At 45.2% G+C, this 48,499-nt stretch carries 49 protein-coding genes and 2 rRNA genes (2 of these 51 running past the window's edge); 15 read left to right on the top strand and 36 right to left on the bottom strand.

Annotated elements, in window-relative coordinates; genetic code table 11:
* The 3 genes from NST79_RS04775 to NST79_RS04765 all read right to left on the bottom strand — a co-directional run.
* Positions 1-297, bottom strand: a 23S ribosomal RNA gene (locus tag NST79_RS04775); it reaches 2,631 nt to the left of the window's first position.
* Positions 298-467: 170 nt separating this feature from the next.
* Positions 468-2,017, bottom strand: a 16S ribosomal RNA gene (locus tag NST79_RS04770).
* Together the 16S and 23S rRNA genes form the textbook arrangement of a ribosomal RNA operon.
* 293 nt (positions 2,018-2,310) lie before the next feature.
* Entirely contained in the window at positions 2,311-3,195 is an 885-nt protein-coding gene (locus NST79_RS04765; RefSeq protein WP_003243727.1) for a nucleotidyltransferase-like protein, read from the bottom strand.
* Positions 3,196-3,402: 207 nt separating this feature from the next.
* On the opposite strand from NST79_RS04765, the gene NST79_RS04760 reads away from it, so the two are divergent.
* Positions 3,403-3,756 carry a YgzB family protein gene (locus tag NST79_RS04760; protein ID WP_014479226.1) on the top strand — a complete coding sequence of 118 codons (354 nt, stop codon included), beginning with the start codon at positions 3,403-3,405 and terminating at the stop codon, positions 3,754-3,756.
* Positions 3,757-3,790: 34 nt separating this feature from the next.
* On the opposite strand, the gene perR is transcribed toward NST79_RS04760, so the two are convergent.
* Positions 3,791-4,228 (bottom strand): peroxide-responsive transcriptional repressor PerR, encoded by a 438-nt coding sequence (gene perR, locus NST79_RS04755; protein WP_003223285.1) that lies wholly within the window; start codon positions 4,226-4,228, stop codon positions 3,791-3,793.
* 122 nt (positions 4,229-4,350) lie between these two features.
* Positions 4,351-4,824, bottom strand: a complete 474-nt coding sequence (bcp, locus tag NST79_RS04750; protein ID WP_003233532.1) for a thioredoxin-dependent thiol peroxidase — start codon at positions 4,822-4,824, stop codon at positions 4,351-4,353.
* A 152-nt stretch (positions 4,825-4,976) separates the two neighbouring features.
* Here bcp and NST79_RS04745 point away from each other — a divergent pair, with 152 nt between their 5' ends.
* Positions 4,977-6,266, top strand: coding sequence for a glutamate-1-semialdehyde 2,1-aminomutase (locus NST79_RS04745; RefSeq protein ID WP_015715541.1), 1,290 nt, complete (start codon positions 4,977-4,979; stop codon positions 6,264-6,266).
* Between the two features lie 220 nt (positions 6,267-6,486).
* Entirely contained in the window at positions 6,487-7,548 is a 1,062-nt protein-coding gene (locus tag NST79_RS04740) for an aromatic acid exporter family protein (protein ID WP_003233537.1), read from the top strand.
* Positions 7,549-7,624: 76 nt separating this feature from the next.
* On the opposite strand, the gene NST79_RS04735 is transcribed toward NST79_RS04740, so the two are convergent.
* From NST79_RS04735 to fabL, 5 genes are all read right to left on the bottom strand, one after another.
* Positions 7,625-9,367, bottom strand: coding sequence for an ABC transporter ATP-binding protein (locus tag NST79_RS04735; protein ID WP_032723011.1), 1,743 nt, complete (start codon positions 9,365-9,367; stop codon positions 7,625-7,627).
* A gap of 86 nt (positions 9,368-9,453) precedes the next feature.
* Positions 9,454-9,984: a DUF402 domain-containing protein gene (locus NST79_RS04730; RefSeq protein WP_003223272.1), complete on the bottom strand. Its 531-nt coding sequence runs from the start codon at positions 9,982-9,984 to the stop codon at positions 9,454-9,456.
* A 143-nt stretch (positions 9,985-10,127) separates the two neighbouring features.
* Entirely contained in the window at positions 10,128-10,388 is a 261-nt protein-coding gene (locus NST79_RS04725; RefSeq protein WP_003242708.1) for a YgaB family protein, read from the bottom strand.
* 172 nt (positions 10,389-10,560) lie between these two features.
* On the bottom strand, positions 10,561-10,815 hold the full coding sequence (sspE, locus tag NST79_RS04720) for a gamma type acid-soluble spore protein SspE (protein WP_003233541.1): 255 nt from the start codon (positions 10,813-10,815) through the stop codon (positions 10,561-10,563).
* Between the two features lie 68 nt (positions 10,816-10,883).
* A complete protein-coding gene (fabL, locus tag NST79_RS04715) occupies positions 10,884-11,636 on the bottom strand; it encodes an enoyl-[acyl-carrier-protein] reductase FabL (protein ID WP_003223262.1) in 753 nt (250 codons plus the stop codon).
* Positions 11,637-11,717: 81 nt separating this feature from the next.
* Between fabL and NST79_RS04710 the strand changes: the two genes are divergently transcribed.
* Positions 11,718-11,942, top strand: coding sequence for a hypothetical protein (locus tag NST79_RS04710; RefSeq protein ID WP_003233542.1), 225 nt, complete (start codon positions 11,718-11,720; stop codon positions 11,940-11,942).
* 7 nt (positions 11,943-11,949) lie between these two features.
* On the opposite strand, the gene mutY is transcribed toward NST79_RS04710, so the two are convergent.
* A complete protein-coding gene (gene mutY / locus NST79_RS04705) occupies positions 11,950-13,059 on the bottom strand; it encodes an A/G-specific adenine glycosylase (protein ID WP_015252513.1) in 1,110 nt (369 codons plus the stop codon).
* A gap of 215 nt (positions 13,060-13,274) precedes the next feature.
* Here mutY and NST79_RS04700 point away from each other — a divergent pair, with 215 nt between their 5' ends.
* Positions 13,275-14,258 (top strand): metal-dependent hydrolase, encoded by a 984-nt coding sequence (locus NST79_RS04700; RefSeq protein ID WP_014476212.1) that lies wholly within the window; start codon positions 13,275-13,277, stop codon positions 14,256-14,258.
* Here NST79_RS04700 and NST79_RS04695 read toward each other — a convergent pair.
* The 6 genes from NST79_RS04695 to NST79_RS04670 form a co-directional block, all read right to left on the bottom strand.
* Positions 14,251-16,836, bottom strand: a complete 2,586-nt coding sequence (locus NST79_RS04695) for a YfhO family protein (protein ID WP_212059883.1) — start codon at positions 16,834-16,836, stop codon at positions 14,251-14,253. The genes NST79_RS04700 and NST79_RS04695 overlap by 8 nt on opposite strands.
* Before the next feature lie 71 nt (positions 16,837-16,907).
* Complete coding sequence (locus tag NST79_RS04690; RefSeq protein WP_003244113.1) at positions 16,908-17,897, bottom strand: glycosyltransferase family 2 protein; 990 nt, start codon at positions 17,895-17,897, stop codon at positions 16,908-16,910.
* Between the two features lie 231 nt (positions 17,898-18,128).
* Positions 18,129-18,989, bottom strand: a complete 861-nt coding sequence (gene ephM, locus NST79_RS04685) for an epoxide hydrolase EphM (RefSeq protein ID WP_014479220.1) — start codon at positions 18,987-18,989, stop codon at positions 18,129-18,131.
* Complete coding sequence (spdL, locus tag NST79_RS04680; protein ID WP_024573182.1) at positions 18,976-19,308, bottom strand: SdpC immunity protein SpdL; 333 nt, start codon at positions 19,306-19,308, stop codon at positions 18,976-18,978. The genes ephM and spdL overlap by 14 nt, the downstream gene beginning before the upstream one ends.
* A gap of 84 nt (positions 19,309-19,392) precedes the next feature.
* On the bottom strand, positions 19,393-19,911 hold the full coding sequence (locus tag NST79_RS04675) for an SH3 domain-containing protein (protein ID WP_003243363.1): 519 nt from the start codon (positions 19,909-19,911) through the stop codon (positions 19,393-19,395).
* A gap of 144 nt (positions 19,912-20,055) precedes the next feature.
* On the bottom strand, positions 20,056-20,325 hold the full coding sequence (locus NST79_RS04670) for a YfhJ family protein (RefSeq protein WP_003243789.1): 270 nt from the start codon (positions 20,323-20,325) through the stop codon (positions 20,056-20,058).
* Between the two features lie 124 nt (positions 20,326-20,449).
* Between NST79_RS04670 and NST79_RS04665 the strand changes: the two genes are divergently transcribed.
* A complete protein-coding gene (locus tag NST79_RS04665; protein ID WP_003223241.1) occupies positions 20,450-20,602 on the top strand; it encodes a small, acid-soluble spore protein K in 153 nt (50 codons plus the stop codon).
* A gap of 31 nt (positions 20,603-20,633) precedes the next feature.
* Here the strand turns inward: NST79_RS04665 and NST79_RS04660 are convergent, their stop codons facing one another.
* The 3 genes from NST79_RS04660 to recX form a co-directional block, all read right to left on the bottom strand.
* Positions 20,634-21,827 (bottom strand): MFS transporter, encoded by a 1,194-nt coding sequence (locus NST79_RS04660; protein ID WP_003243500.1) that lies wholly within the window; start codon positions 21,825-21,827, stop codon positions 20,634-20,636.
* Between the two features lie 142 nt (positions 21,828-21,969).
* Positions 21,970-22,284, bottom strand: coding sequence for a YfhH family protein (locus NST79_RS04655; RefSeq protein ID WP_212059889.1), 315 nt, complete (start codon positions 22,282-22,284; stop codon positions 21,970-21,972).
* A gap of 1 nt (position 22,285) precedes the next feature.
* Positions 22,286-23,080: a recombination regulator RecX gene (gene recX, locus NST79_RS04650; protein ID WP_212059891.1), complete on the bottom strand. Its 795-nt coding sequence runs from the start codon at positions 23,078-23,080 to the stop codon at positions 22,286-22,288.
* A gap of 88 nt (positions 23,081-23,168) precedes the next feature.
* On the opposite strand from recX, the gene NST79_RS04645 reads away from it, so the two are divergent.
* The 3 genes from NST79_RS04645 (at position 23,169) to NST79_RS04635 (ending at position 24,503) form a co-directional block, all read left to right on the top strand.
* Positions 23,169-24,080 carry a TIGR01777 family oxidoreductase gene (locus tag NST79_RS04645; protein WP_212059893.1) on the top strand — a complete coding sequence of 304 codons (912 nt, stop codon included), beginning with the start codon at positions 23,169-23,171 and terminating at the stop codon, positions 24,078-24,080.
* A 54-nt stretch (positions 24,081-24,134) separates the two neighbouring features.
* A complete protein-coding gene (locus tag NST79_RS04640) occupies positions 24,135-24,245 on the top strand; it encodes a YfhE family protein (RefSeq protein WP_003223230.1) in 111 nt (36 codons plus the stop codon).
* Between the two features lie 66 nt (positions 24,246-24,311).
* Positions 24,312-24,503 carry a YfhD family protein gene (locus NST79_RS04635; protein WP_003233561.1) on the top strand — a complete coding sequence of 64 codons (192 nt, stop codon included), beginning with the start codon at positions 24,312-24,314 and terminating at the stop codon, positions 24,501-24,503.
* A 38-nt stretch (positions 24,504-24,541) separates the two neighbouring features.
* Here NST79_RS04635 and NST79_RS04630 read toward each other — a convergent pair whose 3' ends face one another.
* From NST79_RS04630 to NST79_RS04615, 4 genes are all read right to left on the bottom strand, one after another.
* Positions 24,542-25,126, bottom strand: a complete 585-nt coding sequence (locus tag NST79_RS04630; RefSeq protein ID WP_046160214.1) for a nitroreductase — start codon at positions 25,124-25,126, stop codon at positions 24,542-24,544.
* A gap of 87 nt (positions 25,127-25,213) precedes the next feature.
* Positions 25,214-26,095, bottom strand: a complete 882-nt coding sequence (locus tag NST79_RS04625) for a PhzF family phenazine biosynthesis protein (RefSeq protein ID WP_003242763.1) — start codon at positions 26,093-26,095, stop codon at positions 25,214-25,216.
* Positions 26,096-26,209: 114 nt separating this feature from the next.
* Positions 26,210-27,241, bottom strand: coding sequence for an iron ABC transporter permease (locus NST79_RS04620; RefSeq protein WP_003233568.1), 1,032 nt, complete (start codon positions 27,239-27,241; stop codon positions 26,210-26,212).
* A complete protein-coding gene (locus NST79_RS04615) occupies positions 27,238-28,239 on the bottom strand; it encodes an iron ABC transporter permease (RefSeq protein WP_212059895.1) in 1,002 nt (333 codons plus the stop codon). Before NST79_RS04615 ends, NST79_RS04620 begins: the two co-directional genes overlap by 4 nt.
* A gap of 130 nt (positions 28,240-28,369) precedes the next feature.
* On the opposite strand from NST79_RS04615, the gene NST79_RS04610 reads away from it, so the two are divergent.
* Positions 28,370-29,347, top strand: a complete 978-nt coding sequence (locus NST79_RS04610) for an iron-siderophore ABC transporter substrate-binding protein (RefSeq protein ID WP_212059897.1) — start codon at positions 28,370-28,372, stop codon at positions 29,345-29,347.
* 18 nt (positions 29,348-29,365) lie between these two features.
* Here the strand turns inward: NST79_RS04610 and mprF are convergent, their stop codons facing one another.
* Positions 29,366-31,936 (bottom strand): bifunctional lysylphosphatidylglycerol flippase/synthetase MprF, encoded by a 2,571-nt coding sequence (gene mprF, locus NST79_RS04605; RefSeq protein WP_212059899.1) that lies wholly within the window; start codon positions 31,934-31,936, stop codon positions 29,366-29,368.
* A 171-nt stretch (positions 31,937-32,107) separates the two neighbouring features.
* On the opposite strand from mprF, the gene NST79_RS04600 reads away from it, so the two are divergent.
* Positions 32,108-32,590: a MarR family transcriptional regulator gene (locus NST79_RS04600; protein ID WP_015252522.1), complete on the top strand. Its 483-nt coding sequence runs from the start codon at positions 32,108-32,110 to the stop codon at positions 32,588-32,590.
* A gap of 111 nt (positions 32,591-32,701) precedes the next feature.
* Entirely contained in the window at positions 32,702-34,258 is a 1,557-nt protein-coding gene (locus NST79_RS04595) for an MFS transporter (RefSeq protein ID WP_212059901.1), read from the top strand.
* Here the strand turns inward: NST79_RS04595 and bstA are convergent.
* Positions 34,255-34,791, bottom strand: coding sequence for a bacillithiol transferase BstA (gene bstA / locus NST79_RS04590; protein WP_021481174.1), 537 nt, complete (start codon positions 34,789-34,791; stop codon positions 34,255-34,257). The two genes, NST79_RS04595 and bstA, sit on opposite strands and share 4 nt — an antisense overlap.
* Before the next feature lie 123 nt (positions 34,792-34,914).
* Between bstA and NST79_RS04585 the strand changes: the two genes are divergently transcribed.
* Together NST79_RS04585 and NST79_RS04580 are read left to right on the top strand one after the other, a co-directional pair.
* Entirely contained in the window at positions 34,915-36,168 is a 1,254-nt protein-coding gene (locus NST79_RS04585; protein WP_212059903.1) for an MFS transporter, read from the top strand.
* On the top strand, positions 36,134-36,751 hold the full coding sequence (locus tag NST79_RS04580) for a TetR/AcrR family transcriptional regulator (protein ID WP_042978133.1): 618 nt from the start codon (positions 36,134-36,136) through the stop codon (positions 36,749-36,751). Before NST79_RS04585 ends, NST79_RS04580 begins: the two co-directional genes overlap by 35 nt.
* Positions 36,752-36,786: 35 nt before the next feature.
* On the opposite strand, the gene NST79_RS04575 is transcribed toward NST79_RS04580, so the two are convergent.
* On the bottom strand, positions 36,787-37,875 hold the full coding sequence (locus NST79_RS04575) for an acyltransferase family protein (RefSeq protein ID WP_015252525.1): 1,089 nt from the start codon (positions 37,873-37,875) through the stop codon (positions 36,787-36,789).
* A 217-nt stretch (positions 37,876-38,092) separates the two neighbouring features.
* Positions 38,093-38,725, bottom strand: coding sequence for an esterase EstB (gene estB, locus NST79_RS04570; protein WP_167407984.1), 633 nt, complete (start codon positions 38,723-38,725; stop codon positions 38,093-38,095).
* 272 nt (positions 38,726-38,997) lie between these two features.
* Between estB and padR the strand changes: the two genes are divergently transcribed.
* Positions 38,998-39,546, top strand: a complete 549-nt coding sequence (padR, locus tag NST79_RS04565) for a transcriptional regulator PadR (protein ID WP_003233588.1) — start codon at positions 38,998-39,000, stop codon at positions 39,544-39,546.
* Between the two features lie 72 nt (positions 39,547-39,618).
* On the opposite strand, the gene lnrN is transcribed toward padR, so the two are convergent.
* The 8 genes from lnrN to NST79_RS04525 all read right to left on the bottom strand — a co-directional run.
* Positions 39,619-40,776, bottom strand: coding sequence for a linearmycin resistance permease LnrN (gene lnrN / locus NST79_RS04560; RefSeq protein WP_101172084.1), 1,158 nt, complete (start codon positions 40,774-40,776; stop codon positions 39,619-39,621).
* 13 nt (positions 40,777-40,789) lie between these two features.
* Complete coding sequence (gene lnrM / locus NST79_RS04555) at positions 40,790-41,980, bottom strand: linearmycin resistance permease LnrM (RefSeq protein ID WP_167407983.1); 1,191 nt, start codon at positions 41,978-41,980, stop codon at positions 40,790-40,792.
* A 12-nt stretch (positions 41,981-41,992) separates the two neighbouring features.
* Positions 41,993-42,928: a linearmycin resistance ATP-binding protein LnrL gene (lnrL, locus tag NST79_RS04550; protein ID WP_048655258.1), complete on the bottom strand. Its 936-nt coding sequence runs from the start codon at positions 42,926-42,928 to the stop codon at positions 41,993-41,995.
* A gap of 143 nt (positions 42,929-43,071) precedes the next feature.
* Positions 43,072-43,734, bottom strand: coding sequence for a two-component system response regulator LnrK (gene lnrK, locus NST79_RS04545; RefSeq protein WP_015715522.1), 663 nt, complete (start codon positions 43,732-43,734; stop codon positions 43,072-43,074).
* Positions 43,731-44,933 carry a two-component system sensor histidine kinase LnrJ gene (gene lnrJ, locus NST79_RS04540; RefSeq protein ID WP_212059905.1) on the bottom strand — a complete coding sequence of 401 codons (1,203 nt, stop codon included), beginning with the start codon at positions 44,931-44,933 and terminating at the stop codon, positions 43,731-43,733. Before lnrJ ends, lnrK begins: the two co-directional genes overlap by 4 nt.
* A gap of 123 nt (positions 44,934-45,056) precedes the next feature.
* On the bottom strand, positions 45,057-46,238 hold the full coding sequence (locus NST79_RS04535; RefSeq protein ID WP_010886447.1) for a Gfo/Idh/MocA family oxidoreductase: 1,182 nt from the start codon (positions 46,236-46,238) through the stop codon (positions 45,057-45,059).
* Between the two features lie 9 nt (positions 46,239-46,247).
* Positions 46,248-47,189: a sugar phosphate isomerase/epimerase gene (locus tag NST79_RS04530; RefSeq protein WP_003244504.1), complete on the bottom strand. Its 942-nt coding sequence runs from the start codon at positions 47,187-47,189 to the stop codon at positions 46,248-46,250.
* Between the two features lie 26 nt (positions 47,190-47,215).
* Positions 47,216-48,499: the 3' portion of a sugar porter family MFS transporter gene (locus tag NST79_RS04525; RefSeq protein WP_212059907.1), read on the bottom strand. It continues 165 nt past the right edge of the window; 1,284 of the gene's 1,449 nt are visible here — the last part of the coding sequence; the start codon falls outside the window, past its right edge — the gene reads right to left on this strand; the stop codon is at positions 47,216-47,218.

Raw genomic sequence — 48,499 nt, 5'->3', positions numbered from 1 at the left:
CCCCAAGAGGCAAGCCTCTTGGTTTGGGCTAATCCCGTTTCGCTCGCCGCTACTCAGGGAATCGCATTTGCTTTCTCTTCCTCCGGGTACTTAGATGTTTCAGTTCCCCGGGTCTGCCTTCTCATATCCTATGAATTCAGATATGGATACCACTCCATTACGAGTGGTGGGTTTCCCCATTCGGAAATCTCCGGATCAAAGCTTGCTTACAGCTCCCCGAAGCATATCGGTGTTCGTCCCGTCCTTCATCGGCTCCTAGTGCCAAGGCATCCACCGTGCGCCCTTTCTAACTTAACCGTTAAAAAGAATCACTATGTGATATCTTGTATTACTAATTGAATGTGATGTCTACTGTTATCTAGTTTTCAAAGAACACGTTTCGAAGGAATGATCCTTCAAAACTAAACAAGACAGGGAACGTTCTGTTTATAAGACCCAAGGTCTTATATTCCGTATAATATCCTTAGAAAGGAGGTGATCCAGCCGCACCTTCCGATACGGCTACCTTGTTACGACTTCACCCCAATCATCTGTCCCACCTTCGGCGGCTGGCTCCTAAAAGGTTACCTCACCGACTTCGGGTGTTACAAACTCTCGTGGTGTGACGGGCGGTGTGTACAAGGCCCGGGAACGTATTCACCGCGGCATGCTGATCCGCGATTACTAGCGATTCCAGCTTCACGCAGTCGAGTTGCAGACTGCGATCCGAACTGAGAACAGATTTGTGGGATTGGCTTAACCTCGCGGTTTCGCTGCCCTTTGTTCTGTCCATTGTAGCACGTGTGTAGCCCAGGTCATAAGGGGCATGATGATTTGACGTCATCCCCACCTTCCTCCGGTTTGTCACCGGCAGTCACCTTAGAGTGCCCAACTGAATGCTGGCAACTAAGATCAAGGGTTGCGCTCGTTGCGGGACTTAACCCAACATCTCACGACACGAGCTGACGACAACCATGCACCACCTGTCACTCTGCCCCCGAAGGGGACGTCCTATCTCTAGGATTGTCAGAGGATGTCAAGACCTGGTAAGGTTCTTCGCGTTGCTTCGAATTAAACCACATGCTCCACCGCTTGTGCGGGCCCCCGTCAATTCCTTTGAGTTTCAGTCTTGCGACCGTACTCCCCAGGCGGAGTGCTTAATGCGTTAGCTGCAGCACTAAGGGGCGGAAACCCCCTAACACTTAGCACTCATCGTTTACGGCGTGGACTACCAGGGTATCTAATCCTGTTCGCTCCCCACGCTTTCGCTCCTCAGCGTCAGTTACAGACCAGAGAGTCGCCTTCGCCACTGGTGTTCCTCCACATCTCTACGCATTTCACCGCTACACGTGGAATTCCACTCTCCTCTTCTGCACTCAAGTTCCCCAGTTTCCAATGACCCTCCCCGGTTGAGCCGGGGGCTTTCACATCAGACTTAAGAAACCGCCTGCGAGCCCTTTACGCCCAATAATTCCGGACAACGCTTGCCACCTACGTATTACCGCGGCTGCTGGCACGTAGTTAGCCGTGGCTTTCTGGTTAGGTACCGTCAAGGTACCGCCCTATTCGAACGGTACTTGTTCTTCCCTAACAACAGAGCTTTACGATCCGAAAACCTTCATCACTCACGCGGCGTTGCTCCGTCAGACTTTCGTCCATTGCGGAAGATTCCCTACTGCTGCCTCCCGTAGGAGTCTGGGCCGTGTCTCAGTCCCAGTGTGGCCGATCACCCTCTCAGGTCGGCTACGCATCGTTGCCTTGGTGAGCCGTTACCTCACCAACTAGCTAATGCGCCGCGGGTCCATCTGTAAGTGGTAGCCGAAGCCACCTTTTATGTTTGAACCATGCGGTTCAAACAACCATCCGGTATTAGCCCCGGTTTCCCGGAGTTATCCCAGTCTTACAGGCAGGTTACCCACGTGTTACTCACCCGTCCGCCGCTAACATCAGGGAGCAAGCTCCCATCTGTCCGCTCGACTTGCATGTATTAGGCACGCCGCCAGCGTTCGTCCTGAGCCAGGATCAAACTCTCCGATAAACGGATCACAGGTTAAGTTCACCGCATCCTGCGGCGACACCTGTGTGACCTGCGTCGTGCAGGCCCTAGTTTGACTGACTACGCACATCGCTGTGCGATTTTTTAAAAACTGAATTAACAGGTACGTTTTGTCTTGTTTAGTTTTCAAAGATCATTTTCACTTCTTGTTGAAGCGACTTTATTAATATAACATTTTGACTTTCTTTTGTCAAATGTTTTTTTGATTTATTTCCCCGCCGCTGTGAGCTTGTTTTCTCAGAAGCGCATCAGCGACGTTTAATAATATAACACGGTCAAGAATCAGAGTCAACACCTTTTTTAAAAGAATATCCTCGGTGATAGACAGCCTGTCCTTTCGTTTCTATCTGGCAGACGTTGATAAGTCCCTTTTCCGTCAAGTAATCAAGCATAACGCCAAGATCTTGGGTAAAGTGCTTTAGGTCATGATGTTGAAGAAGCTCACCGAATTGCCAAATGTCTTTTTCTTTCATTACTTCGAAAAGATGCGCCGAACCGATCTCGGCTTTGGAATGGATGAGAAAATCATTTGCTAAGAATAATAATTCAAGTCTTTTTTCCAGGCTCTCATGACTTTCAATCAGCTCGGAATATAATTTGTACACCTGGGGCTCCATCTGGCGCACTTGGCTCCACACCGTGGTTTCGGGATGGAATCCTCTGTCGATTACTTCAATACGTGCTAAATGATGCAGCGCATGAACAACGGCATTGTAGGCATCTAAAAATTGATTGGCTTCAAAAAAAGCTTTCCCTTCAACATACCTTCTGATTAATTTGCCGTATTCGAGTCCGATCTTCAGTTTACGTTCGGCAAACGGAAATGTATTCAGCCTGTCAATCAGTTCAACTACGTATTCATTACGGTCAAACAAGACTCTGCCATTTACAATCCAATCTATGATTCTTCTATTTGTTCCAAGCAAAATCCATTCTTGAATCTGAGAATCTGTTACCACATGCAAAGAAGCTGTTTGATGATCAAATTCATAATGCTTTATAAAAACTGGCTCATCAGCATCCTTTACAATCACCAGCAAAGCTGCATCAAAGTTATCTGTTAAGGAAGATGTTTTGTTTCTTCTCTCAATCATAATGACAGCCAATGTATTGGGGTGACTTGCTCTTTCTTGGTAAATTGGACGGAGAAGATTTTCCATCACTATTCCTCCAATGCAATTGTTCAAATTTTTTTATTCTCTATTTGATTCAATTCTATGGTTAAAACGAAATTCCTTTTTTCTAAACACATTGAACTATTATAAACAATTTCACAGTAACTCTCCATATGTAAATTCCAGTTCAACCGAAAACATGAAGAAAATCCCATCGGGTTTGTGCTATAGTTAAAACAGAGGGGGATGGACATGGCGAAATACTCCAGCAAAATTAATAAAATCAGAACATTTGCGTTAAGTTTGGTTTTCGTTGGGTTTATCATTATGTACATCGGGATCTTTTTCAAAGAGTCAGTTTTGCTTTCTAGTTTGTTTATGATACTTGGGCTTTTATCCATCGGTCTCAGCACGGTAGTTTACTTTTGGATCGGAATGCTTTCGACTAAAGCGGTTCGCGTCATTTGTCCAGGCTGTGATAAAGAGACAAAGGTTTTAGGAAGAGTCGATATGTGCATGCATTGCCGAGAGCCGCTGACTTTAGATAAGGGATTAGAAGGAAAAGAATTTGATGAGTCTTATAATAAAAAGAAAATGTCGAAATAAAATAAGCTGACCGTTTCGTGCGGTCAGCTTATTTTTAATGATTTTCTTTTTTCGAACACTCTTGGCAGACGCCGTAAATTTCTAAACGGTGGTGGCTTACCTTGAAGCCCGTGACGTGGGCAGCGAGCTGCTCCACTTCATCAAGGCCCGGGTAGTGGAAGTCCACAATTTTACCGCAGTTTTCGCAAATCGCGTGATAGTGATCGGATGTGACAAAATCGAATCTGCTGGAAGCATCACCGTATGTGAGCTCTTTTACCAAACCTGATTCCCGGAACACACGCAAATTGTTATATACCGTCGCTACGCTCATGTTAGGAAATTTCCCTTCCAGAGCTTTATATATATCGTCCGCTGTTGGATGAGCCATAGAGTTAACGAGATATTCCAGAATCGCATGACGTTGAGGAGTAATGCGAACTCCGGTTTCCTTCAACGTTTCTAAGGCTTCTTTTAGTTCATGTGCAGCCATCCGTCATGCACCTCTCTTCTAAAAAAAATTCTTACATTGTAATGTTTATAATTAGTGTAACTCTTTCTACGATAATTTGTCAATTGATATCAGGGTAAAAGTAAGCATAGGCTCATAGAGATTTACTTTTCCGACATATCTTTGAGGGTTTGAAGCGCTTCGGCTACATGGTCCTTTACTTTTACTTTTCTCCATTCTTTAATGAGCCGGCCTTCTTTATCAATTAAAAAAGTGGAACGCTCGATTCCCATATACTCTTTTCCGAAGTTTTTCTTCAGCTTCCACACATCAAATGCTTCCGCCAGCTTATGCTCGTCATCAACAAGAAGCAGAAATGGAAGGTTATGCTTCTCTTTAAATTTTCCGTGTTTTTCCTGGCTGTCCGGGCTGACGCCGATAATGACGGCATCCAGTTCGGCGAAGCTTTCGTGACTGTCCCGAAAATCGCATGCTTCAGTTGTACATCCCGGTGTCATGTCCTTTGGATAAAAATAAAGCACGATGTACTTTCCTTTATAATCCGATAATTTTACTGTTTCCCCATGATCACCTTTTAACTCAAGATCAGGCGCTTTTTGTCCGATTTCTATAGTCATTACGTTACCTCCGGATGTTTTTTTATTAAGCGTATCCAATTCTTGTCCAGATTACAACCATCTCAGCTGAATCTGAAGCCCGAAGCCATTGTTCTTGTTCGGAAGCATGCTACAATAGAAAGGACGCATGGAGATATAGGAGGTTTTTATTCTTGCATACAAAATCAATTGAACTTCACAATGAGGCATTACAGCACATTGTCGGCGGTGTAAACAGCCCGTCTAGATCATATAAAGCAGTCGGCGGCGGTTCTCCTGTTGCAATGGAGAAAGCAAGCGGCGCTTATTTTTGGGATGTGGACGGCAACAAATACATCGATTATTTAGCGGCGTACGGTCCGATTATTACAGGACATGCCCATCCGCATATTACAGAAGCGATTAAAAAAGCAGCAGAGAACGGTGTATTGTATGGAACACCAACGAAACACGAGGTTACATTTGCAAAAATGCTCAAAGAAGCCATTCCCGCTATGGACAAAGTAAGATTCGTCAATTCGGGTACAGAAGCCGTTATGACGACCATCCGCGTGGCTCGCGCATATACAGGCCGGACAAAAATCATTAAATTTGCGGGCTGCTATCACGGGCATTCGGACCTTGTGCTTGTCGCCGCAGGCTCCGGCCCGTCTACTCTCGGCACACCAGACTCAGCCGGTGTACCGAAAAGCATTGCAAACGAAGTGATCACAGTACCATTTAATGATATCGATAGCTATAAAGCGGCTCTTGATAAATGGGGCAGTGAAATCGCGGCGGTTCTCGTTGAACCGATTGTCGGCAACTTCGGTATCGTGGAGCCGAAAGAGGGCTTCTTAGAAAAAGTAAATGAATTGACACATAATGCAGGCGCTCTCGTTATTTACGATGAAGTCATTACGGCTTTCCGCTTTATGTATGGCGGCGCGCAGGATCTCTTACAGGTGAAACCAGATTTAACAGCACTCGGGAAAATTATCGGCGGCGGACTTCCGATTGGCGCCTATGGCGGCAAACAAGAAATCATGGAGCAGGTAGCTCCGCTAGGACCTGCTTATCAGGCAGGAACAATGGCAGGGAACCCCGCTTCCATCCTATCAGGCATCGCTTGTCTGGAAGTGCTCAAAGAAAAAGGCGTGTATGAAAAGCTTGATCACCTTGGCGCTATGCTTGAGGAAGGTATTTTGAAGCACGCAGAAACACACGGCATCACCATTACGGTCAACCGGTTAAAAGGTGCGCTCACGGTATACTTCTCTGATGAGAAAGTCGAAAATTACGAGCAGGCTGAACGGAGTGACGGAGAAACATTCGCTACGTTTTTCAAGCTGATGCTGGAACGCGGAATTAATTTAGCACCTTCTAAGTATGAAGCTTGGTTTATTACCACAGCACATACAGAGCAGGATATTAAAGACACGCTTGCAGCGGTCGAGGATGCTTTTAAACATCTTAAAAACTAGAATCAGATACCTTGAACAGGAGCTTTGAGCTCCTGTTTTTTTTATGGAATCAAACAACGTGTAAGATTTTGGTCTTTTTCTAGAAAAATAGCTTGAATATTTGTATCGATCCCTGTATATTACTTAATTGTTTAGCAAATAAACTAACCGGGAATTTTAAGGATTAGCCCATTTGCTATGTCACACAATTTACTATAGAAAGGAATGCACGCACAAACCAATGAAACTTGGTGCCCGCATTTTCAAAACCGGGATTGCGATTACACTTGCCCTTTATTTGGCTTCGTGGATCGGGCTTCCCGCGCCGATTTTCGCTGGAATTGCAGCGATATTTGCGATCCAGCCGTCGATTTACCGCTCTTTTCTCATTATTATTGACCAGGTTCAAGCAAATATCATCGGAGCTGTGATTGCCACAGTGTTCGGCCTTATTTTCGGACCCAGCCCGATTATGATCGGGTTAACAGCAGTTATTGTCATTACAATCATGCTGAAACTTAAAATTGAACATACAATTTCAATTGCTCTTGTAACAGTCATTGCGATATTAGAATCTGCCGGTGACGACTTTTTAATGTTCGCGCTGATCAGAACAAGCACAGTCATCTTAGGGGTGCTTTCTTCCTTTATCGTCAACCTTGTGTTTTTGCCTCCTAAGTACGAAACAAAGCTGATTCATAATACCGTCGAAAACACCGAAGAAATTATGAAGTGGATCAGATTGTCCATGCGGCAGTCGACAGAGCATTCGATTTTGAAAGAGGATATTGAAAAACTGAAAGAAAAAATGATCAAGCTTGATCAGACATATCTTCTATATAAAGAAGAAAGAAGTTACTTTAAGAAAACCACTTATGTGAAATCAAGAAAGCTTGTCCTGTTCAGACAGGCCATTATTACTGCAAATCGGGCGCTTGATACATTGAAGAAGCTGCATCGTCTGGAAAACGAGATCTATCATATGCCGGAAGAGTTTCAGGAAACATTGACTGAAGAACTTGATTACCTGCTTTACTGGCACGAACGGATTTTGATGAGGTTTGTCGGAAAAATCAAGCCGCATGATGACGCGGTTGAAGAAGGCATCCGGTATAAGCAGCTTTTAACAAAGTCATTTTTAAAAAATCAGCAGAATACGGATGAGGAGCTTATTGATTACAACATGCTCAATATTATGGCAAGCGCCGTGGAATATCGCGAGCAGCTTGAACATTTAGAAACACTTATCACAAGTTTTCAAACGTATCATCCGAAAGACTGCGAAATAGAAACAGAAGAGTAACCCGGTTAAACAGCCGGGTTTTTTTATATACAAAAAAATCTTATATCCTTCGTTAAAAGGATATAAGATTGATGTTTTAGTTCAAATTTTGAATGGTAAATAAGTGCTTGTATTGGCTCTCATAGTTCATGAGTTCATCATGGGTTCCGATTTCAATGATTGTCCCGTTTTCCATGACAACAATCTTATCCGCATGGGTGATTGTCGATAAACGGTGGGCGACAACAAAAGTTGTTCTATCCTTCGCCAGTTTGTCCATCGCTTCTTGAATGTAATGCTCACTTTCCAAATCCAGAGCTGATGTAGCTTCATCTAAAATGAGGAGCGGCGGATTTTTCAGGAATACCCGCGCAATTGAGATCCGCTGCTTTTGTCCGCCTGAAAGCTTAACGCCTCGTTCCCCCACCCGGGTCTCATATCCTTCTGGAAAACTCATGATAAATTCATGGGCATTTGCAGCTTTGGCGGCTTCGATTATCTCTTCAAGTGTGGCATCAGGCTTGCCGATCGCGATATTTTCCCGAATCGTTTCACTAAATAAAAAGGTATCCTGAAGCACCATACCAACCTGGTTGCGAAGGCTTCTTGCTTCATAATCGCGAATATCCGTCCCATCAATCAGCAGTCTGCCGCTTGTTACATCATAAAATCTTGGGATCAGGCTGACGAGCGTTGATTTTCCTCCTCCGCTCATGCCGACGAGAGCTACAGTTTCTCCTCTATTTACTTTTAAGGATACATCATGAAGAATATTTTCTTTGTCCTTCTCATATTGAAACGAAACGTTTTGAAACTCCACTCCTCCGCGAATCTGATCGGCCTTTATCGCATTTGGTTTGTCAGTGAGTTCATAGGGCTCGTCAATAAATTCAAACACCCTGTCCATTGATGCGATTGACTGTGTCAAAGTTGTAGAGGAATTGATCAGCCTTCTAACAGGGTTGTACATTCTGTCAATATATCCGACAAACGCGACCATTGTTCCGACTGTCAGCGGTCCATTAATGACAAAATACCCGGCGCACGCTATGACGATGAGCGGCGCCAAATCTGTAATGGTATTAACGACCGCAAAAGTTTTGGCGTTCCAATTCGTGTGTCGGATGGCTTTATCTAAGAAATGACCGTTTTTCTCATTAAATTGAGCCTGTTCATGATCTTCTATCGCAAAGCTTCTGATGACAGGCATGCCTTGAATGCGTTCGTGCAAATGCCCCTGCACTTGAGCAAGAGCCTGTGAGCGCTCCCTTGTCAGCTTTCGTAAACGGCCGTAAAAATACTTCACTGATATTCCGTATAATGGGAATAATACGATAGAAATCAGCGTTAATTTAACGTCCAGTGTGAGCATGATAGAGATTACAATCAAAATCGTCAGCATATCGAGCCATATATTCATCAGCCCTGTGATGACGAAATCCTTTGTTTGTTCTACATCATTAATCACTCGGGAAATGACTTCCCCTGTTCTTGTATTCGCGTAAAAACGAAGGCTCAGTTTTTGTATATGGTCAAACAGCTTAGCTCTTATATCATAAAGCACCTTGCTGGCAGTCCACTGGGCAAAATATTGCCGGTAATATTCAACAGGCGGGCGCAAAATTAAAAATAAGGCGAACATGATCGCCATAATCGTGAACAATGACGTGGTTTTGTCACTGGCCGTGCCGCCTCCTTGAATAATGTCGTCAACTACGTACTTCAGAAGCAATGGGAGAGCAAGCGGAATGGAAAATTTGACGATCCCGATTAACACTGTAACGAAAATTTGCTTCTTATAAGGTTTGACGAATTGCATGTAGCGTTTCATAACCCCCACGTTGATTCCCCCTCTCTCTTTCTCATGATGTGTGTGAGCCCATGTGAAAAACCTGTTGTACCCCGCAACAGGTTTTTACGTAACCATTATTTTGTATAGCGCAAATACCGTTCATACCACATATCGACAAACTCGGGCGCAAACGGTCCCTGACGCTGGTGAATCCAATGGAGCAGCGTATTTAAGTAGTCTCTTAAAATACTGTCGATTTCTTTTGGATAATTCATGGCTTTCCGATGATCATCATATTCGTCTTCATCGAGAATATTGTAGGTCATGTCAGGAAAAACCTTAACATCTAAGTCATAATCAATATATTTAATTGCTTCGCCATCATAGGCAAACGGAGAACTGATGTTGCAATAATAATGAACCCCGTCTTCCCTCAGCATCCCGATGACATTAAACCATTGTCTTGCGTGAAAATAACAGATTGCGGGCTCTCTGGTTATCCATGTCCGGCCGTCTGATTCGGTTACCATCGTCCGGTCATTGGCTCCGATGACACACATTTCTGTACTTTTTAAGATTGTTGTCTCATTCCAAATTCTATGAATCAGCCCGTTGTGCTTATAGCTGTGAATTTGAATGGTTTCTCCTTCCTTGGGATAGCCCATATTTCTCCCCTACTTTCTATAAAGCCCTACAGTTAGTATGTCCAAATTTGCTTACCGACAACGTCTTTTACCTATTATAACGTTACAAATTGAAAAATGAAAATAAAAGAGCCATTCCGGCCGGGGAATGGCACATTCCTGCACTACACAAAGGAAGACGGCTTTTCTGAGCTGCGATATGAACGAATGACCTGCTCTGTCTGCTTTTGAAACATATCCTGTATATCGGCAAGGTGTTTCCGTTTTACCGCAATTTCAGCCTGAATCCCACGCAGCCTTGCATCCCTTTCCAAATGCCGAAGTTCCGCCTCAATTTGTTTGCAGCGGTCGAGCTCTGATTGGAGATCGAGAAGCTTATCCATCGTTTTCATCTGTTCACTTACCAGCTTTTCAAATTCGGTCATCGGTTCCTCCTTCAGCCTGATGAAAGTATAAACATTTCCTCCTTTAATCATTTCGATCTCCGTAAAGCAAACCCTTTGACTCATTCTGTAGACCTTCCACAAGTTTTGTCGTTTTTCAAACAGAAAAAAGCACTTCCACCCGAAGATGAAGTGCTTTTTTCTGTTTCAGTGATTAGCTGTTTTGTTGTTTGTTTTGTTCAGCAGATTGGTTTTGCTGTCTTACCTGCTGTGCGTCAGTTTCACTAGCGAATTCAGTGCCGAATTGACCTTGTTGTCCAGCTGATTGCTGGTTTTGTTTTCTGACTTGCTGAGCGTTTGTTTCGCTAGCAAATTCAGTGCCAAATTGACCTTGACCAGCAGCTGATTGTTGGTTTTGTTTTCTAACTTGTTGAGCGTTTGTTTTGCTGAAGTTATTTGAGTTAGCCATTGTTATCACCTCCACGGTCATTAGAATGTGCAGGTGATCGTATAGCTATTCCTCTTTTTTAAAAATTTTTAAACGAGCAGTGAGCGTCCGCCGTCAACGATAATTGTCTGTCCGCGGATCATGTCAGCCTTGGAAGACACTAGAAACTCAACAGTATCAACCATGTCTTTAATTTCGACCATGCGTCCCGCCGGCGTGTTTTGGCGCGCATCCTCAAGCAGATCTTCTCTATTCGGGAAGTGTTTCAGCGCATCTGTGTCGATCGCTCCGCCTGAAACAGCATTGACGATAATTTGTTTTGGTGAAAGCTCAACGGCAAGATAACGGGTTAAAGCCTCTAACGCTGCTTTTGATACACCGACCGTGGTGTAGTTTTCAAGATAGCGGATAGAGCCTAATGAACTGATGCTGACAATATGCCCGCCTCCGTTCTTCTCCATTAGCTTGGCAGCTTCCTGAGCGCAGAAAAGCAATGCTTTCGCATTAATGTTCATCGTCCAGTCCCAGTGTGTTTCTTCTAATTCCATGACAGGTCTTAGTACTCCTGAAGCGGCATTATTGACAAAAACATCAAGTCTGCCGAACGTTTCATCAATTTGCTGAAACATTTCTTTGATTTTTGCAGGCTGTCCTACGTTTGCTTTTACGACAAGCACTTTAACGCCAAGCTTTTCGATTTCTTCCGCTGTTTCTAATGCTGCTTTTTTGCTGCGTGCATAGTTAATGACGATGTTATAGCCGTTCTCAGCAAGTCTGATCGCGGCCGCTTTTCCGACACCGCGGCTGCTTCCTGTTACGAGTGCACATTTATTTTGTTCCATTTTTCCTCATCTCCTTGTAGCGTATAGTTCTTTTATTTCCACAAACAATAATGGCAAGAACTTTAAAGGGGGTCTTCTGTTATGTATGTCGGACGTGATATGAGCGAATTGAACATGGTTTCCAAAAAAGATTGGAAGAACAGTGAACTCGCTTATTTTCATCATGCCTTTCAGCAAATTATGCCTTATTTGAACGAAGAAGGCCAATCAAAATACCGGGAATTAACGCAAGAAATTGAAGCGCGCGGCGGAATGAAGCGCAATGAAGCGGACTACAGCCACGGCACGCGCGTCTCTTACGATTAAGAATGGTTTACGGAGCAGCCGAGATGGCGGCTGCTTCTACTGCCATCTTCCAGATTTTTTGATGTGACACCGGGAACGCAAATTGTTCGAGCTCTTCTTTCGTTACTTTTTTCAGCTCGCTGGTATCCGACACTTGTTTTACCTTACCGAAAAACACTGAAATATTCCATACCAGGTGGGTGAAAACATGCTCGACTACACCTTGCAGATCACTGATATCAGCTTGTATGCCATATTCGTTTTCTAAGAAAGCAATGAGCTGTTCACGCTCAGTTTTGATCCCTTTTTGTGTTTCAAGATTAGGGAATTCCCACAGGTTGGCGAGCAAACCTTTAGACGGCCGTTTGTGGATATACACTTGTCCGTCTTCATCAGTCAGTACGATCGCGGCCATGGTTTTGATCCCGGGCTTTTTCTTTTTGCTTTTTACCGGAAGCTCCCGTTCAGTGCCTTCTTCAAATGCTGAGCAATGCTGCTGAACCGGGCATAGCAGGCATGAGGGTGATTTTGGCGTGCAAATCAAGGCTCCAAGCTCCATCAAGCCCTGATTAAATTCAGATGGTTTTTCTTTGGAAATAAAAGCTCGTATGGCGTCTTCAAAGATCGTTCTTGTTTTTGGTTTGGCAATATCATCCCAAATAGAAAGAATTCTGGACATGACACGCATCACATTTCCGTCAACCGCGGGAATGGGTTTATTGTAGGCAATGCTGAGCACCGCTCCCTTTGTATAAGGGCCGACGCCTTTTAACCCGCCAAAATCTTTCTCGTCTGGAGGGACAATGCCGCCGTATTCCTGTTTCACTTCTTTTACCGCGCTTTGCAAGTTTCTGACTCGCGAATAATAGCCGAGCCCTTCCCATGCTTTCAGCACCTTTTCTTCATCAGCATCAGCGAGCGCTTCCACTGTCGGGAATTGTTCCACAAACCGCAGAAAGTAAGGAATCACTGTCTCTACTCTCGTTTGCTGCAGCATCACTTCAGATACCCATACCTTATAAGGATCTTGGTCCTCTCTCCACGGCAGAACGCGCTGCTCTCGTTCAAACCATGAGATTAAATCATCGCGAAATTGCTGTATGTCTTTTTGTTTTAATTTGTCTTCAAGTACGTTCATATGTGTTTCTCCCCAGTCTTTCGCGCCCCGCTTTTCTTTAGACTGTTTTTTGTTGTACACTAAGGGCACAGTACGATAATATGTTACATTAAATAGTAATAAAGAAAAAGCGGAAACATATGAGAACGATTGAATCAGTTTAAAAATTGGGTATATGAAAATGGGGAATTTCTTACAAAGTGAATGTGCAGGATCACCCTGCAAGGAGGTCACCTATGGATACGGGCACACATGTCGTTATGGGCATCGCACTGGGCGGTATTGCGACGCTTGATCCTGTTGTCGGATCAGATCCGGCAATGGCTCATGCTGTTATGATCGCAACGCTTGCGGGCTCTCAGGCTCCGGATATTGATACTGTGTTAAAGCTTAAAAACAATGCTGTTTATATAAGGAATCACAGAGGATTTACCCATTCAATTCCCGCCGTTTTGTTTTGGTCTGTCATCATCCCGGCGATTCTGTATTTATTTTATCCTCAGGCCGATTTTCTGCACCTATGGCTGTGGACACTGCTGGCAGTCGTTCTGCATGTCTTTGTTGATATATTCAACGCCTATGGAACACAAGCCATTCGTCCGTTTTCGAAAAAATGGGTTGCGCTCGGGCTGATTAATACGTTTGATCCGTTTATTTTTATCAGCCATCTGGCAGCTATCGCGATTTGGTATGCAGGCGGGAGTCCCGGCATCACGTTTCTCAGCTTATATATCATATTGGCAGGCTATTACTTGGTGCGCCTGATCATGCAGCTGAGAATTAAACGGAAGCTTCATGAGATGATTCATGATGAGATCGAAAGCATTATTATTTCTCCAACGATGAAATTCAGGCAATGGCGAATCGCAGTGACGACAGCACATGCTTTCTATGTAGGAAGAAGCATGGAAGGACATGTCGTGATTCTGGATACATTTAATCGGGTGCCTGTTCCTGAAACCGATGTAATGCATGCGGCAAAGCAGGATGATAACATCGCGGCGTTTCTGTCCTTTTCTCCGGTTTACCGGTGGGAAGTGGATACGTTTAAAGATCATTATGAGGTGAGATTTATCGACCTGCGTTATCGGAGCAAAGGCCATTATCCGTTTGTCGCAATTGTTCATATCGGCCATGATCTCACAATTCGTTCATCCTATACGGGATGGATATTCAGCGAAGAAAAACTACAGAAAAAATTAAAGCTCGGCTCTATATAGAGCCGGGCTTTTTACGTCTTATATAGAAAACAGCAAGCAGCAGACTGACGAGAGATATGATCGCCGATATTTTGAAGTATGGCGGATAGTAAGTCAGCTCAATGTGATTGTCTCCCTTTTGCGCCTTGAAGCCTATAAAAGCATAATCCGCTTTTTCGATCTTCTGTGTTTTTCCGTTGATCTTCAGCTCCCAGCCTTTTTCATATGGGATCGGAAGCATGATGTACTGGTCTTTTGACAGAGGATATGCAAAGGTCAGTCGATTTTTGTTCCAATTCAGTTTGTCTGCTTTCTCTGTTTTATTTTGCATTACAGCGTTTTTCAGCGTTTGGTAATTTTCTTCATAGAGCGCTATGTTTCTCAGCTCATAGGTTCCTTTCGGAAGATTGATTGAGATATGGCGTGATTTAGGCACTCTTACCGTTATATTATTTACTCCGGTTTTATATATCGATTTGTTCGATTTCCTTGTTGTGACATAATCATTTACCTTTAACGTAAATCCTTTGTCTTTTGCTTTGCTTTTCAAATAAAAGCTGACATAGTAGTCTCCCGGAGCGGATGATGGCTGTTTCGGGGTGATGATCAGCTCTCCTCCGTTTTCTCCAGTTACGGTTAGCAGCCCGTTTTGATACTGGGCTTGTTTTGCAGTGATGTCCGACTTGGTGATCAAATTGGACGGTTTTGGTGTCTGCTCCGTTTTTACTGATGGATCTTTTAATATGATTCCTTTCAGCATCGCCTGTTCTTTCGCAAGAGCGGGCAATCGGTCCAGCTCACTTTCGCTGTATATGGCATCCGCTGTTTTGACGAATGGAAGCATGTACTGATTCTCATAAACTGCATAATGCTCTGTTTCTAAATGCTTTTTGAAGCCGTACGGGACGCTGGCTTCGTTTGTTTTTTCGGTCATATAATATTTGCCGTAAAGCAGGCTGTATAAATTCGCCCTGTCTCCCAATGACGCGTAACGGCTGACGCTTTCCCTGCCCATATCGATGCTTAAATCATTCCAATAGAAGGCCAGCAGATCTTTGTTTAAAATGCTGGAATACGCGCTGAAGCCATTAAACCCGTAAATGATTGGCGTATTATTGCGGACCCCGTTCATCCAGTCGATTCTCATGAGCGGATCATCGTCTTCCTTCTGTAAACGTCTGATGAGCTCAGATGATTCCCGCCCTCTGTATTCCTCACTTGTAAGATATTCTTTTGTCACACTGTCCAAATCGCCGCCTTCTGAGAGTGCGTATTTTTGATAGGAGTTGGCGATAAACAGCGAAGAAAGAATGATTATACCGTACACAGCCATTTTTGCCCGTTTTTTCGCAAAAGCTGCAGCAAACAAGGCTGCGATTGTCATGAGTAAGAGCAATAGAATACTTTCATTCGCAGGCTTCCATATATCGAGCTTATACCTTTGGATATGATACAAGTAAAGAAGCAGGACGACAGCTGCGGCCGGGAGCAGTTCTTTCCGTTTCAAATCAGACAGCTGTGACAAACCAGCCGCAGCTGCTCCCGCAATGGTAAAGGCCAGAACATATTCAAACCGGTTTTGCGGGGCGGAAAAACCGTTAAAGACGCTTGCCGCATACGGACTGAAATGAAACAGAATAAACAGCAGGCTCAATCCGGCAAAGAGACGAAATACACGGTTTTTGTAAAAAGAAATAATAAACAAAAACAGCAGAAAAGCGGCCGGCACAATGATGATCCGGCTCGAAAATAAGATATTATCATCGAAATTGAGCCACTCTATTTTCTGGCTGTATGGAGGGCGCAGGTTGTTTAAAAAACCGTATACTACGGGCACAAACGCCGCCGCACTGATGCCAAAAGAAATGAAGCCTGAAACCAGAAATAATCTGATTTGAATCCATCTTTTCTCTTCATGTGGTTCCAAACGGATCAGCCATCTGAACAGCAAATAGATTCCGATGAATATAAGGTTTATGTATGCAAAGTAAAAATTATTGATTAACGTCAGCGAACACGCAACGATAAACCACGCCGGACGCCGCTCTCTAATAATTTTTTCTGCACCAAGCACAAGCAGCGGAAGCCAAACCATTGTATCGGTGAAAAATTCCCAATACGCTTCGTGACGGAAATAAATAATTGAGACGCCGTATAACACGGCTCCCGTGAACGATGCCGCCCTGTGCTTGAGAAGATAATGAAAAACAGAAGCGGACGTAAAGATGATCAAGCTCAATTTGAAAATACTGATAAAAACAGCTGACTCAGCCCAAAAAAGCGTATCCGCTTCTTCGATCAGCTGGACGGCTTGAAGCAGCCAAACAGCGGCGGACACAGCAAGAAAAAGAAAAGACGCAGAAAAATAATAGCCGAGCTGACTGAATGTGCCGCCGCCAAGTCCGAATGAATAATTGTAGAAAAAATTCCCGTGTGTATATTGGTCAAATAATAATTTTTTAAATACGATCATTTGCGCAAGCCCGTCACCCGGACCTGTCATATACCTGCCTTCCGCCCATTCTTTCACAAAAAAAGCGTGTGCCAGAACGGACACCAGCAAACTGGCCGCATAGATCATGATATGTTTTCTTTTCATATGAATTCTCCAGTCTTGCTTTTAAGATAATAGACACGCAAAAAAAGCACTGCCAATGGCGTTTGGTATTTTCAGTGCATTTTTGTCAGACGCCGCATGCTTTTTAATTCGTTCGTTTCAGGCAGGTCTTTGTTCGGGATATTCGCTTCTTTGATCAAATAATGCGGGCGTTTTTTTGTTTCATAATAGATTCGGCCGATATATTCACCTATAATTCCAAGGCTTAACAGCTGTACTCCGCCGAGAAATAACACTGCTGAGATAATGGTGAAATACCCAGGCACAGAAATACCGTTAGTCAGAATTTTAACGAATGTGGCAATGATATAAATGATGGAAAGCAGCAGGATGAAAATGCCTGTATAAAAACATAATCTCAGCGGCTTATGATTAAATGAAACGACGCCGTCCATGCCGTAATTAAACAGACTGCTGAACGACCATTTGGAGGTGCCGTTTTTTCGTTCGACATTTTCATAAAATACAATTTTCTGATCAAAGCCAATCCAGCAAAAAAGGCCTTTTGAGAAGCGGTTTCCTTCGCTCAGCTTCAAAAGTGCATTCACAGCTTGGCGGCTTAACAATCTGAAGTCACCGACACCGTCACGCAAATCGACTTCCACCGCTTTATTAATGAACTTGTAGTACATAGATGATAAGAGTGAGCGGACAAAGCTGTCCCCTTTTCTGTTCCTTTGGGCAATGACTTGGTCATACCCTTCTTCGTAGCCTTTGATAAATTCCTTCAGCAAATATGTCGGATGCTGCAGATCGGCATCCATTACAATAACCGCCTCGCCCTGAACATGCTCAAAGCCCGCCAAAATCGCGGCTTCTTTTCCAAAGTTTCGAGAAAAAGATATATACTTCACCCGGCTGCACGTCGCTGCCAAGTCTTTGATCTGCTGAAGCGTGTCATCAACACTTCCGTCGTTTATGAAGAATATTTCATAGTCATAATGAATGTTTTTAAATTCCTTTTTTAAAGATTCATGAATGAGTTTGACATTATACCCTTCATTGTAAGACGGGATAATAATCGAGATTAATCCTTGCTTCATTAAGGCACCTTCTTTTTATTATTCTTTTTAAGTATTGCCTTAGGGGAGTTTTACACAAATCTTCAGTAAGGCTATTCCTTTTTTTAAAGTCGTTTAAACCTGTTTTTTGTTACAATTTTATGGTGACATTCATGATTTTTAATGTTATTTTGTCATGTTTAAAACAGACTATGAAAAAAACGCACAGAAAAAGTCTGCCATTATGACAGACGGATGGAGAGAAATTTTAGCTTATTGGTTCTTAAGATATTCCAAAATCAGCTGATTGACGATGGCTGGCTTTTCGTGGTTAATCCAATGGGAAGCTTCATCAACAAAGATGAGATGTCCATTCGGGCAATGCCTTTCCGTCTCTTTCGCAAGCTTTCTGCTCAAAAAGCGGTCTTCCATTCCCCAGATCATTCGGTAAGGTACTGTTTCGTAAGAGGGTTTCTCTGCCAAGCTTCCTTTTCTGAGGGCTCTGTACCAGTTCAGCATAGCTGTCAGCGCGCCCGGCTGTTTCCACGCTTCTTTGTACCTGCTGACATCCTCGGATGTAAAAAGCGCGGGACGGTCGGATAATCCAATCGCTTTGTCTAATGTTTCATAATCATTTTCCCTTAGTGATGCCTCCGGTATATCGGGCAGCTGGAAGTATGCGATATACGAGCTTTTCAGCCATTGCGGCGGATAAAGCGGCGTTACGGTTTTCATGACGTGCGGGTGCGGGATATTGATCGCGATCAGTTTTTCAAGATATTCCGGGCGTGTGGAAGCCAAATGCCATGCGACAGCCCCTCCCCAGTCATGACCGATGACAATTGCTTTTTCATCAGTGAATTGCGTAATAAGCCCGATGATATCATCTCTTAATGTATCAATCCGATATGAATCAATTCCTTCCGGTTTGTCACTGAGATTGTAGCCCCGCTGATCAGGAGCAATGACCCGGTAACCCGCATCAACAAGCGGTTTGATTTGATTTTTCCAGCCGTACCAAAACTCAGGAAATCCATGGAGCAGGACAATTAACGGGCCGTCTTCCGGTCCTGCGGCTGCAACGTGGAGCGTGATTCCGTTCGTATTAACAAACTGGCATTTAACTCCGTCCACTTCTATCTCCTCCTTGACTGTGCGTCATGATTTTCAGCCTTTTCTCCGTTAGCATAAATGTTATGACACAGGCGGCAATCAGCAGGATAAGCTGAAGAATAATCAAGTTTGATCCCAGCAGCAAACCCATTCCCGCAATCACCAAGCCTGACAGGATCATTAATGATGCACTGTAACGGTTCGCTTCATTCCATAATCTTTGATCTGACATTGAGCGTCTCGTTCTGTACCCGTACACACTGTTGATCGATTTGGGAGGAAACAGTTTGATCAGTATGCCCGCAATGATCATAAGCCCTCCGCCGACTAAACCCGTCATATCATCATCTCCTTTCTCATTGTTACGTGCAGAAAGAAGAAATGTTTCATGCATAGGCAAAAAGACAAGCCTCGGCCTGCCTTTTTATCGCATTTGTAAATCCTTTGTGTGAATATAGCCTTTAACTCCGCCATAATCCACGAACGCCCAAGTGAAGTCAAATCCGCCGTTTTCACTGAATCCCCACCCAAGTATTGTCACCTCTGTTCCAGATGAGAGCTGCTTAGCTTTTCCGTTTTCGGGCGTCGGTGTATAGAAGGCTGTCTGTTTCGTTGTTTTCGCTTGGCTTGCGGTTTTCATTAAAAAGTGAGTTGAAATATATGCTTTCTTTCCTTTGAAATGAATTTGAGCCCAATCGGCATTTACGAACCTATCGACTTTTACCTTTTGTTCTGATGATACAGTGCCGAGAATATCACCTTCATGATTTGGCTCAGTCCGGACATTCAGTTTTCCTGCTTTTATGATGTAAGTATCGGATGATGGCATGCTGACAGATATGTCGTGAAGGGGCGCAGCTTTTGCTGCGGGAGCGGAATGAAGTGCTGTCAAACCCAGTCCTGCGGCAGCTGTTAAAGCGAGCATTACTTGTTTCTTTTTCATATAAAGCTCCTCCTCGCATTTTGACAAGATATAAGTGGTATTCCCTGATTGACAGGCTGGTGAAACATGTTTTGTTTATGATTTCTTCCTGTTAAGGTAATTTTAAGAAAATGAAAAAACCTGCCGGTCGTTAACGGCAGGTTTTTAATGCAAAAGGCCTCTGCTTTGATTTAAGTAATCATTCACGTCGTTACGGGAGCTTTGAAAAAGGTGGAGCTGGCCGCCATAGTTTTCAATCCATTGTGTGACGATTTTTTCAGTCATTTTTTCACCTTGATAGGCGTGTCCGGCTTTTGCATAGGTTGCTTCGAAATCGCTCCATAACAATTCCACCCACGTTTTTGCCTGTATATAGCTGATCATCTCGTTCTTTTCCAGAAGCAGATTAGTCAGTTTCTCAATGTACATATTCATGTGTGCAGTCTCCTTTCTTCAGGAAAAAAATAACGCTTTATTACGTAGTGTTCTCCATATACTAACCTTACGTCTTCATCTGGAAAGACGCAACTTTTTGATCTCGAATCTAGGGGGATATGACATGGTCCGAAATAAAGAAAAAGGATTTCCTTACGAAAACGAAAACAAATTTCAGGGTGAACCGAGAGCAAAGGACGATTATGCTTCAAAGCGTGCTGACGGATCTATCAATCAGCATCCTCAAGAAAGAATGAGAGCCTCAGGCAAACGGTAAAGAAGAACAGCTGCATACACTGCAGCTGTTTTTACCCTTTATTGACTTGATATTCGTAGACGCTCTTCTTTTCTGATAAGTGTGCGAAGGTAGAAAGCACAAGTCCGCATGCAGTCATAAGCGCACCTCCTGCAAACAGCCAGGAATAAGAGCCTGTTCCGTTTAAAATCATTCCGCCGATCCATGCACCAAGGGCATTGGCAAGGTTAAATGCTGATACGCTGACAGCTGCGGCAATGGTTGTGCCGCCCTCAGATGAGGAAATGACCTTTGTTTGCAGAAGAGGCGGCGTGCCGAATGCGCATGCCCCGAATAGGAACGTTGCCACAATGGCTGCAGCCGGGTAAATGGCGATGTAAGGAAATACAGCCAGAACACCGATTAAACCGATCATTACGCCGATCATCGTCCGAGTCAGCAAAGGCAGCGGTACTTTTCCAGCAAAGAAATTCCCGGCAACGCCTCCCAATCCATACGCAAAGAGAGCACCTGTAATGCCAACCGTGCTGAATCCGGCTGAATGCCTCAAAATGGGTTCGATAAAGGTGTAGGCGATAAAGACACCGGAATAGCCTAAAATGGTAATCGCGAAGGAAAACAGCACTTGTTTGTGTTTAAAAACCCCCCACTCATTCATAAGCATTGGGATCACTTTTGGTTTTCTGTTCGGCACGGCAGCCATAAGGCCTAAAAATCCGATGACACCAAGTGCCGTAATGATGGAAAACACCGCTCTCCAATTCAGGACATCTCCGAGATAAGAGCCGAATGGAACACCAAGCATTAGAGCCACTGTCAGTCCGCCGTTCATTGAAGCAGCAGCTGCAGCACGCTTTTCCGGCGGAACCATTTCACTTGCGAATACCATGGCAATCGCGAAGAAAGCGCCGTGAATGGACGCAGATAAAATTCTTGAAATGGCCAATACCGCAAAATTCGGCGCCAGTGCGCTCATCAGGTTGGAAAGGATAAATATCGCCATCAGCCCAAGAAGCACAGGCTTTCTCGGAAGCTTGACGGAAATGATGGTGACGAGCGGCCCTGTCAAACAAACGCTTGCCGCATAAGCCGTGACAAGAAGCCCTGCGGATGAAACCTGTATATGAAAGTCATTGGCAATCGACGTCAAAATACCCATCACCGCGTATTCTGTATAGCCGATTGAAAATGTACAAATCATAAGAACAAATATAATAAATTTTACAGATGGGTTTTTGATACTCAACGTCATCGCCTCCTTTGATTTTAAAAAACAACGAGTTTCATCTTAAAAGATTTTTCAAGTGAATTCAATGATTTTTTCTTTAAGAATTCGTGTAAATGTGCTGCAAACAAAAAGAGGCTGATCATCAGCCTCCTGTTACGCTTTATTCTTTTTCTTGCAATACTGAGATTGGCAGCGCTTCCTCTTGCTGAGGGGAAGAGGTCCTGTATCCCCATGCGAAAACGCCATTTAAATAACTGATGGTAAACTCGTCCTCAGTGGTTTCCACACGATATGTTTCTCCCGGTGAGTAATCTTCCGGGTTCAGCAAATATGCTTTTGCCATCGTAATTTTCCGTTCGAGCACTGCCAGTTCGTTTATGATTCCATGCTGTTCGGCTTTTCTTGCTTTTTCAGAAAGTAATGCGATTTCGGTATTGAGTTCATGCGGTGTCATTTGACTGTATCGTTTCTCCATTTCAGTACTCCTCTTCCTGCAGTAATTGCTCGATTAAATCGAGTGAGAATCCTTTGCGGAATAAAAATTGTTTGACCTTCATGACGCTTTCATATGAGCCGTCATAGCGGTATTTTCTAAACGCTTTTTCCGCGTGAAGGCGCAGCGCTTCTTTCTCTGTGTCTTCATCATTTTCATATTCAATCTGATCCATCGCCGCGCTGATAACATCAAATGAGAAGCCCTTGCGCTGAAGCTGCAGCTGGGCGCGCTGTTTGAGTTCTTTCGTCGAAAGCTTTTTATCTTTTTTGAGAAGCTTTTCAACATGCTTGACCGCTTCTCTTGTCTGATCTTCAAAGGAAAAGGAACTTAGCGCCTCCTTAATTGTATCGTCATCAATTCCCTTCGCTCTTAGCTCTCTGAACAAAACATCAGGGCCTTTTCCGTTTGTTTTTTTGTGAGTGCTGACATAGGCTGCGGCAAATTCCTGGTCGTTTAAGTACTTGTAATCGTTAAGCCTATGGATGACTTCCGCAATGACGGGGGGCGAGGTTTCTTTTTTCTTTAAGTGGTCCTCGACCTCTTTCGTCGACCGCATTCGATAGGATAAAAAGTCAAGCGCACGGTTGAAGCCTTTCTTCACTTCATCGCCGTATTGAATCTCAATGATGTCAAGATCATCGAGTTCTTTTCCCTTCTTGAGCTCAAATTTCACGAGCACATCCGCGTCCACGCTGAAGGCGTATTTATCATCCAGAAAAATATTGAAGCGTTCCGTATTCTTTTTTTGCGTTGATATTTTTGTAATAAACGGCATCTTAATCTCCCTTCTCAGGCCTGAAACGCGTTTTCTTTTATTAAAATGAGGTAAAGTATATTTATTAGAACGATGAGGAGAGATGTTCATGAATATCGCAATGACGGGCGGAACCGGTTTTCTCGTCCAGCATCTGACAGGCGTTCTTACCCGCCAGGGACACCATGTTTATATTTTATCAAGAAACGCACGGGAAACTGAACAAAAAAATATGACATATGTCCAATGGCTGACGGAAGGAGCCGCCCCGGAGCAGGAACTTCCTCATATTGATGTCTGGATAAACCTTGCGGGAAAATCGATTTTTGGCCGCTGGACAAATAAAACAAAGCAGCACATTCTCTCCAGCCGTATCAATGCGACGCGTGAAGTGCAGCGGCTTATTCAGAAACAGAAGGAGAAGCCGAACACATTGATCCAAGCCAGTGCCGTGGGTATTTACGGCACTAGTCTTGAGAAAACCTTCACAGAGGATTCTGCAACGTCAGATGAGGATTTTCTCAGCCATACTGCACACCTGTGGGAAAAGGAAGGACAGCATATTGAGGCGATGGGCATCAGGACGGTTTATGCGAGATTTGGCGTGATGCTTGGAGAAAAAGGCGCTCTCCCGCTCATGATTCTCCCCTATAAGTTTCTGGCCGGCGGAACGATCGGAACGGGAAGGCAGTGGCTGTCATGGATTCATGTCGAGGATGCGGCCCAGATGATCCGATATGCGGTGGAAAACGCCGGCATCTCAGGCCCAATGAATGTCACCGCGCCCAATCCTGTGGACATGAAGCAATTCGGAAAAACGATTGCACGGGTGAAGCACCGCCCGCACTGGCTCCCCGTCCCGGAATTCTTTTTATCAAAAGCATTGGGTGAAATGAGTCTTTTGATTGTGAAAGGACAGCGCGCTCTTCCGAAAAAAGCGATAACCTCTGGATTTCGTTTTACATATTCGGATCTTGAATTTGCACTCTCACAGCTGATAGCGGACCGAAAGACTGTATAAAAACAGCAGGAAGCGTCAACCTTAAGAATAACATGGTTGAAGGAGGTCCTTTTTATGGAAAAAAAGAGGGAGAAGCACCAGCAAGGCGCCAACCTGAAAAAAATGCAGGAAGTTCTTTATTCAGGCGAATTTAAAAAAGCGGAAAAAGCTGCTAAGCGGAAGTAGGAATACATAGCCCCTTAAAACCAAATACTATATTTGTTTGATATCACTTTTTAGGGGGAATTTGATATGGGCAGAAATCATATCCACAAAAACCGTGATAAAAACAAACAAAAGCTTCCACAAGTTCCCGATGCCTTAAAAAGGGAAACTGACGGCGTTTACGAAGAATATTCAACCGAGCTTGCTGATGCAGATGACCGCGAAGCGCAAGAGCGTGCGAAAGCAGCCGACAACAGAGCGAAAAAGAAATCTCGTTAATGAAAAACCCCTTGTCTCCGTTTGAGACAAGGGGCTTTTTACATTTCAGTGAACCGTTCGCGGATCGGTGTGCGTTTTTTCACTTCCGGCGCCTCGTCAGGATAACCTGTTTGTATGATGGCGGCGAAACGCTCATTATCCTGTAAACCAAAGGCCTGATGGACTTCTTTGTCATAAAGGATTTTTCCGCTTTTCCAAACCATGCCGATTCCTTTTTCCCAAGCGAGAAGCTGAAGATTTTGAATCAACGAGCTTGTTGCCGCAAAATCGTCGTCCCGCGCTCTTTCGTTTTCATCTTCCTGAAACACGACGAGGAGAAATCCCGGAACGCGCCCAAGTGTGTTTTTGAAATTTTGAAGCTTTTCCTCTGTCATATCCGGCTTGGATTTCTTAGAGAACGCTGCAAATGTATTAATGAGGTTCGCTTTACCTGTCTCACTGGAAACGTAAATAAATCTCCATGGCTCTGTCACTCTGTGATTTGGCGCATATTTTGCCGTTTCAAGCATGTCAAGAATGACTGCTGAAGGTACTGGCTCTTGTTTAAACTTTCGAATCGATCTTCTGCTGCGTATGATGTCCCGCAGTACTGAATGCTGATGTATTTGTTCGGTTTGAGGCATACCGTCTCACCTTCCTATGCAATTGAAAATGATTATCATTTCATAATGATAACGGAAAGTGCATCTTTTTGTAAACCATCATCCGTATTAGATTTTAAGAATACGGGTTTCTGAGTAAACGGCTGTTCCTGTCATGTTCACTTTCACATGGCCGCCGGCTTCGTTCATTTCGATCTCCACTTTTCCGTCTTTTCCAATTTCCTGCCCTTGTTCAATGATAAATTTATGCTGCTCGGCATTGCCATAATGTTTCATATAAGCCCCCATCACGCCGGATGCTGTGCCGGTCACGGGGTCTTCAATCGTTCCCGAATACGGGGATGAAAAGTGGCGCCCGTGCAGGTCGCTGTCGGGATGGACGGTTTCAAAGGTAAACGGATGGACTGAAGCTTTTGGCAGATCAACTAACACTTCCGGAAATTGTTTGTTATCTGGCACCATTTTTTTGGAAGCCTCCAATGATTTAAGCGGAACGATGGCTGTCCATATCCCAGTGCTGCCAAACACAATCGGAAGGTCTTCATGAAAATCTTCATCGGTGATACCCAGTGCGTCCGCAAGTTTTTTCCGATCGCCTGTAAATGGTTTGAATTGCGGAGAGGCCTGTTCAAGCGTGATATGAATGCGGCCATCTTTTTCAGAAATCTTCACAGGCAGGATACCCGCTTTCGTTTGGATGCTGTACGTTTTACCGCTCTCCAGCATTCCTTTCTCACATAATGCGTAAAGAGAAGCAACTGTCGCATGACCGCACAAATTCATTTCGTGTCCAGGGGTAAAGTAACGGAGTTCAAGATCGGCCGACTCGCTTTTTCGGATAAAGGAGGTTTCTGAATACCCGGCACGCTCAGCTATGATCTGCATCTCGTCTTCCGTATAATCGTCTCCCTGCAAAACGACGCCTGCGGGGTTTCCTTTGCCGGGACTGCTTGTAAATGCTTCATATTTTAATACCTCTGCTTCTTTCATTCATCTGCCGCCCTTTCTTTATCAATGTCTCTGTCAGTATAGCAAAAATAATTACGAATCTTCAGTCATTATCAAAAAAACCCATTTTCTTTTTTAAGAAAATGGGTGTAACGATTAAGAATTTCTTGTTTTATAGAGCAAATAAATAAAATAAGGTGCGCCGATAGCCGCTGTAAAGACGCCGGCCGGCACTTCCACCGGAGCAAATAAGGTTCTGCCGACGATATCAGCTGTTAAAACGAGCAGAGCTCCAATAAGTGCCGACGCTGGGAGCAGCGCGCCATAAGATGAGCCGACAAGCCGTCTTGCAATATGGGGCGCCATCAGCCCGACAAAACCGATTGTGCCGGCAACTGAAACTGCACAACCAGTAAGAGCCGTACTCAAAAGTAGCAAGAAAAAACGATTTCGCTGCACAGCGCTTCCTGCACCCGCCGCAATATCTTCACCCAGCACCTGTATATTCATATTTTTTAGCGCGACAAAACAAATGAATAAGAGAATGACAGATAAGATAATAGCTATTTTTACATGCTGCCAGTTTGACCCATAAACTGACCCAGTGATATACACATTGGCTTGTGATGCTCGGTAAATCGGGCCTTTGATCATCAACAGGGTAGTCATCGCCTGCGCCGACATTGAAAATCCGATTCCGATAAGGACCAGCCGAAATGTGGAGGCGCCATTTTTGTATGCCAGTAAATAGACGATGAGCCCGACAGCCGATGCGCCGATAAATGCGGCTGCTGGAAGCCATGACAGACTGATCGTAAGTGAACTGCTGCGGTCTGAGAAGAACATCATTAAAAGCACGACCGCTACCGCCGCTCCTCCTGTTATTCCGATAATATCCGGAGATGCGAGAGGGTTTCTGACGAGCCCCTGCAATATCGCGCCTGCCGCTGCCAAGCAGACACCGGCGCATAAAGCCGTCAAAATTCTTGGCATGCGGAACGACATGATCATCAGTTCATCCAGCTTGGAACCTGCACCAAAGAATGTTTTTGCTACATCCCAGGGAGGAATAAACCTTTGTCCGAGACCAGCGCTTATGATGAGTACAGCAGCTGTTAACCCCAGTAAAATTAAAAAGACGATCCATGCTTTCTTTTCAGCCGCAGTAACGCCAAAACGAAGTTTCATAGCTTCGCCCCCCTTCTTGCGATGTACACAAACACAGGCATTCCGATGATGGCGGTCATGACCCCGACAGGAACTTCCTGAGGCATAATGATATATCGCGCACCGATATCCGCGCAAACAAGCAAAATGGCACCCAAAACAGCGGAAAATGGCAGAACCCAGCGATAATCATTACCAACGACAAAGCGGGCAAAATGCGGAATAATGATGCCGATAAAAGAAATCGGCCCGGCAATGGCGACAGCGGACCCTGCAAGCATGACAACACAAAGCGCCATCACAAATTTCAGCAGGCTTGTTTTTTGGCCGAGTCCTTTTGCCACATCTTCTCCCATAACGAGGAGATTAATTTTTTGGCCGAGAAAGAAGCAGATTACCAGCGCTGCCGCTGCATATGGAAACATCGTCATCAACAGATCCAGACTCCGGCCCTGCACAGAGCCAGTCAGCCAAAAAAGCACCTGGGCAAGCTCGAGTTCGTTGACAGACAGCAAGCCCTGTGTCAGAGAAGAAAACATGGCTGCCATGGCAGCTCCCGCCAGCGTCAGTTTGATTGGCGTCAGCCCTTCCCTCCCAAGCGAGCCTGCTGCATAGACGATCGCGGCGGTAAATGCTGCCCCCAGAAACGAGCTCCATACTAATGCCTGAGGTGACTGAATATGCAGAAAAAACGATCCGGCAACAATAAAAAAACCGGCACCGGCGTTAATCCCGAAAATCCCCGGTGACGCAAGCGGATTTTTTGTGAGCGCCTGCATGAGAGCGCCTGCGGCTGCAAGCGAGGCGCCGACGACTGTCGCAACCAAAGCGCGCGGAAGCCTGACATCCTTGATGATGACATGCTCATTTGTTCCGTTGAAGGAAGTAAACGCCTGATAGACCTGTCTCCATGACGTACCTGTATAGCCATACACGACGCTTGCGCAGACAGCCGCCAGTAAAATGAAAATCAGACATACTAACACAATCCATTTTGAAGATGCCTTTTTGCAGATCATGATCTAATTCTCCTAGTTATTTACTATGTAATGTTTGTTTTTGAGAATAATCCTCAATTAGGGATTGACACTCTTAACACTGCTTATTATGATCTAAATGATAATGAATTTCAATATTGGGAGGAAAAAGATGAAAAAGCATATCAGCATGCTATTCGTATTTTTAATGGCCGTTATGGTACTTTCTGCCTGTAATAGTTCAGAAAGTTCAAGCAACAGCGAGGGGTCAAGCAGCAAAACAAGAACGGTCAAACATGCAATGGGGACATCAGACAACATCCCCGCCAATCCAAAACGGATTGTTGTTTTAACTAATGAAGGAACAGAGGCGCTCTTAGCGCTTGGCATTAAGCCGGTCGGAGCCGTAAAGTCATGGAAGGGCGACCCGTGGTATGACTATCTGAAAGATGACATGAAAGGTGTTCAAAACGTCGGTCTTGAAACGGAACCGAATGTGGAAGCCATCGCAGAATTAAAGCCTGATTTGATTATTGGAAACAAAGTGCGCCAGGAAAAAATTTATGATCAGTTAAATGCGATTGCGCCGACTGTTTTTGCTGAATCTTTGGCCGGGAACTGGAAGGATAACCTGACTCTATACGCCAACGCGGTGAATAAGGCGGACAAAGGCAAGGAAGTCATTGCCGATTTTGATAAACGCGTTTCTGATTTAAAAAACAAGCTGGGCGACCAGACAAACAAAACCGTTTCTGTCGTACGCTTTTTATCCGGTGAGTCAAGAATCTATTATACCGATTCATTTCCTGGGATTATTTTAGACCAGCTTGGCTTCAAACGCCCTGAAAAACAAGTGGAGCTGTTTAAGAAACAAAAGGACCAATTTACGTTCTCAACCGACAGTAAAGAATCTATTCCTGATATGGATGCTGATGTGCTGTTTTATTTCACTTATAAAGCCGATAATGCAAAAGAAAATGAAAAATGGGCCAATCAGTGGACAAGCAGTTCACTATGGAAAAACCTAAAGGCCGTGAAGTCAGGTAATGCACATGAAGTCGATGACGTCGTGTGGACAACCGCAGGCGGAATTAAAGCAGCAAACTATCTGCTTGATGATATTGAAACCTACTTCTTAAAAACGAAATAAAAAAAAGACTCCGTCTTATTAGACGGAGTCTTTTTTGCTTTTGCCAATCAGACGTGTAACGAGGAACATGGTGACAGAAAGAGATCTGTTTTTCCGATACGCTAAGTATTTCCCTCGCCACTCCGGTTTGTATTTTTCTTTAAAGGCTCTTAGGCCGCTGAAGCTGTACATGTATCTGACATTATTAAAAATGACAGCGGCAAACCTTTCGGACCAGAAGGATGTAAAGGCAGTGCCAACATTGGCCAAGGGTGCCATTCCCATATTAAAAGACGTGCAGCCCTCTTCCTTTGCCCATAAAAACATGCGGATGAACAATGCGTCCATAATGCCATTTGGAGCGTCGCCGCGATAGCGCATCAGATCAACCGATATCTCTCCTTCCTGGTACATCGGCATGACATTTGCGAATGCAACGATCTCTCCTTCTGCATTTTTCATATAGGCGATCGGCGCTTTCTGTAAATAGGAAGGATCAAAAAATCCGAGCGAGAATCCCTTCTCTTTTTTCGAGCCGAGCCATTCGTCTGAGATTTGCTTCAGCTCCTCCAAAAACGCATCAGAAAATGGGGGATGATCCACATGGAAAGTATACTCCTCCCGCTCAAAGCGGTTATTGATTGCCCGAAGGCCGGCTTTTTTCTTCCCAGTCAAGGTAAATGTATTTAAATCTACATATGCTTCCTCGCCCAATTTAAAGAAGTTGTAGCCAAAATCGTGATACAGCGCCATGTCCTCTCGTTCAATTTGATAGAACAAAACACTGAATCCCTTCTGATGCGCTTCGTTTAGAAATTCTTCCAGCACGAGCGGGAATGATTCTCTTTGGCCAGATGGATCGCCGAGCACGACCAGCCTTCTGGCGATTTTCCCAAACAGAAGCAGTGCATTTCCATCGCTAGAAAAATAAAACCGCTTATCTCCAAGAAAACCAAGATGGCTCAGCGCGTTGCCGCCTTTTTCATTGAGAAACGCAGCAAGACGCTCAGGGTCAGCTTTCTCTCCGATCGGTTTCGTTCTCTTATGATAGACCACTGTAAATATAAAGAAGAACAGCGGCACAATGATGATCGCCATGATGGTTGCATGTGTAATATGCGAGGTGCTGTGGACGAAATATTCGTGACGCAGCACCTTCTTCATCCGGTCCCAAATAAAGCCCGCGATCAGATTGTAGTTAAAGAGCGCCACAGTAAACAGCGCCACAGCGAATATCAATTGTCCCAGTGTATAGGATGCCTGTTCGCGGACAAATTGTTTTTTCAATAGCACAAGCAATACGATAATCATCGGCAGTACGAATATCGCGCTGATGTTAAGCCCTTTTAAAAAGCTGAACACAAAGCCGCCGACAAGCGCTGTAATGGCCATCGTGTAGGAACGTTTTGTCCGTTTATAAAGCTCGATCGGCAAAATGAGCAGAATGAGCGCTGAGCTTAAGGACAGGCCGTTGAACAGCAAAAGCGCCGGGCGCGGAATGTGCGGTATAACCGTCAGCCTGTCAATCGGCAAGGAAACTGAGGCCAAGACAATCAGACCTGCTACGAACACAATAAGGGAAAGCGAGCCTTGCAAAATTCTCACTAATACCGCACGCTGAACAACAAGCAGAACGTTTGTCGTCTCAATTGCCGGTGCGATGCGCGGGTTCGTTTCGAGCCGCTTCATTGTATTTTCCGTCAGGTCGCCGGCGGCAAAGAACAGTCCCAAGATAAATGGGATAAATGAGTAGGCGAGCCTGTACAACACAATAGAAGTAACGATGGCCTCTTGATGATAGCCAAGCTGCTCCATCCCCAGCAAAAATAAAAGGTCAAACGAGCCGAAGCCGCCCGGCACGAGGCTGATCATTCCTCCGATCGCCGCAATGACGAACACCCCGAACACATACCTGATATCTGCATGAATGCCCATAGCGAACAAAGCAAAATAGATGACGGTCCCGGCCATGAGCCATTCAACAACTGAAGCTCCAATATATGCGAAAATCGGATTTTTCACTTTATCCGCATTCTCTTCGTCCCCAGCTTTGCGGTCTTTTATTTTGGACACCGCCAAAGACAGCGGCAATATCAGCGCAAAACCGATAACGACCGCCCATAGCCAAGGCTTTTCATGAATCACTTCATCCACTGGCAGCACTCTCGCAGCGACGAAAATGCTGAAAACAGATAATCCGAGCAGCATAGATGATGTGAGCCAGGCGATTCCTTTCACGAGTGCCTTATGGTCTTTCGTATGCTCCTTATAGAACATCATTCTTAACCCGACTCCGGCTAAACCGCCGAATCCCAACACATTATTAAATGAATTGGCGATCCAGGAAACCCTGAATACTTTTCCGTTTGTGATCGATAGGCGCAGTGAGTATTTCAGGACGTAATCATACAGCGACATGGCCGCAACAGCCAGCAAGCCGATCAACACAAGCATGAATAAGTCCGTTCGTTCCAGTCCGTTGATGACCATGAGCGTACGTTTGAATGACAGATTTGTCAGTTCTTTTTTCGATTGATAAATAACAAATAGCAAAACAGCAATAGGAAAAACGATTTTTAATATTGATAAAGCATTCTTTTTAATCAGCAATGGTCTCTCCAATCATATTCTAGTTCGATCCTCTCCCCCAATAATCTCCAACTCATTATACACTACCGTTATTTTTCGGACAAAGTCCCGCATGCGGTTTCTGCTCACTTTCTTTCAGGAGTGAAAATCGAGTAATATGGTAAGAGGAGTGAATGATGAGGAAGTGATGAAATGGAATATAATTTACACGATACAACAGTATTAAACGAAAACATTCTTTCATCGGAGGAACGGGAAATATGGGTGCTCTATATGAAAGTCTTAACGTCCGCCGGGCTCGGTGATGTGTCCGAGTGGATGAAACTGGATATGAGCATGCCGCAAATGAAGGTGCTGATGCTATTAAACAACCATGGAACATTGAAAGTGAGCGACATTGCTGAAAAAATGGGGGCTTCCCTATCCAATACAACTGGGCTGCTTGACCGGCTTGAAAAATCAGGATTTGTCAAACGCTCACATTCTGAAGAGGACCGCCGCTCTGTAGTTGTTCAGTTGACAGAGAATGCGAAAAAGATTTTCCGGGGTTTGTATGAAAAAGGCCACCTGAAATTGAAGCGTTCATTAGAGCTGCTGTCCCCTGAAGAAAAGCAGGCTGTTTCCGAAGGGCTGTCTATCCTTTCAAGAGCATTAGAGAATGCGAAAAAAGAATAAATCTGTAAGTCTGTCATCCGCAAACTGCGGGAGCAGGCTTTTTTTATTTGACATTTAGTTCATTTAAAATGAATAATATACTTTGAGTGAATAAAAAAGGGGTTGATGAATATGCCTGAAGCATTAACAGAGCAGAAAGGCCAAAAGTGGGCGATCAGCCTGTTTACGATTGGTGTATTTATGGCTGCGCTAGATAACGGAATTATTTCAGCTGCCTTAACAACGATAAACGAGTCGTTTTCCGTTTCTCCTTCCTGGGGATCATGGGGCATTACCCTTTATACGCTCGGTCTTAGCGTCAGTGTGCCAATCGTCGGAAAGCTTTCCGACCGCTACGGCAGAAAAAAACTCTTTCTCATTGAGGTTTACCTGTTCGGACTTGGTTCTTTGCTTGTTGCTTTGAGCCAAAGCTTCCCGCTCTTTCTGATATCGCGGCTGATTCAGGCGCTTGGAGGCGGCGGGATTTTCATCATCGGCAGCTCTCACATTCTCGCGACCCTTCCAAAGGAAAAACAGGGGAAGGCGCTTGGGCTGCTTGGCGCAATGAACGGGATGGCCGCTGTGCTCGGGCCAAATATCGGAAGCTTTCTGCTTGATTGGACCGGGTCTTGGCATTGGCTATTTTTGATTAATTTGCCGATTGCCGTGCTATTGGTTGTTTTCGGCGCATATTTTATCGCGGAAACAAAAGCACCTGAAGCTAAGCGCCTCGACGCGGCCGGAATCTTCCTTCTGTCCCTGTCGATTTTAGCCGTGATGTACGGCATGACGAACCTTGACGGGGCAAATCTCTTACACAGCTTGGGGAATCCGGAGGTTTATGGATGTATTATTTTTGGCATGCTCTGTTTTGCAGCGCTTATCTCGTATGAAAAGAGAGTTGAAATGCGAGGAGGCGATCCCATTTTGGCGTATTCTCTGCTGCGAAACCATATGTTTCAGCGCACGCTTATCATCGGTTTGTTATCCGGGGGGCTCTTGGCGGCAGTCATTTTTATCCCGTCATATGTCGAGCAGTATTTGGGTGTCCCTGCCGCAAAAGCAGGCTATTGGATGACACCGCTTGCGTTGGCTTCCGGAATCGGCGCTTGGCTTGGCGGAGCGCTTACCGACAAAAAAGGTCCTGTAAAAACCGTTATTCTTTCGGGAATCATCTCATGTGCGGGGTTTGCTTTATTTCCGCTCTGGGTCACGGAAAAATGGGAGTTTGTGATCGCAAGTGTGGCAGCTGGGATCGGTTTTGGCTTTCTGTTAGGCGCTCCGCTGAACGTCCTTGTATCAGAAGCGGCAAAAACAAATAAGGGTACAGCTCTTGGCACGCTTTCATTAGTAAGGCAAATTGGACTGACCTTGGCGCCTACTCTTTATGCAGGTTTTATCACAGCCGGGTTTGACCAAATAGGTGATGAGATCAGCAGCCACTTATCGGACAGCGGATATTCAGAAAAGGCGATGCAGATGATTCCGGAGATCGACAGTTCTGATGTTTCTTCTTTACAAGAACAAATCGAACGCATTCCCGTTCCTGAAGTCAAAACCGCGATAAGCGACGCCATTCATGCGAGTGTCGCCAGCGGCTATGATCATTTATATGCAGCGGCTGCTGTGATCTCACTTCTGGTGATTGCTGCTATCAGTATTCCGGCTTTCCGCCGGCAAAAGCGTTAAGACCACCCCATCCGTCTGGAAAGCTCCGTAATATGAGCAATATGGTGATGTGAGTGCCAGACATACAGGCCGAGCGCGTTCTCCAGGGTAATGATCTCCTTTGTATCAGGGTGATAAAATCCGCGCTTAAATTGCTGATCCGTCAGGGTTCGGAGCAGAGCCGTCCATCTTCCGTGAAGCTCCTGCAAAAGCGCGAGTGAGCCGCTCGGATCTGCCGTTTTCGAGTCTTTTAGCTCCGACCATGCTTTTTCATCATACGGACGGATAGCCGGTGTCTCTTCCGTCAAGCTCAATTTAAAACGAATATAGCTGTTCATATGACTGTCAGCCAGATGATGAATAACTTGCCGAACGGTCCATCCACCGTCCCGGTATGGTGTGTCAAGCTGGCTGTCCGTCATGCCCTCTACAGCTTGCTTCAATTTTGCCGGCACTTCTTCAAGTACTTGAATCCATTTATCTTTTTGCTCCTTCGATATGGATTCCCTCGGCTTGTATTCTCCTATTGGGTAGCTTAAGTTGTCTGTTGTCATGCATGTTCCCTCTTCTTTTCACTCTTATCTTTTATTTTACAAGAAAAAGATTGTATATTGTGTCTTTTTCCCATACAATAAAAAACGACACTAGTGTCATTTTAATAATCAGGAGGATGAATCATGGAAAAACCGTTGTTTCGCAATCAAAAAGGACTGATGACACTGTTAGCCTCGCAAACCATTTCTTCACTTGGAGACTGGCTTCACATTTTGGCCGTGCTAACATTAGCCGCTTTTCAGCTTCATGCTTCTCCATTAGATATGTCGCTTTTAATGATGTCGTTTGCTTTGCCTGTCATTGTACTCGGACCTGTATCGGGTCTGCTTGCCGACCGTTTTGACAGAAAAACGATCATGTTTCTGTCTGAAATCGGACGTGCCCTCACCGTTATCAGCTGCGTTTATGTCAGTGAGCTTTGGCAGCTTTACGTATTGCTATGCCTTCAGAGCTGTTTTTCTTCACTTTTTTCACCTGCTAAAAACGGAAAGCTTAAGGAATTGGCTCCGGAAGCACACATTCAGCAGGCTGTTTCCGCCAGCAGCATCATTGATAACAGTGCAAAAATCTTCGGCCCTGCCCTTGGCGGCATGCTGATCGCTGCTGTCTCTATACATTCTGTTTTCTATATTAACGCCGGCGCCTTTCTTCTTTCCGCTGTCATTTTGTTTTTCCTCCCCAAAGATGCTTTTTTACAAAAAGCCAATACACCTCAAGAAAAAACATCAGCACTTGCTTCTATTAAAGAAGGCCTTCAGTATTTGAAACGGATGCCGCTTCTTTTAATAGGCTTACTCACAGCTTGCGTCGTTCTCTTTGTTTTGCAGATTGGTGATTCCCAGGCTATCATTCTTATCCGTTCTTTTTCAGGCGCTCCGCCTGAGCTTGCAGGCTGGTGCATGGCCGTCAGCGGAGCCGGCATGCTCCTTACGGCGGCAATTGCCGGCAGACGGCGAATCACCTCTTATTTTCTTTATTTCTCAGCTGGGACCTTTCTGTTTGGACTAGCAACTGGAGGCGTGCCATTTCTGAGCGGAATGGGAATTGCCGGCATTGCTCTTTTTATTTTCGCTTTTTTCATCATGGGAGCGGCTTTTGGTCTGGTCCATATTCCATTTCAAATTCTCGTGCAAACAACAGTGCCGGTTGATTACAGCGGCAGGGTGTTTGGCGCCATTCAGAGCGCGACAACCCTCGCCTCCATCCTCGGCATGGCGGGCGGAGGCATGCTGGCGGAATGGATCGGTGTTTCACTTGCTTTTCTTGTCTGTGGCTGCTTGCTGATCTTGATTGGGTTGATTACACTTGTAGGTAAGAAAGTTTCAGAAAGCAGGCGATATCTTGTCACCAAAAGTAACAAAGGAGCACAAGGATAAACGACAGGCAAAGATTTTAGAGGCTGCCAAAACGGTTTTTAAACGTAAAGGATTCGAATTAACGACGATGAAGGACGTTGTAGAAGAGTCAGGTTTCAGCCGGGGCGGTGTCTATCTTTATTTTTCAAGCACTGAGGAGATGTTTCGCCGCATTATTGAAACAGGGCTGGATGAAGGACTCCGAAAGCTTGATAAATCAGCTGAACACCAAAGTGTTTGGTCCGCCATTTCAATCTATTTGGATGAACTGACTGAGGGCCTGCGTGATGTAGCAGATACGCTGGCGCCGGTGCAATTTGAATATTTAGTGACAGCTTGGCGGAATGAGGAACGTAGGCAGTATTTGGAGAAAAGGTATGATCTTTTTGTGGAAAGATTTTCAAAGCTATTGCAAAAAGGGATCGATCAGGGAGAGTTTCAGCCGCTTCAGCCTCTTGCGACTATCGCCAAGTTTTTCCTCAATATGAATGACGGCATCATTCAAAACGCCCTGTATTTCGATGAAGAAAAGGCTGATGTATCTGGACTTGCTGAGTCTGCAAAACTATATTTAAAAACAGTTCTGCAAGCGGATGAGAAGTAAAGAAACGCGGCAGGAGCCCCCCTGCCGCTTGTTTTTCACCCTGCGTGATCACGCACTTCGACTGTTACCTTCTTCTGTTTTGGCTGATAAATTTTCCCCACAAATAAATACCCATATTTGAACTTATTCAGCGCCCATGAGGTCATAATCGGGCCGGCTGTACACACGGCAAACAGCAGGAGAACAGCCGGTACGGCAGGAATGTCGGGCATATTCAAAAGCAACACGTAGCCTATAATCATAAAATAGGCATGAAGCAGATAAATCGAAAAGGAATAGTTGCTGATAAACATCATGATTTTCGGCACATGCTTCATTTTGGAGAACAAGTGAAAACACAGAAAAATCATGCTTGTTGAATACAGCATGATATCAGGCCGCTTCGAGCTGATCATGCCGATTTCACCCACATAAGAAACAGTGACAACCAGCGCCCCAGAAGCAATTGCGGCGCCGTACACCACCCAGCGGTATTGGTTCAGCAGCGCTAAAAAACGCTTGTATTCTTTTCCGCAATAGTAGGCTAGACAAAAGTAGAAAAGCCAGCCTGCGAACGGAACCCAGAAGAACGGAAATGCCCCGCCCTCTTCAGAAGCAGGAGCCGGGCTGGCTGCTGAGAAATAGCCTAAATAAGCGGCTGTCACCACAAATGAGATAGACAGCACCCATTTCGGCGATGCTTTTTTCAAATACTCATGAAACATCATATGCAGCATGTAAAATTGAAAGATGACGAGAATGAAGTATCCGATAAAGTTTCCTAAGAATACGTTCTCCAGATATTTTTGCACAAACGCGAGAAAGGTTACCTCTCCCCCCATCGCACTGGTCATCAGCAGCGCATCGATGGCCGCGATAAATAGAAAAGGAACAAAAATCACTTTTCCCCGCTTCTTTAAAAAACCGTCAGGCACCCCATCAGGATAAGAACGGGCCAGTAAAAATTCAGAGATGAAAATAAAAGCGGGCGTGCTGAACATCAGGAGTGTGCGGAAAGAATCAACAGTGTGAGAAATATCTGCAAGAGCTTCTGCCTGAAGCATCAGGACCATTGAAATGATATGGAGCAAGACGACACTTAAGCACGAAATGCAGCGGATCATAAAAATTTCTTTAATTTGCATAACAGCGCTCCTTTTATTTCAAATTTATAGAAATCGATGGTTGTACCTTAACATGTCCGCTCTATTTGAAAAAGTGCCTGATGTCATAAATTGACGTATGCATGATAGACTAAGGTCATAAACCCCTCTGGCTTTTTGGTGTATCTTTCTCAGACGAGATTGCTAGAAAATGCAAAAAACCTGCCGTATCGGAGACTGCAGGTTTTTTATGAAGATATTAATTTGTATTGAGGCCTCCGCCATTCAGCCCTTCTTTGATATAGCCGTTCACTTGGCTATTAGAAAGCAAGCCAATATGACCGATGCCATAAAGCTGGATGTTTCGCGCTCCTTGTAACCGAGACAAGCTATTGATAACAATTTGATCATTGAGACTGTAAATAGATGTATAGAGGATCTTTTGATTAGGGTCTGTGCCCGGTAGCGCCGTTGATGACACTAAACCATTAGCCCCTCCAAGCGTTACGACATTTTGAATCTTATTGCCCCCGCCTAAATATTTAATATAGTACAGCGTATTGGCGCCTCCCATACTATGAGCCACAATATCTACTTTTTTTGCCCCCGTCTCTTTTAAAACACGGTCAACATATGAAGCAAGCTGCGGGCCGTTATTTAGGTTATTTCCTGTTTTATCATAAAAATCAATTGCGTACAGTTTGTTGCTTTGCCAGCCTTGAGAAATTAAGTAGTTTTTAATAGCGAAAAAGTTGTATGATGCACCACTTATTCCATGAACAAGAACGACAGGATTATGTACTGATTCAGCTTTTGCGCCAGACGGCGGAGCGGCTAAAACAGATAGAATCAGCAATAAACAAATAATAAATGCCATAAGTACTTTTTTCACGTTTATTCCCCCTTAACATGTTGATACCACCAATTTCCTATTATACATAAAAAATCAATATGGTTAATATTTTTTCTGAAAATTAAATTTAAATCTCTTTTATATTGACGGTGATAAATCGGATACCTTCTGACAAACCTTTTATCTTCATTTCCAAAGAGCCCGGTTGTGTTCCCTTCCTCCCTTTTCTATAATAAGGGGAATAGGCAGTTAGAATCACAGTTGAGCACCGGCTCATCTGTTTTGCGAAACAGCCAGACACGGAGGATAGCATGAGAGTATTAAAATACGCCATATTAGGGCTTTTGCGAAAAGGCGAATTGAGTGGATACGATATTACGAGTTATTTTAAAGAGGAGCTCGGCCAGTTTTGGAGCGCCAAGCACAGCCAGATTTACCCTGAGCTCAAAAAGCTGACGGATGAAGGATTTATCACGTTCCGGACAACGATTCAGGGCACAAAGCTGGAGAAAAAGATGTACACCCTGACAGACAGCGGAAAGCAGGAGCTGCATGACTGGCTGATCCGCCACCAGCCGATACCCGAGACGGTGAAGGATGAATTTATGCTGAAGGCTTATTTCATTTCTTGTCTATCGCGCCAGGAGGCTTCTGATTTGTTCAAAGACCAGCTGCAAAAACGCCAGGCCAAGCTTTCTGACTTACAGGGAAGCTATGAAAAGCTTATGGCTTCAGCAGAGCCGATGTCATTTTCTTCACCGGACTTCGGCCACTATCTTGTGCTGACGAAAGCGCTGGAGCGGGAGAAAAATTACGTTTCTTGGCTGGAATCAATTTTAGCTATGATAGATAAGGATTAACCGCAGTTCAGGCTACACCTATACGAATGTACCCACATGCAAAAAAACATCTGCCTAAACGGCAGATGTTTTTTAGGCTCGGAGCGCTTTCAGCCCCGCTGCGAAAGTGATTGCTGCAAAAGCAAGCAAGATGCCGCAGATTCCGAGAATATCTGTGACGCGGGCACCGTTAGCGATAATCTCCGTCAGCCCGCTCATCGCCCACTTTTGCGGAAGAAATTCAGCGATGGATTGCATAAATTTCGGTTCAATGTCGATCGGCCAATACATCCCGCTCACCATACATGTTGCGATGACGAACAAGTTGCCGAACGCAAGCTGCTGTTCTGGCGTTCTGACATTGGCCGCAATCATCAATCCAATGCCGACAACGGTCAGCAGAAAAAGCGACACCAACACCATAACCGCAGCCGGATTCCCCCAGTTGATGCCAAACAGCCAATGGGTGGAAAGAAGCAATATGCCAAATTGAATCCAGCCAATAACAAAGAAGGAAAGCACATACCCAGCACCGATTTCAGCTCGGCTGACAGAGGCTGTAAGCAATCTGGACCAGACGCCGTTTTTTCTTGCTTCTAAAATGGTTCCAGCCGCTCCCATCATGGTCAGCATGACAAACAGGATGGAAAACCCTGCTGCTCTGGAGGCTGTGTCACTTGCTTCCGCACCCTCTTTTTTATCACTGAGCGTCTGCTGTTTTACAGCCGGAACTATATCTTCATGTTTTTTGGCGAAAACCGTTTTATACGCCGCCTTCCAGTTCTCTCCCGCTGTCTGAGATGCCGTTTTTGCCGCGGTCACCTGAATATTGAGCGTTGCCAATGTGCTTTCTGCATATTGTTTGACCATCGGCGTTTCCGACAGCTCAGGGCCGTGACGGAAAAGCAGCTCAGGGTTTTTGCCTTTTTCCAGCTGTGTCTGGAACGAGCGGGAAATGACGATGATCCCGGCAATTTTCTTTTGTTTCAGCTTTTCTGACGCTTTGCTTTCAGACATGTTTTCGAATACATACATATCATCGTGTGCCTTCAGTTGCCGAATATAATGCTGTGAGAGAATCGTATCGTCCTGATCAACGATTGCAAGCCGCACCTTATCATCATTGCCGCTGAGCATACTCCCAAATACAAAGGTAAGCAAAAGCGGGGCAGCAAACATGATCAAATAGTTCTGTGGCTTCTTAAAAATGAGAGAAAGCTCAATGCCGCAAATGGCTAGAATTTTTTTCACCTTTTGTACCTCCTTATCTTGTATGAAGCCGTCTGATACCAATTACAAGTGAACAAAAGCCGATCGCCGCAAAAAGAAGCACAGGCTTTTGAAGGTCAGCCCAGCCTCCCCCTTCCATTAAAGAAAGAAAGCCGTCAAGCGCCCAGCGATTTGGCACCGCTTTGGATACAGACTGCAAGACGTCCGGAAATTGGTACAGCGGCAGCATGGACCCGCCGAGAACCGCAAGCAATTGAATGCCGAAGCCGCCTATCGCATCTGCAGTTTTCATATCGCTGATGCACGACGCAAGCAGCATTGAAATACCAGATACAGCTGCGGCGTAAGAAAGCCCGAGTACACTCACTAACAGCAGATTACCGCCCCAGTCCACACCAAATACGTTGATTGTGACGATCAGAAATATGAAAAATTGTATGATGGCAAACAGATACGTCCCAAGCCATTTTCCGAAGAGAATGACGGATTTTTGCGCAGGCGTCATCAGCATTCTGGCAAGCGTCTCCGTATCCTTTTCCTGTAAAAATGATTTCGCCCCGACTGTGATATGAAACAGCATAAACATGCAAAGCATTGCCGCCGAATAGTATTGAAAACTGGTAACGGCTTTGCTGCCCACAGATTTTTCCGCAATAGTAAGCTTGTCACCTGTTTCTTTTTCTAGCGTCTTTGCCAGCTTTTCTGCAAACTGTGCAGGGTCAAGTTTTCCTTGCTTTACAGCTTCCGTTTTACTGATGTAGTCCATTGAGCCTGACGCGGCTTCCTTTACCGCTTTATATTGCTCTATAAAAGAGCTTGCAGCTGTTTCAATGATGGAACTTTTCAATGTTTGATCAGGAGCGGCATTAACAACAGCTGAGGTTTTGCCGGCTTCCCAATGGTTCGGGATAACGATGCCTACATCGATTTTCTTTTCATCAATCAGTTTTTTCATCTTGTCTTTGCTGCCGACTTTTGTGGCCTTTATCGACTTCATTTTTTTGAGAACATCTTTTGTAAACATGTTTGCTGTATCTGACTGGTCTGATTGAATGTAGCCGACTTTGATATCATCAATCCGGCTGCCTCCGTCAACAACTGATCCGAGCGCTGCGCCTAAAATACAGGTTAGGATGAGCGGCATTAGGATAAGCATCATAAACCCTTTTCTGTCCGTGATTCTGATTTTCACATCTTTCCATGCGATCCATATGCTTTTTTTCATGGCCGTCCCTCCTCAATCCCGCAACGTGCGGCCGGTCAGATTCAGAAACAGGCGCTCCAGATTCGGTTCCTGCACCTGAAGAGACAGCAGGTTTATATGATGAGCAGTGGCTTCAGCAAGCAGGCTTGTGACGACTTTCTCATGATGAGCCGCAGCAATGTCAATTTTGAGCTCTAATTCATGTACTGTTACATCATTCACATGGGCCAGAGATCGGATCGCCACAAGAAACGCTTCATTGATCCCGCTGACCGTGAGCTGAATGATGGTATCGCCCCCAAGGCGGCTGCACAAATCAGTTTTTGTGCCAATCGCAATCATTTCCCCCTGATCAATTATCCCGATCCGGTCGCATAAAAACTCAACTTCTTCCATGTAATGACTCGTATAGATCACCGTCATGCCCGTTTCATTGAGCTGTTTGACCGTTTCTAAAATGTGATTTCTCGATTGAGGGTCAATACCGACAGTCGGTTCATCCATAATCAGCAGCTCGGGCTTATGCATTAAAGCCGCACCGATGTTGATTCTTCGTTTCATCCCCCCGGAAAATGTTTCAATCTTATCTTTAGCCCGCTCAGTCAGACCGACATATTCAAGGACCTCTGCCGCTCTTTTTTTGGCCTCACCGTGCGTAAGTCCGTACATTTTCCCCCAAAACATAAGATTCTCATGAGCCGTCAGCGTCGGATATAATGCAATTTCCTGCGGAACAATGCCGATTTTTTGTTTCGCTTTGGCCGTTTCTTTTCCGATAACATAGCCGCCCACCGTGATGTTCCCGCTGTCATGCGGCACAAGGCCGGAAATCATCGAGATGGTTGTGGATTTCCCCGCACCGTTAGGCCCGAGCAGACCGAACGACTCCCCCTTTTTGAGGGAAAAAGAAATGCCTTTCACGATTGTTTTTTTTCCGTATGCCTTTTTGATGTTTTCTGCTTGCAGCACGTCGTCTCACTCCTTTTTTTGATCCATTGCCATTGTAGAAGAAAGAAAGGCGTGCGGCATGTAGCGGCAGATAGAACATAGGGCATGAAAAAAAGGCCTGTAAAAGGCCTTTTCAGAGAAGCGTATATGCAAAACGTCATATGTCAAAAGACAGATACACCATATCTGACCGAGTAAATGGCGGCTTGGGTTCTGTCCCTGACAGCCAGCTTGCTGATAATATTTGAAACGTGGTTTTTGACTGTGCCTTCTGTAATGTAAAGCTTTTCGGCAATTTCTTTGTTATTCAGCCCGTATCCCAGCTCAGCCAGAACTTCGATTTCGCGCTCGGTCAGGTCGAGCAGCTCGTTAGGTTTTTCTATCTCATTTATTCCTTTCAGCTGTTTTTCACGCTTCCATTCATTCAGCATTTGGGCAGTCAATTCCGGCGGAAGCACCATTCCGCCAGAATGAACAGTCATCACCGCTTTTACAATCGTATCTGCCGACATATCCTTCAGCAGATACCCGCTTGCTCCTTCTTCAAGCGCTTCAGCAATCAGCGCTGAATCCTTAAAGGTTGTCAGCATCAAAACCTTTACGCCGGGCAGCGAGCTTGTGATTAATTTTGTTCCCTCCACCCCGTTGGAAACCGGCATGCGGATGTCCATTAACACGATATCCGGCTCCAGCTCTTTCGCCTTTTCAAAGGCTTCCTGTCCGTTTCGCGCCGTTGCGATCACATCGAGCTCTTCTCGGAGCTGGAGCAGGGATGCCAGCCCTTCTCTGACGATATCCTGATCGTCGGTAATGATGATCTTAATCATGATAAACTCTCCTTTTGCTGCACGGGCCTGAAGCTCCATTTTTTATTGGCAAGTGAAAATTCTGCATTCACAGTAAATCCTTGATCCCGTTCGCTTTCAAAACGGATCATTCCCCCGTGTTCCGCTGCCCGCTTTTTCATATTCAAGAGACCAAAACCAAGTGCTGCCTCGGGATTGCCTTTGCCGTCATCCTTAATGACAAGGCTGATGCTGTCCGTTGTGCAGGCAAGCTGTATCGAACAAGCTGCGGCGCCGCCGTGCCGTTTGGCATTGGTCAGTGCTTCCTGCACCGTTCTGATCAGGGTCGGATGGAGAGACAGCGGGATGATTGCAGGATCACCGCTGACCGCAAATTCTGTTGTGACTCCTGCATTTTTGCAAAAGTCCTCTGTCAGCTGTTTCAGCGATTCGATTAGCGAAGGATCGTTTTCAGTTTGCAGAGTGCGTACTGATAAGCGGACATCATCAAGCGCTTCACGGGCAAGTGTTTCACAGACACCTACTGTCTCATCCGCTTTTTGGCTGTCTCTTTTTTGCCATTCACGCAAAAGCTGCAGCTGGACGAGAAGGGCCGTCATTTTATGCCCCACTGTATCATGGATTTCCCTTGCCATTCTGTTCCGCTCGTAAATGGCGGTCAGCTCTTCAACCTGCTTCGCATATAAATGCAGCTCCTGATGTGCGGAAGACAGCGCCAAGTGGGATTCTGTCAGTTCCCGGTACTGCTGTTTTGCCGTTTCCTGCGCATCCAACAGCTTGCGGATTAATTTGCCCACGACACCGCAGAAGACGACGAATGTCATGCTAGTCAAATGATCAATGACAAATTCATTGCCGAACATCGCATATGTACGGATGAGGACGGTCAAAAATAAAATAGAGGAAAGACATAAGACAGACCATGCTGTTCTTTTAGGAAACCCCCGCAGAAAAAAAGCGACCGCAACCGGACAAAGCATAATAATGAACAAACCTGTGCCGGGAAATATAAATCCGAACGAAAAGCCGATTGCAATATCAATCAGGCAGAACCAGATGGCATTTGTCTCTTTTGTCAGCAAAACATGATTGGCTGCATACATGGCAGCTCCTGCTGCTATAAATACATATCCAACCCAGTCATCCTCTTTCACAATGGACAGATACATTAAACAGCTCACCATCAAGGTGAACATTCTCGTAAAAAAAAGAGCTTTCACGCTCATCACTCCCGATACCCAATTCCCTTCTTATCATACCTGCCTCAGGGCATTTTTGACAGGAGTTTCTGGAAAATAAAAACCGCATATGAACTTTATGTCATATGCGGCGCATTCCCTCATTTATTTAAATTCAACCCAAACTGACCCTTGGTTTGCCGAGCGCACGCAGTTCTCAATCCAGCGAATGCCCTCGATCCCTGCATCAATGTCAGGATAAACCAAGTTGTTCAAGATTTCTTCATCTTCACGGTTTTTGGCGTCTATCGCAATGGCAAATTTAAGATAAATATTGGCCCATGCTTCGGACAGCCCTTCGCTGTGTAAGGCGCCCAGTCGTTCATCGGCGTTGCAAACATCATCTAAATACGGCATGCCGCGAACGAGTGTCTGGCCCGGCTCTCCCTGCACTTCATACGTCAGTTCATTTGGCTTGCTGTCCCACCACTCAATGCTTGCCTTTGAGCCGACAATCCGGATTCTATGGCCATCCATACATCCGGCATTGATTGACGATGTCCACATCGTTCCGACCGCTCCATTTTCATAATGCATCAGCACATGGGCATTATCCTCTAGCGGTGCGCGGCTGCCGACGAAGCTCTGTCGGTCACACAGCAGCTCCTTAATTTTCATCTTTGGCATAATAAGCTGTGACATATAATACGTGTGGGTAGATAAATCGCCCAGCACAAAGCTTGGCCCGGCGATCGCAGGGTCGACACGCCATTTCTGTGCAGCGCTTATCTTTTCACCTTCATCTGTTGCACAAAAACCGTGTGTGTACTGCAAGTCAACCACGCGAATATCGCCGATCATTCCTTGTTCAATCATCGCACGCATTTGAAGAAGCATTTGATTGCCTGAAAAACCGTACGTCACGCCGACAATTTTCCCTTTTTTCTCTGCGAGCGCTTTGATTTCCTGCCCCTCTGCTGAAGTGAAGAACAGCGGTTTTTCACAGATGACATGCACTCCTGCTTCAAGCGCCGCCTTACAAATCTCATAATGAGTGCCGTTCGGAGTGGCAATCGATACTACCTCTATGCCATCCTGTCTTTTCGCTTCCTCGGCAAACATGGTTTGATAGTTGGGATAACAGCGTTCCGCATCCACTCCAAGGTTCACCCCGAAATCTTTTCCTCTTTCGGCATCGATATCAAAAGCGCCAGCAGTTAATTGAAAAGCAGTATTGTCTCTCAGCGCTCCAATACGATGTTTATATCCAACCTGGCTGAGCCGCCCGCCGCCTACCATTGCCCAGCGAAGCGGCTTAGAGATGATTCTTTCTCCATTTAGCATCATGAAAACCTCCTATTGGCTGATGGTTTGTTTTAAAGCTTCTACAGAAGTACGGATGCCCGCTTCAGGTGACATTGTCAGATCCTCCATTTCTAAAGAAACCTCACCTTCATATCCCATCATTTTTACAACTGAAAAAAATTCCTTCCACCACTGTAAATCCTGTCCGCAGCCGACAGCTACGTAATTCCACGCCCGGTTTGCAGGATCTGTCACTTCTTTTGTTTCTAAAAGTCCGTTGACCGCCGATAAATATCTTTCAATTCTGACATCTTTCCCGTGGACATGGTGAATGGCTGAGCCGAGCTCCCTTGCTGCGATGATCGGGTCTGCGCCCATCCATAACAAATGGCTCGGGTCAAGATTCAAACCGACCATCGGGCCGACTGCATTTCTGAGCCGAAAGAGAGTCTCAGGATTATAGACTAATTGAGAGCTGAAGTTCTCAAGCGCTATTTTCCCCACGCCGCAGGCCTCCGCTTTTTTGACAAGCTTCTTCCAATATGGGATCGCAACGTCTTCCCATTGATAGTTGAGGATATCTTTTAAAACGGGAGGCCAGCTTACTGTGTATGTGATCCAGTTCGGCACTTTGTCGTCCGGGCCGCCGGCTGGCAAACCGCTCATCATGATCACTTTTTTGACGCCTAATAATCCAGCCAGCTCCATCGTTTTGTCAGTTATGTCTCTGTGCGATTTGCCCAATTCACCCGGATCTAAAGGGTTCCCCGAGCAGTTTAATGCGCAAAGTGTCATGTTCCGCTTTTCCAGCGCTTGTGAAAATTCTTTTCTTTTTTCGCTGCTTTGCAGCAATTCATCAAGATTCAAGTGAGGTGCCGGCGACCAGCCCCCGGTTGTCATTTCAAGTGTATCGATCCCAAGCTTTGCGGCAAAATTGAGCATGTCTTCAAAAGGCAAATGCCCTAGGCTGTCTGTTACATAAGATAGTTTCATTGATAGATTCCTCCTGGTATCTCAGGTTACGATAAGTGAGTTGTTTGATTTTGGATTTCCTGATCAGCGCGGCGGCCATACTGGCGAAAGGAATGCTCAAGCTGTTCAAGTGACCGCCCTTTTGTCTCAGGCACATATTTTTTCACAAATAGAATCGCTAGGATATTCATAGCGACAAAGATAAAAAATGTCGCCGACATCCCAATATGATTGAGCAAAATGGGAAAGGTGAATCCAATGAGAAAGTTAGCTGTCCACAAGCAGAAGGTGCTGATCCCCATGCCAAGCCCCCGCACATGCATAGGAAAGATTTCCGAGAGCATCAGCCACGTCACCGTAGAAATGGCAGTCTGCTGAAACGCAAGAAACAAAATGGTCAAACTCAGCACAACATACGGCAGGGCGGGTGTTCCTTCAAGGACAATGGATAAAATCCCGATCAGCAGAAGGGCTGTCATCGTGCCAATCTGTCCGATGATCAGCATGGGCCGGCGACGGACTTTGCCGAGAAGCCATATCCCAAAAATGACCGCAATAACTGAAATAACACCGTTTGCAATATTGCCGATTAATGCAGCTTCTGTTTGAAAACCGGCTTCTCTCAGAATTTCTGTCCCATAGTACATAATCGAATTGACACCGGTAATTTGCTGTACGATGGCGATTCCAATCCCAATGAATAGAATGCGCCTTATCCACGGCTCTTGAAAATCATGAAAGCCGGCCTTTTTTGCTGTGCCCTCAATCGCATGTTTGATTTCTTTTATTTCCTGCTGTGCCTGACTGTCTTCACGGATTTGCCGAAGCACCCGCAGGGCGTCACCCATTCTGCCTTTAGCTGCCAGCCAGCGCGGGCTTTCAGGCACGATGAGCATTCCGAACCATAACACAACAGCCGGAAGTGTCGCGATGACCAGCATATACCGCCATACATTTGCGCTCTCCCCCATTGTGCTGCCAATAATGGCGTTAAAGGTGTATGCCAGAAGCTGGCCAATTACGATCATCAGTTCATTTTGTGTCACGATTCGTCCCCTGCGTTCTGCCGGCGAAATTTCCGCTAAAAAGGTTGGAACCGTTACAGAAGCGCAGCCAACCGCCAGTCCAAGCAGAAAACGAAAGGCAATCATCACGGACGCGTTTGGTGAAAAGGTACAGCCAAGTGTGGCTGCGATGAAGAGTAAGGCTAAATAAAGGATCGTTTTTCGGCGGCCGTGCCGATCGGACAGACGTCCTCCAAACATCGCCCCGAAGGCTGCCCCGAGAAGCAGGGAACTCGCAACCAGTCCTTCTGTAACAGGTGTAAGATT

The sequence above is a fragment of the Bacillus sp. PS196 genome (genome assembly GCF_037963555.1).
GTDB classification, from domain to species: domain Bacteria; phylum Bacillota; class Bacilli; order Bacillales; family Bacillaceae; genus Bacillus; species Bacillus subtilis.
Note: the sequence above shows the minus strand (reverse complement) of the source record. Positions and strands in the feature narration are given on the sequence as shown.

Excerpts from the sequence above, each read along its gene's own strand:
- NST79_RS04765 (WP_003243727.1), bottom strand. The coding sequence starts at position 3,195 with ATGGAAAATCTTCTCCGTCCAATTTACCAAGAAAGAGCAAGTCACCCC.
- NST79_RS04760 (WP_014479226.1), top strand. The coding sequence starts at position 3,403 with ATGGCGAAATACTCCAGCAAAATTAATAAAATCAGAACATTTGCGTTA.
- perR (WP_003223285.1), bottom strand. The coding sequence starts at position 4,228 with ATGGCTGCACATGAACTAAAAGAAGCCTTAGAAACGTTGAAGGAAACC.
- bcp (WP_003233532.1), bottom strand. The coding sequence starts at position 4,824 with ATGACTATAGAAATCGGACAAAAAGCGCCTGATCTTGAGTTAAAAGGT.
- NST79_RS04740 (WP_003233537.1), top strand. The coding sequence starts at position 6,487 with ATGAAACTTGGTGCCCGCATTTTCAAAACCGGGATTGCGATTACACTT.
- NST79_RS04730 (WP_003223272.1), bottom strand. The coding sequence starts at position 9,984 with ATGGGCTATCCCAAGGAAGGAGAAACCATTCAAATTCACAGCTATAAG.
- NST79_RS04725 (WP_003242708.1), bottom strand. The coding sequence starts at position 10,388 with ATGACCGAATTTGAAAAGCTGGTAAGTGAACAGATGAAAACGATGGAT.
- sspE (WP_003233541.1), bottom strand. The coding sequence starts at position 10,815 with ATGGCTAACTCAAATAACTTCAGCAAAACAAACGCTCAACAAGTTAGA.
- fabL (WP_003223262.1), bottom strand. The coding sequence starts at position 11,636 with ATGGAACAAAATAAATGTGCACTCGTAACAGGAAGCAGCCGCGGTGTC.
- NST79_RS04710 (WP_003233542.1), top strand. The coding sequence starts at position 11,718 with ATGTATGTCGGACGTGATATGAGCGAATTGAACATGGTTTCCAAAAAA.
- mutY (WP_015252513.1), bottom strand. The coding sequence starts at position 13,059 with ATGAACGTACTTGAAGACAAATTAAAACAAAAAGACATACAGCAATTT.
- NST79_RS04700 (WP_014476212.1), top strand. The coding sequence starts at position 13,275 with ATGGATACGGGCACACATGTCGTTATGGGCATCGCACTGGGCGGTATT.
- NST79_RS04695 (WP_212059883.1), bottom strand. The coding sequence starts at position 16,836 with ATGAAAAGAAAACATATCATGATCTATGCGGCCAGTTTGCTGGTGTCC.
- NST79_RS04690 (WP_003244113.1), bottom strand. The coding sequence starts at position 17,897 with ATGAAGCAAGGATTAATCTCGATTATTATCCCGTCTTACAATGAAGGG.
- spdL (WP_024573182.1), bottom strand. The coding sequence starts at position 19,308 with ATGACGGGTTTAGTCGGCGGAGGGCTTATGATCATTGCGGGCATACTG.
- NST79_RS04675 (WP_003243363.1), bottom strand. The coding sequence starts at position 19,911 with ATGAAAAAGAAACAAGTAATGCTCGCTTTAACAGCTGCCGCAGGACTG.
- NST79_RS04670 (WP_003243789.1), bottom strand. The coding sequence starts at position 20,325 with ATGAATATGTACATTGAGAAACTGACTAATCTGCTTCTGGAAAAGAAC.
- NST79_RS04665 (WP_003223241.1), top strand. The coding sequence starts at position 20,450 with ATGGTCCGAAATAAAGAAAAAGGATTTCCTTACGAAAACGAAAACAAA.
- NST79_RS04655 (WP_212059889.1), bottom strand. The coding sequence starts at position 22,284 with ATGGAGAAACGATACAGTCAAATGACACCGCATGAACTCAATACCGAA.
- recX (WP_212059891.1), bottom strand. The coding sequence starts at position 23,080 with ATGCCGTTTATTACAAAAATATCAACGCAAAAAAAGAATACGGAACGC.
- NST79_RS04645 (WP_212059893.1), top strand. The coding sequence starts at position 23,169 with ATGAATATCGCAATGACGGGCGGAACCGGTTTTCTCGTCCAGCATCTG.
- NST79_RS04640 (WP_003223230.1), top strand. The coding sequence starts at position 24,135 with ATGGAAAAAAAGAGGGAGAAGCACCAGCAAGGCGCCAACCTGAAAAAA.
- NST79_RS04635 (WP_003233561.1), top strand. The coding sequence starts at position 24,312 with ATGGGCAGAAATCATATCCACAAAAACCGTGATAAAAACAAACAAAAG.
- NST79_RS04630 (WP_046160214.1), bottom strand. The coding sequence starts at position 25,126 with ATGCCTCAAACCGAACAAATACATCAGCATTCAGTACTGCGGGACATC.
- NST79_RS04625 (WP_003242763.1), bottom strand. The coding sequence starts at position 26,095 with ATGAAAGAAGCAGAGGTATTAAAATATGAAGCATTTACAAGCAGTCCC.
- NST79_RS04620 (WP_003233568.1), bottom strand. The coding sequence starts at position 27,241 with ATGAAACTTCGTTTTGGCGTTACTGCGGCTGAAAAGAAAGCATGGATC.
- NST79_RS04615 (WP_212059895.1), bottom strand. The coding sequence starts at position 28,239 with ATGATCTGCAAAAAGGCATCTTCAAAATGGATTGTGTTAGTATGTCTG.
- NST79_RS04610 (WP_212059897.1), top strand. The coding sequence starts at position 28,370 with ATGAAAAAGCATATCAGCATGCTATTCGTATTTTTAATGGCCGTTATG.
- NST79_RS04600 (WP_015252522.1), top strand. The coding sequence starts at position 32,108 with ATGGAATATAATTTACACGATACAACAGTATTAAACGAAAACATTCTT.
- NST79_RS04595 (WP_212059901.1), top strand. The coding sequence starts at position 32,702 with ATGCCTGAAGCATTAACAGAGCAGAAAGGCCAAAAGTGGGCGATCAGC.
- bstA (WP_021481174.1), bottom strand. The coding sequence starts at position 34,791 with ATGACAACAGACAACTTAAGCTACCCAATAGGAGAATACAAGCCGAGG.
- NST79_RS04585 (WP_212059903.1), top strand. The coding sequence starts at position 34,915 with ATGGAAAAACCGTTGTTTCGCAATCAAAAAGGACTGATGACACTGTTA.
- NST79_RS04575 (WP_015252525.1), bottom strand. The coding sequence starts at position 37,875 with ATGCAAATTAAAGAAATTTTTATGATCCGCTGCATTTCGTGCTTAAGT.
- padR (WP_003233588.1), top strand. The coding sequence starts at position 38,998 with ATGAGAGTATTAAAATACGCCATATTAGGGCTTTTGCGAAAAGGCGAA.
- lnrM (WP_167407983.1), bottom strand. The coding sequence starts at position 41,980 with ATGAAAAAAAGCATATGGATCGCATGGAAAGATGTGAAAATCAGAATC.
- lnrK (WP_015715522.1), bottom strand. The coding sequence starts at position 43,734 with ATGATTAAGATCATCATTACCGACGATCAGGATATCGTCAGAGAAGGG.
- NST79_RS04535 (WP_010886447.1), bottom strand. The coding sequence starts at position 46,238 with ATGATGCTAAATGGAGAAAGAATCATCTCTAAGCCGCTTCGCTGGGCA.
- NST79_RS04530 (WP_003244504.1), bottom strand. The coding sequence starts at position 47,189 with ATGAAACTATCTTATGTAACAGACAGCCTAGGGCATTTGCCTTTTGAA.